General features: G+C 39.0%; 49 protein-coding genes and 1 rRNA gene (1 of these 50 running past the window's edge). 29 read left to right on the top strand and 21 right to left on the bottom strand.

Annotated elements, in window-relative coordinates; genetic code table 11:
* A 5S ribosomal RNA gene (gene rrf, locus IQ282_RS15115) occupies window positions 1-80 on the top strand; the annotation flags it as partial.
* Window positions 81-1,282: 1,202 nt separating this feature from the next.
* On the opposite strand, the gene IQ282_RS00765 is transcribed toward rrf, so the two are convergent.
* Window positions 1,283-2,293 carry an IS30 family transposase gene (locus tag IQ282_RS00765; RefSeq protein ID WP_194850041.1) on the bottom strand — a complete coding sequence of 337 codons (1,011 nt, stop codon included), beginning with the start codon at window positions 2,291-2,293 and terminating at the stop codon, window positions 1,283-1,285.
* A 699-nt stretch (window positions 2,294-2,992) separates the two neighbouring features.
* Between IQ282_RS00765 and IQ282_RS00770 the strand changes: the two genes are divergently transcribed.
* Entirely contained in the window at window positions 2,993-4,327 is a 1,335-nt protein-coding gene (locus tag IQ282_RS00770; protein WP_194850042.1) for a sugar MFS transporter, read from the top strand.
* 343 nt (window positions 4,328-4,670) lie between these two features.
* On the opposite strand, the gene glyA is transcribed toward IQ282_RS00770, so the two are convergent.
* Complete coding sequence (glyA, locus tag IQ282_RS00775; RefSeq protein WP_194850043.1) at window positions 4,671-5,945, bottom strand: serine hydroxymethyltransferase; 1,275 nt, start codon at window positions 5,943-5,945, stop codon at window positions 4,671-4,673.
* Window positions 5,946-6,044: 99 nt separating this feature from the next.
* Here glyA and fahA point away from each other — a divergent pair, with 99 nt between their 5' ends.
* The 10 genes from fahA to IQ282_RS00825 all read left to right on the top strand — a co-directional run bounded on the left by fahA (window position 6,045) and on the right by IQ282_RS00825 (window position 19,957).
* Entirely contained in the window at window positions 6,045-7,349 is a 1,305-nt protein-coding gene (fahA, locus tag IQ282_RS00780) for a fumarylacetoacetase (protein ID WP_194850044.1), read from the top strand.
* Between the two features lie 73 nt (window positions 7,350-7,422).
* Window positions 7,423-9,015, top strand: coding sequence for a bacillithiol biosynthesis cysteine-adding enzyme BshC (gene bshC / locus IQ282_RS00785; RefSeq protein ID WP_194850045.1), 1,593 nt, complete (start codon window positions 7,423-7,425; stop codon window positions 9,013-9,015).
* Window positions 9,016-9,090: 75 nt separating this feature from the next.
* Entirely contained in the window at window positions 9,091-10,620 is a 1,530-nt protein-coding gene (gene guaA / locus IQ282_RS00790) for a glutamine-hydrolyzing GMP synthase (RefSeq protein WP_194850046.1), read from the top strand.
* Entirely contained in the window at window positions 10,577-12,634 is a 2,058-nt protein-coding gene (locus IQ282_RS00795) for a LysM peptidoglycan-binding domain-containing protein (protein ID WP_194850047.1), read from the top strand. Before guaA ends, IQ282_RS00795 begins: the two co-directional genes overlap by 44 nt.
* A 4-nt stretch (window positions 12,635-12,638) precedes the next feature.
* Window positions 12,639-13,040 carry an OsmC family protein gene (locus IQ282_RS00800; RefSeq protein ID WP_194850048.1) on the top strand — a complete coding sequence of 134 codons (402 nt, stop codon included), beginning with the start codon at window positions 12,639-12,641 and terminating at the stop codon, window positions 13,038-13,040.
* A gap of 207 nt (window positions 13,041-13,247) precedes the next feature.
* Window positions 13,248-14,864, top strand: a complete 1,617-nt coding sequence (locus tag IQ282_RS00805; protein WP_194850049.1) for a CTP synthase — start codon at window positions 13,248-13,250, stop codon at window positions 14,862-14,864.
* A 97-nt stretch (window positions 14,865-14,961) separates the two neighbouring features.
* Entirely contained in the window at window positions 14,962-16,788 is a 1,827-nt protein-coding gene (gene yidC, locus IQ282_RS00810) for a membrane protein insertase YidC (RefSeq protein ID WP_194850050.1), read from the top strand.
* Window positions 16,789-16,860: 72 nt separating this feature from the next.
* Window positions 16,861-17,460, top strand: a complete 600-nt coding sequence (locus IQ282_RS00815; RefSeq protein WP_194850051.1) for a SprT-like domain-containing protein — start codon at window positions 16,861-16,863, stop codon at window positions 17,458-17,460.
* On the top strand, window positions 17,457-18,533 hold the full coding sequence (locus IQ282_RS00820) for a mannose-1-phosphate guanylyltransferase (RefSeq protein WP_194850052.1): 1,077 nt from the start codon (window positions 17,457-17,459) through the stop codon (window positions 18,531-18,533). The genes IQ282_RS00815 and IQ282_RS00820 overlap by 4 nt, the downstream gene beginning before the upstream one ends.
* Window positions 18,533-19,957 carry a TIGR00341 family protein gene (locus IQ282_RS00825; RefSeq protein WP_194850053.1) on the top strand — a complete coding sequence of 475 codons (1,425 nt, stop codon included), beginning with the start codon at window positions 18,533-18,535 and terminating at the stop codon, window positions 19,955-19,957. The genes IQ282_RS00820 and IQ282_RS00825 overlap by 1 nt, the downstream gene beginning before the upstream one ends.
* Window positions 19,958-19,959: 2 nt before the next feature.
* Here the strand turns inward: IQ282_RS00825 and IQ282_RS00830 are convergent, their stop codons facing one another.
* A complete protein-coding gene (locus IQ282_RS00830) occupies window positions 19,960-20,724 on the bottom strand; it encodes an ABC transporter ATP-binding protein (RefSeq protein ID WP_194850054.1) in 765 nt (254 codons plus the stop codon).
* On the bottom strand, window positions 20,724-21,458 hold the full coding sequence (locus IQ282_RS00835) for an MlaE family ABC transporter permease (RefSeq protein WP_194850055.1): 735 nt from the start codon (window positions 21,456-21,458) through the stop codon (window positions 20,724-20,726). Before IQ282_RS00835 ends, IQ282_RS00830 begins: the two co-directional genes overlap by 1 nt.
* Window positions 21,459-21,553: 95 nt before the next feature.
* Here IQ282_RS00835 and pafA point away from each other — a divergent pair, with 95 nt between their 5' ends.
* Window positions 21,554-23,245: an alkaline phosphatase PafA gene (pafA, locus tag IQ282_RS00840; RefSeq protein ID WP_194850056.1), complete on the top strand. Its 1,692-nt coding sequence runs from the start codon at window positions 21,554-21,556 to the stop codon at window positions 23,243-23,245.
* Between the two features lie 43 nt (window positions 23,246-23,288).
* Window positions 23,289-23,780 carry a DUF6646 family protein gene (locus IQ282_RS00845; RefSeq protein WP_194850057.1) on the top strand — a complete coding sequence of 164 codons (492 nt, stop codon included), beginning with the start codon at window positions 23,289-23,291 and terminating at the stop codon, window positions 23,778-23,780.
* Here the strand turns inward: IQ282_RS00845 and IQ282_RS00850 are convergent.
* From IQ282_RS00850 to hutH, 8 genes are all read right to left on the bottom strand, one after another.
* Window positions 23,777-24,628 (bottom strand): glycosyltransferase, encoded by an 852-nt coding sequence (locus IQ282_RS00850; RefSeq protein WP_194850058.1) that lies wholly within the window; start codon window positions 24,626-24,628, stop codon window positions 23,777-23,779. The genes IQ282_RS00845 and IQ282_RS00850 overlap by 4 nt on opposite strands.
* 3 nt (window positions 24,629-24,631) lie before the next feature.
* The gene (locus IQ282_RS00855) at window positions 24,632-25,159 is read right to left on the bottom strand and encodes a methyltransferase (protein WP_194850059.1); all 528 of its coding nucleotides are present in this window, start codon (window positions 25,157-25,159) and stop codon (window positions 24,632-24,634) included.
* Between the two features lie 10 nt (window positions 25,160-25,169).
* Window positions 25,170-25,766 (bottom strand): LURP-one-related/scramblase family protein, encoded by a 597-nt coding sequence (locus IQ282_RS00860; protein ID WP_194850060.1) that lies wholly within the window; start codon window positions 25,764-25,766, stop codon window positions 25,170-25,172.
* A 159-nt stretch (window positions 25,767-25,925) separates the two neighbouring features.
* Entirely contained in the window at window positions 25,926-28,250 is a 2,325-nt protein-coding gene (locus IQ282_RS00865) for an ATP-dependent helicase (RefSeq protein ID WP_194850061.1), read from the bottom strand.
* A gap of 236 nt (window positions 28,251-28,486) precedes the next feature.
* The gene (hutG, locus tag IQ282_RS00870) at window positions 28,487-29,458 is read right to left on the bottom strand and encodes a formimidoylglutamase (protein WP_194850062.1); all 972 of its coding nucleotides are present in this window, start codon (window positions 29,456-29,458) and stop codon (window positions 28,487-28,489) included.
* On the bottom strand, window positions 29,451-30,689 hold the full coding sequence (gene hutI / locus IQ282_RS00875; protein WP_194850063.1) for an imidazolonepropionase: 1,239 nt from the start codon (window positions 30,687-30,689) through the stop codon (window positions 29,451-29,453). The genes hutG and hutI overlap by 8 nt, the downstream gene beginning before the upstream one ends.
* Window positions 30,689-32,686, bottom strand: a complete 1,998-nt coding sequence (locus IQ282_RS00880) for a urocanate hydratase (RefSeq protein WP_194850064.1) — start codon at window positions 32,684-32,686, stop codon at window positions 30,689-30,691. The genes hutI and IQ282_RS00880 overlap by 1 nt, the downstream gene beginning before the upstream one ends.
* A 5-nt stretch (window positions 32,687-32,691) precedes the next feature.
* Complete coding sequence (gene hutH, locus IQ282_RS00885; protein ID WP_194850065.1) at window positions 32,692-34,182, bottom strand: histidine ammonia-lyase; 1,491 nt, start codon at window positions 34,180-34,182, stop codon at window positions 32,692-32,694.
* A gap of 74 nt (window positions 34,183-34,256) precedes the next feature.
* Between hutH and IQ282_RS00890 the strand changes: the two genes are divergently transcribed.
* The 5 genes from IQ282_RS00890 (at window position 34,257) to IQ282_RS00910 (ending at window position 37,092) form a co-directional block, all read left to right on the top strand.
* Entirely contained in the window at window positions 34,257-35,165 is a 909-nt protein-coding gene (locus IQ282_RS00890) for a LysR family transcriptional regulator (RefSeq protein WP_194850066.1), read from the top strand.
* Between the two features lie 169 nt (window positions 35,166-35,334).
* Window positions 35,335-35,964: a GNAT family N-acetyltransferase gene (locus IQ282_RS00895; protein ID WP_317174162.1), complete on the top strand. Its 630-nt coding sequence runs from the start codon at window positions 35,335-35,337 to the stop codon at window positions 35,962-35,964.
* A gap of 48 nt (window positions 35,965-36,012) precedes the next feature.
* Window positions 36,013-36,264 carry a type II toxin-antitoxin system ParD family antitoxin gene (locus IQ282_RS00900; RefSeq protein WP_194850067.1) on the top strand — a complete coding sequence of 84 codons (252 nt, stop codon included), beginning with the start codon at window positions 36,013-36,015 and terminating at the stop codon, window positions 36,262-36,264.
* Window positions 36,257-36,550 (top strand): type II toxin-antitoxin system RelE/ParE family toxin, encoded by a 294-nt coding sequence (locus IQ282_RS00905; RefSeq protein ID WP_194850068.1) that lies wholly within the window; start codon window positions 36,257-36,259, stop codon window positions 36,548-36,550. The genes IQ282_RS00900 and IQ282_RS00905 overlap by 8 nt, the downstream gene beginning before the upstream one ends.
* 23 nt (window positions 36,551-36,573) lie before the next feature.
* Window positions 36,574-37,092: a DUF7935 family protein gene (locus tag IQ282_RS00910; RefSeq protein WP_194850069.1), complete on the top strand. Its 519-nt coding sequence runs from the start codon at window positions 36,574-36,576 to the stop codon at window positions 37,090-37,092.
* A 294-nt stretch (window positions 37,093-37,386) separates the two neighbouring features.
* On the opposite strand, the gene IQ282_RS00915 is transcribed toward IQ282_RS00910, so the two are convergent.
* A complete protein-coding gene (locus IQ282_RS00915) occupies window positions 37,387-39,483 on the bottom strand; it encodes a M1 family metallopeptidase (protein WP_194850070.1) in 2,097 nt (698 codons plus the stop codon).
* A 113-nt stretch (window positions 39,484-39,596) separates the two neighbouring features.
* Between IQ282_RS00915 and recG the strand changes: the two genes are divergently transcribed.
* Window positions 39,597-41,702, top strand: a complete 2,106-nt coding sequence (gene recG / locus IQ282_RS00920) for an ATP-dependent DNA helicase RecG (RefSeq protein WP_194850071.1) — start codon at window positions 39,597-39,599, stop codon at window positions 41,700-41,702.
* Window positions 41,703-42,056: 354 nt separating this feature from the next.
* Here the strand turns inward: recG and IQ282_RS00925 are convergent, their stop codons facing one another.
* The gene (locus tag IQ282_RS00925) at window positions 42,057-42,395 is read right to left on the bottom strand and encodes a single-stranded DNA-binding protein (RefSeq protein ID WP_194850072.1); all 339 of its coding nucleotides are present in this window, start codon (window positions 42,393-42,395) and stop codon (window positions 42,057-42,059) included.
* 712 nt (window positions 42,396-43,107) lie between these two features.
* Here IQ282_RS00925 and IQ282_RS00930 point away from each other — a divergent pair.
* Window positions 43,108-44,031 (top strand): YitT family protein, encoded by a 924-nt coding sequence (locus IQ282_RS00930; protein ID WP_194850073.1) that lies wholly within the window; start codon window positions 43,108-43,110, stop codon window positions 44,029-44,031.
* An 85-nt stretch (window positions 44,032-44,116) separates the two neighbouring features.
* On the opposite strand, the gene IQ282_RS00935 is transcribed toward IQ282_RS00930, so the two are convergent.
* From IQ282_RS00935 to thrS, 5 genes are all read right to left on the bottom strand, one after another.
* On the bottom strand, window positions 44,117-45,043 hold the full coding sequence (locus IQ282_RS00935; RefSeq protein WP_194850074.1) for a 2-hydroxyacid dehydrogenase: 927 nt from the start codon (window positions 45,041-45,043) through the stop codon (window positions 44,117-44,119).
* A 180-nt stretch (window positions 45,044-45,223) separates the two neighbouring features.
* The gene (gene rplT / locus IQ282_RS00940; RefSeq protein WP_194850075.1) at window positions 45,224-45,568 is read right to left on the bottom strand and encodes a 50S ribosomal protein L20; all 345 of its coding nucleotides are present in this window, start codon (window positions 45,566-45,568) and stop codon (window positions 45,224-45,226) included.
* A gap of 101 nt (window positions 45,569-45,669) precedes the next feature.
* Window positions 45,670-45,867: a 50S ribosomal protein L35 gene (rpmI, locus tag IQ282_RS00945; RefSeq protein WP_194850076.1), complete on the bottom strand. Its 198-nt coding sequence runs from the start codon at window positions 45,865-45,867 to the stop codon at window positions 45,670-45,672.
* 350 nt (window positions 45,868-46,217) lie between these two features.
* Window positions 46,218-46,730: a translation initiation factor IF-3 gene (gene infC, locus IQ282_RS00950; RefSeq protein ID WP_317174163.1), complete on the bottom strand. Its 513-nt coding sequence runs from the start codon at window positions 46,728-46,730 to the stop codon at window positions 46,218-46,220.
* A gap of 58 nt (window positions 46,731-46,788) precedes the next feature.
* Window positions 46,789-48,735: a threonine--tRNA ligase gene (gene thrS, locus IQ282_RS00955; RefSeq protein WP_194850077.1), complete on the bottom strand. Its 1,947-nt coding sequence runs from the start codon at window positions 48,733-48,735 to the stop codon at window positions 46,789-46,791.
* A 122-nt stretch (window positions 48,736-48,857) separates the two neighbouring features.
* Between thrS and IQ282_RS00960 the strand changes: the two genes are divergently transcribed.
* Window positions 48,858-50,372, top strand: a complete 1,515-nt coding sequence (locus IQ282_RS00960; protein ID WP_194850078.1) for a hypothetical protein — start codon at window positions 48,858-48,860, stop codon at window positions 50,370-50,372.
* A gap of 68 nt (window positions 50,373-50,440) precedes the next feature.
* Here the strand turns inward: IQ282_RS00960 and IQ282_RS00965 are convergent, their stop codons facing one another.
* Together IQ282_RS00965 and IQ282_RS00970 are read right to left on the bottom strand one after the other, a co-directional pair.
* A complete protein-coding gene (locus IQ282_RS00965) occupies window positions 50,441-50,647 on the bottom strand; it encodes a helix-turn-helix transcriptional regulator (RefSeq protein WP_194850079.1) in 207 nt (68 codons plus the stop codon).
* A complete protein-coding gene (locus IQ282_RS00970; protein ID WP_194850080.1) occupies window positions 50,637-51,107 on the bottom strand; it encodes a hypothetical protein in 471 nt (156 codons plus the stop codon). The genes IQ282_RS00965 and IQ282_RS00970 overlap by 11 nt, the downstream gene beginning before the upstream one ends.
* Before the next feature lie 259 nt (window positions 51,108-51,366).
* Here IQ282_RS00970 and IQ282_RS00975 point away from each other — a divergent pair, with 259 nt between their 5' ends.
* The 7 genes from IQ282_RS00975 to IQ282_RS01005 all read left to right on the top strand — a co-directional run.
* On the top strand, window positions 51,367-51,726 hold the full coding sequence (locus tag IQ282_RS00975) for a BlaI/MecI/CopY family transcriptional regulator (RefSeq protein WP_194850081.1): 360 nt from the start codon (window positions 51,367-51,369) through the stop codon (window positions 51,724-51,726).
* Window positions 51,727-51,728: 2 nt separating this feature from the next.
* Complete coding sequence (locus tag IQ282_RS00980; RefSeq protein ID WP_194850082.1) at window positions 51,729-54,905, top strand: M56 family metallopeptidase; 3,177 nt, start codon at window positions 51,729-51,731, stop codon at window positions 54,903-54,905.
* Between the two features lie 553 nt (window positions 54,906-55,458).
* The gene (locus tag IQ282_RS00985) at window positions 55,459-55,614 is read left to right on the top strand and encodes an SsrA-binding protein (RefSeq protein ID WP_194850083.1); all 156 of its coding nucleotides are present in this window, start codon (window positions 55,459-55,461) and stop codon (window positions 55,612-55,614) included.
* Window positions 55,614-56,420, top strand: coding sequence for an ABC transporter substrate-binding protein (locus IQ282_RS00990; protein ID WP_194850084.1), 807 nt, complete (start codon window positions 55,614-55,616; stop codon window positions 56,418-56,420). Before IQ282_RS00985 ends, IQ282_RS00990 begins: the two co-directional genes overlap by 1 nt.
* Before the next feature lie 76 nt (window positions 56,421-56,496).
* A complete protein-coding gene (locus IQ282_RS00995; RefSeq protein ID WP_194850085.1) occupies window positions 56,497-57,123 on the top strand; it encodes a LemA family protein in 627 nt (208 codons plus the stop codon).
* A gap of 2 nt (window positions 57,124-57,125) precedes the next feature.
* On the top strand, window positions 57,126-57,566 hold the full coding sequence (locus tag IQ282_RS01000) for a TPM domain-containing protein (RefSeq protein WP_194850086.1): 441 nt from the start codon (window positions 57,126-57,128) through the stop codon (window positions 57,564-57,566).
* A protein-coding gene (locus IQ282_RS01005; protein WP_194850087.1) for a TPM domain-containing protein crosses the window boundary here: on the top strand, window positions 57,563-57,671 show its beginning. The gene runs 680 nt beyond the window's last position; only the first 109 of its 789 coding nucleotides appear in the window; its start codon is at window positions 57,563-57,565; the stop codon falls past the right edge of the window. Before IQ282_RS01000 ends, IQ282_RS01005 begins: the two co-directional genes overlap by 4 nt.

The following is a 57,671-nucleotide window of genomic DNA, read 5'->3' on the forward strand; positions in this document are numbered from 1 at the left end:
CTTACCTTTCCGAACAGAGAAGTTAAGCCCATTTGCGCAGATGGTACTGCTATTGGTGGGAGAGTATGTCGCCGCCTTCTTTAATGATCCCCCAACCTAACGGTTGGGGGATTTTTTTGTTAATGCCAGTTCCTAATCCATAAACCGGAACCGTTGGAACGATCATTAGCTTCTGAATCTAGCTCTTAAATCCGTGGTTACAGTGATCTTTTTGGATGGTAGTATCTTATCACATTCTTGATACAATAGGTCATTCCCTATTATCTAGCAATTTTTATTCGGATCAATTACAAAAATGATTAGGGTTTGTATTTAATGCAAACTAATAGTTAATCTCACTAATCGAAATATTGATTTGTTAGTTTACTAAATTCTCTACCTTCACATTGTACTGTTCGAATCACGTATTTGTACATTATAAGTTCAATATTTACATTGATCTTTCATAAAAAAAAACAACCGTACCAACCGTCAATGTATCTGATTTAAAGCCGGTTTAATATATTACTTAATTAGGTGTTGATTGTTGTAGACAAGAGTATCATTAGCCGGAAGCCATGACGCATCCTTCCATTAATAGAGTAGTTTGCCTGGTTCTACCTTGGCGAGCATGCCCCTGAAAAGACGGATTAATACTATTTGTTTAAACAAAAAATAATAAATCATACCGAAATGCTCGAGAGATCCGTCAAGAACTTATTGGAGTATGAGTATTGTAGTCCTGAATTTATGATAAAAGGCTTTTCGAGTTGAACTTATGTCGCGAGATAATCTATAAATAGATATGGATGGCGAAGAAGTGCAATCATCGAGACTATACACAATATAAGCAGCTCTATTGGCGATTTCATCATCAGGATAGAAGATAGGAGCGTGGTAATATGGAGTAAAGCTTTTACGGTACCAATAACAATCAAAGACCCAAAAGGGTTGAATACCGTTCAATAAGAGGAAATATTGAATTGAACCTGATGATGGTTGACAAGTTGATCCGATTGTCCATGATCCATAAGCTACCCGACAAGAATGCGGAAGAGGCACGTTATGGGATAAACGAGAGGTTGGGCAATTTCACCAGGGCCTGGATAATGAAGGCCATCTTTATTAATGGAAAGCAGTTTGCAAATCTTATCGGATATCACTTTAGCTGAATCAAAAGACTTAATTCACGATCGTACACGCTGATGGTAGGGAAACCATCGAAAATATAATTGTATAATTAGAAGGTTCTTTTAAAATAATCCATAAATAGGAAAAGTCTCAAGCTAGATGATAGCCATGTTCAAGTCATAAGTGCAACTGGCCAAGTTGATTTTAATTTTTCTATTGGACTAATGTATCCAAATTTCCTGACTCTTCTATTATTAATCATTCTTTCGATCTCTCTGATCCTTGCCTGACTGATTAGGTTCAGGTCAGTCCTTTTGGGCAGGAACCTTCTTATTAGTCCTATTCGGTTCTCGACGGTTCCCTTGTCCTGAGAGGTGTACGGCCTCGTAAAATAGGTCTTGACCCCATGTTTTTCAGCTATTCCCTCGTGTTTGGAGAACTCCTTTCCATTATCAAAGGTCATGGTTTTTATCCAGCTGCTTCCCATGCGCGTTATCCGATCGTTGATTATCTTTTCAACCACGGATGAGTCCTTGCAACTTAAAAAGTCAAGCGTCGTTATAAGTGTTGTCCTTTCTGTCATGACCAGAAGGGCTGACTTATGATCCTTTCCCATCATAAGGTCGACTTCCACATCTCCAAGTCTTTCACGTTTGTCGACAACCTTTGGACGGTCCTCTATCGATGTCCTGTTTTTTATCGTTCCCCTTGTGTTCCTGTAGTTCCCGCGTTTGAAGCGCCGCCTGCCATGCCTCAGGAAGGGGTACAGATCCCTGTAGGCTATGTCTTCTTTGCGGTGGCTTTTCTTGGAATCCCAGATCCATTGGTAGATGCACTCCAGCGAGACCCCCTCAACATCCATGAAACTCCATTCCACCGCGATGAGCTCTGGACTCAGCTGCTCCTTCCGCAGCCACGAGGCTGCTTGATCCTTTAGCTCTTTGGTCAGTTTGATCGCCTTTGCCTTTGAACCATGCCTGGTCTTAGTCTTTTCTACAGCTAGACGTGGTACATATATACCTGCGTGGAGGCCTCGACTACCAATGTTACGCTTGAGCTCACGACCGATTGTACTCTTGTGGACACCTATGATCCCAGCGATCTCTCTCCTGTTCTTTCCTGCCTCCAGCAACGCACCTATTTGGTATCTTTGCTCAAGGCCTAGTTGTCTATATTTTTTCACAAAACAAATTTAGCACTTGGCCAATCACTTGGAGGCTAGCCTCCAAGTGATTTTAATTTGAGTTGCACTTATGTGTTGAACTTAGAATAAACCAAATAGAAAGATTATTGAATTAATGACAGAAAAGAAAGTTAGCTACAAAAATCCCATTGAGAATCTATAAGATAGATGTGTTTCATAAATGGATTCAACACTGTAATTTATGAACGTTCAGTTGCACTCAGATATACTTGACAGTATAATCTTAGTGTGCTTTATAAGTACTCAAATTAGTTAGCTTTCGCGCAAGCGAAAAGACGTTATTCCTATGCCAATAATTTTAGTTGCTATAAACTCTTATTGGTTGACTTTTTAATAGTGAGTATCTTAAGTAAAGCTCGAGAATCGACTGGCTGTGTCGACAATCCAATTTGATTGCTTTTTTTGGACTAAACGCAGTAATTGATATTTTTTTACTAATGATAAATCGTAAATCTGCATCTATCTCATTAGGAGTTTCTGCAACTAAAATTAGTTCTATTCGTTAGCTATTTTCCTCCAATTATCAATAAACCTATTTTATTCAATTAATATTGCTTCAAAGAAGTCTAGAAGAAATTGAGAACGAGAAAAAAAATAGTTCAAATCTGCATAGAGTCTTTTGATTAAATTCAACGGGTAATCTTATTTTAGGAGCTTGTAACTAACTAACAGAAACTTATGAGCATGAATCTAAAACCTCAAAATAATCTAATCCCGGTATTGATTATTGCTGGACTATTTTTCATTTTCGGTTTTGTAACTTGGATCAATGGGGCTCTTATCCCGTTTATGAAAACGATCAATGAACTTACGGAGACACAATCATATCTAGTAGCATCTGCTTCCTATATTTCATTTGTAGTTATGGCGTTACCCGCTTCATATATTTTGAATAAAATAGGATATCGTAAGGGAATGTCTCTAGGGTTATTCGTCATGGCAGTGGGAGCTTTGATTTTTATTCCTGCTGCGGAAGCTAGAACATACTGGGTGTTTTTAGCTGGAATATTCATTCAAGGAATGGGGATGACTATTTTACAAACAGCCGCTAATCCATATATTACCATACTAGGGCCTATTGAAAGTGGTGCAAAACGTATTGCAATAATGGGAATTGCAAATAAAACAGCTGGGGCGTTGGGGTCTTTAGTTTTTGGTGCCATACTTCTTTCTGGTATTGATGCTGTTCAAGAACAGCTTACAACGGCCTCAGAATCGGAAAAAACGTTGCTGTTAGATACCATGGCAGATAGTGTTTTCATACCATATATAATTATGGCATTTGTTCTGGCAATATTAGGAATACTTATCAGGAAGGCTCCTCTTCCACATGTAGAGCCTATTGCATTAGAGGAAGTTAATAATGGAACCACGACTAAAAAGTCAATATTTCAATTCCCACATTTATGGTTGGGTGTTTTGGCTTTATTCGTTTACGTTGGTGCAGAAGTGATCGCTGGTGATACCATAATCTCCTACGGCATATCTTTAGGAATCCCGGCTACGGAAGCAAAGTTCTTCACCACGTACACCTTGATGGCAATGGTTGCTACTTATGCTGTAGGTGTATTTTTAATACCGAAATATGTGAAGCAAAAAACGGCATTAATTGCTAGTGCGCTTTTAGGGATTGTCTTCAGTATTTTGGTTCTTTCCACAACAGGGTTTACATCGGTATTATTTGTTGCTGCTTTGGGAATTGCAAATGCATTAGTCTGGCCAGCGATATGGCCATTGACCTTAGATGGTCTTGGTAGACATACTAAAACAGCGTCTGCGCTATTAATCATGGCTATTTCTGGAGGAGCGATAATACCGCCATTGTATGGTAGAATAGTGGATAGTAATAGGCTCGATTTAATAAATTCCGGCGTTAACGATGCAGCATCCGTCGGGAGTGCTTCCACAGATGGTTATTGGATTTTGATTCCATGTTATTTAATCATTCTGTTTTTTGCAGTATGGGGACACAAAATGAAAGGTACTCAAAGGAAATCTCAAGTTAATTATTAGAAGAGTTAACTGATAAAGAGAGTTCACGTCGTTTCGAATCCTAATGAAATTAATAGTTATCGAATGCAATTGGCCCAAACCTGGTTGGAGTAAAACTTAAAGACTCAGAAAATTTAACTTAGCTATTTTAAAATAACTCAACTTCCATACTTAACTAAAAAACTAAATAAAAAAAAGCTCAAGAATTCTCATTCTTGAGCTTTTTTAGATAGTTAACTAAACTAAATTAGTTGACGTGTTTTCTCAGTTTCATAAGTGAGCTAACGATTTAGACCGACGTTTAAATTACTGTTTTTTAAAATAATCTCAAGGTTAAATCGCAGCGTTCTCGTATTAATTGTCACTACGCAAATATGGGATATCCAGAAGTAAACGCTGAAACCTCTTCACCGATTTTCTCCAGCTTATCTGCATCATTTGAATTCATAATTACATCATCAATCCAGCCGGCTATTTTATCCATTTTATCTGCTTCCATACCGCGAGTGGTAATGGCAGCAGTTCCTATTCTTATACCGCTGGTGACAAACGGTGATTCCGTATCAAATGGGACCATGTTTTTATTTACCGTAATATGACTGTGACCTAAAGCAATTTCGGCATCTTTTCCAGTAATATTTTTGTTGCGCAAATCAATCAACATCATATGATTGTCTGTTCCATCAGATATGATATTGTAGCCTTTCGCCATGAGCGAGCTAGCTAGAGCCGCTGCATTTTTTTTAGTTTGAACAGTGTAATGTAAAAAATCATCTTGAAGCGCTTCTTCAAAGGCAACAGCTTTGGCAGCTATAATGTGCATTAATGGACCGCCTTGATTTCCAGGAAATACAGCACTATTTAACAAGCTGGACATCATTTTAAGATTCCCGTTTTTCAATTTTTGACCAAACGGATTCTCAAAATCGGTTCCCATTATAATCAAACCACCTCGTGGTCCTCGTAATGTCTTGTGGGTAGTTGTCGTACATATATGCGCATGTTCTACAGCATCCTGCAATAATCCTTTGGCGATGAGACCAGCTGGATGAGCAATATCTGCTAATAAAATAGCATCTACTGAGTCTGCGATATCGCGGAATCGTTTATAATCGATTTCTCTGCTGTATGCTGATGCACCAGCGATGAGGACTTTAGGTCGCTCTTTTTCCGCTATCTCTTGTATTTTATCATAATCCAATAAACCGGTTTCTTTTTCAACACCATAAAATGAAGTCTCGTAAAGTTTTCCAGAAAAATTCACAGGGGAGCCGTGGGTTAAATGTCCACCGTGGGAAAGATCAAAACCTAGAATTTTATCACCAGGATTTAAGCATGCATGAAAAACTGCCGTATTTGCTTGGCTTCCAGAATGTGGTTGAACATTTACATATTCTGCATTGAATAATAATTTAGCTCTTTCAATGGCAATATTCTCCACTTGATCCACGATCTCGCAGCCACCATAATATCTTTTTCCTGGGTATCCTTCTGCATATTTATTAGTTAGAATTGAACCAGCTGCCTTCATTACATTTTCACTTACGTAATTTTCGCTTGCTATTAGTTCCAGTCCAGAAACTTGGCGTTCCCCTTCTAGTTCGATTAGATCAAATATTTCGTTATCCATTGCTGCCATTTGTGATAAATTTAAATACAAAAATACATTACAAGACCTATGTTAGTATGAAGGAATGATATATTTGATCATTACTTTTTAACAACCTAAAAACGACTCATGCCTAAACTCACCAATCACCCAAATCGAACCTCATGGATAGGTTATAGCCAGGATTCTCATTTTCCTATTCAAAACATTCCATTTGGAGTTTTTTTAACTAGAGAAAATGTAATTACCATAGGAACACGCATAGGAGATCATGCTATCGATTTAGGTGCTTTACAAGAGTTGGGCTATTTTGACAATGTGCCGTTGACTGACGATATGTTCATGCAAGACACGCTCAATGATTTCATTTCTGATGGAAAGAAAACATGGAGGTTAGTGCGCAATAGAATTGGCGAGATTTTTAATAAGGAAAATGCAGAGCTGCGTGATCACAAAGAACATCGCAACCGTATTATATTTCATATTGATGATGTAGAAATGCAATTGCCAGTTCAAATAGGAGATTATACAGACTTCTATAGCAGTAAGGAACATGCTACAAATGTGGGAACCATGTTTCGTGATCCTGAGAATGCATTGTTGCCTAACTGGTTGCACATGCCAGTTGCATACCACGGCAGGTCCAGCTCGATAGTTCCATCAGGCATCCCTATTCACAGACCACAGGGACAGCAGCTTCCTAAGGATTCTGATACACCCGTTTTCGGCCCCTCAAACTCTCTTGATTTTGAGTTAGAAATGGCATTCATAACCACAGATGCTAATAATTTAGGTCAGCCTATTCCAGTTGAGAAGGCAGAGGACTTCATTTTTGGAATGGTGTTATTTAATGACTGGAGTGCGCGGGATATTCAAAAATGGGAGTATGCTCCTTTAGGTCCGTTTTTGGGAAAAAACTTTGCCAGTTCCATGAGTCCTTGGATCGTGACTATGGATGCTTTAGAGCCTTTCCGTTGTGCTGGTCCAGAACCAGAGCAACCGGTTATGGATTACCTCAAGCAAAACGGCAAGAAATCATTTGATATCCATCTAGAAGTAGATATAACACCGGAAAACGGAAAACCTACGACGGTCTCTAAATCAAATTTTAAACACTTATACTGGAGCATGTCCCAGCAACTTGCACACCACACAATCAATGGCTGCCGTGTGATTAGTGGTGATATGATGGGTAGTGGTACAATTTCTGGTCCTACTGCTGACAGCTATGGCTCCATGCTGGAATTGAGCTGGGGCGGCGAGAAACCTGTGAAATTGAATGATGGATCAGAACGTAAATTCATCAATGATCAAGATACGGTTACCATGAGAGGTTACTGTCACAACGGTCCTATCCGCATAGGGTTTGGTGAAGTTAAGAATAAGATTTTACCAGTTTATCAGTCTAAATCTAAGCCGAAAACTATTAAATAGCTTGTTGAACGTTTCGCTTTCGCGAAAGCGTAATATCCTCAAATAATTCTACACCATTCACTCCATTAAATTAATGAGTACCTCCAAAATTCCATACCAGCGTTTGAGATATTTTTCAAACCTAATTAAGGATTATCTGGATCAAAAAGATTCTGTTAGTAGCCTGTATCATCGTTTCCCTAATCTTGAAAATTTCAAGGATCAGATAAATGAGAAATCTAAACAGCATAATCTATCAACCCAACGACAGGTTTTAAAAAATGCTTTAGTAGATCAATATAAAACTATAAAAGATGCAGATGCAACTCTAGAAAACATCAGTCTATTAGAGGATGAGAAGACTTTTACAATTACTACAGGTCATCAATTAAATCTTTTTACTGGACCGCTTTACTTTTTATACAAGATAATTAGTACGATTAATTTATGTAAAACACTCTCTGAGGAATATCCAGAAAATAACTTTGTGCCAGTGTACTGGATGGCGACGGAAGATCATGATTTTGATGAAATTAAATATTTTAATTTTGGTGAGCGCAAATTGGTTTATGATCGCCAGAGTAGCGGTGCTGTGGGAAGACTAGAAACAAACGGCCTAGATCAAGTGCGAGAACAATTACAATTGTTACTAGGTTCTTCTAGACATGCAGCGGACTTAATCCAGCTCTTCACCGATTCTTATAAGGAGAATAATCTTGCAAATGCTACTAGATTCCTTGCACATGAATTATTCAAAAATGATGGACTGGTCATAATTGATGCTGATGATGTAAAACTCAAGCAGCTAGCCATTCCCTTCTTTAAAACCGAATTGCAACATCAAGAATCCTACAAACAGGTTTCTAAAACCCTGGAAAACTGGAATGCTAATTATAAAGTTCAAGTCAACCCGAGAGAGATCAACCTGTTTTATTTGACGGATAATGATCGTTACCGCATTATAAAAAAAGACGGTCAATTTTTTCTCGATGGTAATGATCAAGTTTTCTCACAAAAAGAGATTTTACAGGAGTTGAAAATGCATCCAGAGCGTTTTTCTCCTAATGTCATCATGCGTCCTTTATACCAGGAAATTATTTTACCCAACTTATGTTACATAGGCGGTGGCGGTGAGATTGCATATTGGCTGGAGTTAAAGGATTATTTTGAGTCTCAAGAAATTCCGTTTCCGGTATTGTTGCTGCGTAATTCAGCATTATTGATCGATAGCAAACAGCTGGGAAAACTGAAAAAATTAGACCTTATTCCAGAAGATCTATTTCAAAAAAGTTTTGAGTTAGAAGTACAGATTGTTAATAAGGTTTCAGAAATAGAAATAGACTTTGCATCTCAAAAAGAATTCCTCAAAAAACAGTTTGAAGAATTGTACACAGTAGCACAACAAACAGATCCCTCATTTAAAGGTGCCGTAGGAGCTCAAGAACGCAAACAAATTAAAGGATTAGAGCATCTAGAAAAGAGATTATTAAAAGCTCAGAAACATAAGTGGAGCGACCACACCAGCCGTGCACTTAAGATCCAGCACGAATTGTTTCCCTCTGATAGTCTTCAAGAACGACAAGCAAACTTCTCTTACTATTATAAAGATTATGGACCTGAGTTGCTTGATATTTTGAAAGATTCATTGAATCCGCTGGAGTTTGATTTTACGGTTATCGAGCTGTGAGAAGTTCATTTATGTTTTTTGATAACTGCCTGTTAAGGAAACGTCTCTTTTTTATTTATTAAAGTAAATTTGCGCATGCAAAACAGTGTCTTAATTCTAGATTTCGGATCCCAGTACACACAGCTTATCGCCAGACGTGTGAGAGAGCTCAACGTTTATTGCGAGATCCATCCATTCCATAAAGTTCCTGAAGATTTATCTCCGTTTAAAGCGGTAATCTTATCAGGAAGTCCATTTTCTGTTCGTGCAGACGATGCACCACACCCAGATTTGAGTAAAATTAAAGGAAAATTGCCCTTATTGGGAGTTTGTTATGGAGCACAATATTTAGCCCATTTTCATGGTGGTAAAGTTGCTCCATCGAGCACTAGAGAATACGGCCGTGCAAATCTTACCATTATTAAAGATGCCGAAGCACTTTTTGAAAATATTACCGAGAATTCTCAAGTCTGGATGTCGCACAGTGATACCATTAAAGACTTACCAGAAAATGCTGTAACTCTTGCGAGTACTCAAGAAGTGATCAACGCAGCATATAGAATCGATGGTGAAGAAACCTATGGAATTCAATTCCATCCAGAGGTTTATCACAGCACAGACGGGAAGCAATTACTACACAATTTCTTAATCGAGATTTCTGGTTTGAAGCCTGACTGGACTCCAGGTGCATTTGTAGATATGACCGTTTCAGAATTACAAGAGAAGATAGGTGATGATAAGGTCGTTCTAGGATTGAGTGGTGGCGTGGACTCTAGTGTTGCTGCTATTTTATTGCATAAGGCTATAGGCAAGAACTTGTATTGCATATTTGTAAACAATGGTTTGCTGCGCAAGAATGAATTTGACGAGGTCTTGCATCAGTATAAGGACATGGGATTGAACGTGAAAGGTGTTGACGCCACGGCACGATTTATGGATGCCCTAAAAGGATTAGAAGATCCAGAGTTAAAACGCAAGGCGATAGGTCGGGTTTTTATTGAAGTTTTCGATGATGAAGCCCATGCGATTGAGAATGTTACCTTTTTGGCGCAAGGAACGATTTACCCAGACGTCATAGAAAGCATATCTGTAAACGGCCCTAGTGCAACCATTAAATCGCATCATAATGTAGGTGGTTTGCCAGATTACATGAAATTGAAAATTGTTGAACCATTGCGCATGCTATTTAAAGATGAAGTGCGCCGCGTGGGAGCAGAAATGGATATGGCACCTAATCTCTTAGGCCGTCATCCCTTCCCAGGACCAGGACTTGCGATACGAATTTTAGGCGATGTAGATCAAGAGAAAGTACGCTTGCTTCAAGAGGCAGATGCGATTTTTATCGCAAACTTAAAGAAGTGGGAATTATATGATAAAGTGTGGCAAGCCGGTGCAATATTGCTTCCTGTGAATTCAGTAGGAGTGATGGGTGATGAGCGTACTTATGAAAAATGTATTGCGTTGAGAGCAGTGGAAAGTACAGATGGTATGACCGCAGATTGGGTGGATTTACCGCATAAATTTTTGCAGGATACCAGCAACGAGATAATAAATAAAGTGAAAGGCGTTAATAGAGTGGTGTATGACATCAGCTCTAAACCGCCAGCAACCATTGAATGGGAATAAAATGATACGATATATTGCAGTAATTCTGATAGTTTGTTTCGCTTTCGCGAAAGCGAACTCTTCCATCTTACAAAGCTATGAGCGACATAAGGTTGAACAAGGCGACACTATTTATAAGATCGTAAATAAATATAATATTACAGCAGAACAGTTGATGGAACTCAACCCAGATCTTAAAATGGGTTTAAAGTCAGGAGCTGTTTTATTGATTCCTAAGTCTAATAAAATCCTTACAACCAGAACTGTCGAACGGTACGAAGTTCACAAAGTAAATCGTAAGGAAACTCTCTACACTCTTGCTAAAGAGTACGGTGTGACGGTTATGGATATTAAGGAGGCCAATAAAAAGCTGTATTCAGAATCCTTGCAAAAAGGAGATAAAATTCAGATTCCAGTTTTTTCACCTTCATCTTATTCTAATGTTTCAGACATAGGTTCTTCTCCTAATCAAAAGGATTTGCCACCGGGAAAATACAGAGTTGAGAAATCTGAAGGCAGGTATAGGGTAGCAAAAAAGCACAACATTTCAATCGACATATTAAATGATCTCAATCGAGATGTGGACGAGTTGAAGGAGGGAATGGTATTAAATGTTCCTTATGAATTAGAGGAATCTATAAAACCGGTAATCATCGCACCAGTTAAAAAAGATAAGGAACCAGTTGTTAAATCTAAGGAAACGACTAAAGAAGATAAGAATACAAATCCCGATGGGAAGTACAGGGAATATGAGGTGCCAGCCAAAATGACCATGTACAGCCTGAAAAAAATGACAGGACTTTCTAAAGATGCATTAGAGGATTTGAATCCAGAACTTAAGGAAGGTGTGCGATCAGGAATGATTTTACGTTTACCTGTAAATGTTGTGAAGGAAAATGACAGGTATTTAGTATCGAACAAATCAGCAAAGTATGCACGACTGGTAGACAGTATACGCAACTACAAGAATCAGCGCATTGCCGTCATGTTGCCATTTTCTGCTAGGGGCGCTTCAAATGGGAATTATAGTGAATTGCTAAAAGGAAGCCGCACCGTAAGAATTGCTACTGACTTTTATAGTGGGATGATGATTGCTAGAGACTCTGCAAGAACATTGGGGATAACTGTAGATTATGACATATACGATACAGGTAATAATGAAAATACATCTGTAGGAATAATTAAGAACAATGACTTTAAGAAATACAACAGTGTTATAGGTCCATTAATGGCAAAAAATGTAACAGCAGTCGCTAGGGAGCTGAGGGATGATGATATTCCTGTAGTGTCCCCATTGACTAATGTATCTTTTGGCAATTCAGAAAACAGACTCTATAAGAATTTATTTCAAGCGCGTCCAGATGATAAATTTTTAATGGAGCGTCTTAAAAATTACTTGATAGGATTTGCTAAAGGAAAAAATGTAATTATAGTAACAGATAATACGGAGCCAGGATTGAAACAACAATTTGCGCCACTGTTCCCTAATGCTAAAATTCTTTATCCAGATAAAAAAAATTATATATCTAGTAGCAAATACACGGGAGCATTAAGTAAAGAACAAAAAAACGTCGTTATTCTTGCGGCAAATCACATTACCTTTTTAACTGGTGCCGTATCTAATTATGCTGCCAAAGCAAGGTCTTATGATATCACCATGGTGGGAATGAATGATTATGATAATGTGAGTATTAATAATATGAGCCTCGCTGCGGTAAATTACACGTTTCCTAAAATGAACCGCAATACAAGTAGTGAGAATGTTTTTGCGAGTCATTACTTTAAAAAACATGGAATCACACCTAGTGAGTTTGCTACAAGAGGGTTTGATGTTACTATGGATGTTATCTTACGCCAGGCAAGTGCAGACAATTTATATGAAAGCGCTATGCGCAATGGTAAAACGATAATGGTTGAAAACAGTTTTGAATATAACAAGAGATTCTTTGCTGGTTTTTATAACGAAGCCAGTTATATTTTAAGATTCAAGCCAGACTTGAGTATTGAAGAAGTTGAAGACTATCAAAAAAACTAATTCTATGACCTCACAAGTAACATATTTAGGTGATCTAAGGTGCGCTTCCAAACATGTAAAAAGCGGTGACGTTTTTCATACAGATGCACCCACAGATAACAACGGTAAAGGAGAGGCGTTCTCTCCCACTGACACCATAGCTACTGGTCTGGCAAGTTGCATGCTAACGGTTATGGGGATAAAAGCACAGGATTTAGAAATTGATATTTCTTCTAGTAGTGCAAACGTCATCAAAACTATGTCTGCAGATCCACGCCGCATATCTAAAATTGAAATAGCGTTTGATATGAAGGGAAATTGCGATAAGCGCACGCAACTTATTTTAGAACGGGTAGGTCAAACTTGTCCCGTTATGAATAGTCTACATCCAGATATTGAAAAAAAGATCTCATTCACCTGGAATTAATCTTCTAGCGGTTTGGTCGCCTATTTTTTGTAAGAATCCCCTAATTTAAAACCAGGTTAGGGGATTCTTATTTAAATAGCTCACAGATTGCGGCAAAATTAAAAATTAGCCACTGCAGAATTCTCGATTTTTAGCTCCTCATAGATTCTTAATTTACTGGTAAAATAAGTACTTTTGCAGCTGGTTTTTCAAAAGCGGAAGCGGTCTATGGCACATGCAAAGTATATTTTTGTTACAGGTGGAGTTACTTCCTCATTAGGAAAGGGGATTATCGCTGCATCGCTAGCAAAACTGCTGCAAGCGAGAGGTTTGCGAGTGACGATACAAAAGCTAGATCCATACATAAATGTTGATCCTGGTACCTTGAATCCCTACGAGCATGGAGAATGTTATGTAACTGAAGACGGTGCAGAAACAGATCTTGATTTAGGTCACTACGAGCGTTTTCTTAATGTTAATACTTCACAAGCTAACAATGTGACTACCGGTCGCATTTATCAGAGCGTGATTGAGAAGGAACGACGCGGTGAATTTCTAGGAAAAACTGTTCAGGTAATTCCTCATATTACGGATGAAATTAAACATCGCATTCAAAAGCTAGGGAAATCCGGTGATTATGATGTTGTGATTACAGAAATAGGGGGAACGGTAGGTGATATTGAATCACTTCCTTATATAGAAAGTGTACGCCAGTTGAAATGGGAATTAGGCGATCGCAATTCTTTAGTCATCCATCTTACGCTTGTTCCCTATCTAAAAGCTGCGGGAGAATTAAAGACAAAACCAACCCAGCACAGTATTAAAACACTTATGGAAAGCGGTGTTCAGGCAGATATTCTTGTATGCCGCACAGAACATGAGCTTTCTGAAGATATTAGAATGAAATTAGCCCGTTTTTGCAACGTAAAATTAGAGGCTGTTATACAATCGATAGATGTTGAAACCATCTATGATGTTCCTAATAAAATGCTGGAACAAGGTCTTGACACGGTTGTCATTAAAAAGATGTTGCTGCGCACTGGTGATACACCAGATCTAACTAACTGGAATAAATTTCTAAAACGCCATAAAAACCCTAAGTCTGAGATTACGATAGGCTTAATAGGCAAATACGTCGAGTTGCAGGATTCCTATAAATCAATTTTAGAGTCTTTCATTCATGCAGGAGCAGAAAATGAAGTGAGTGTTAAAATAGAATCAATTCATAGTGAGCATCTTGAGATAGATCAATTGAAGGAACATTTATCACATCTGGATGGAGTTCTTGTGGCGCCGGGATTCGGCGAGCGTGGGATAGCAGGGAAAATAGAAGCCGTGCGATATGCTCGTGAAAAAGGAATTCCGTTTTTCGGGATCTGTTTAGGTATGCAAATGGCTGTTATTGAATACAGTCGTAATGTTCTAGGTCTAGAAGATGCAAATAGCGTTGAGATGGATCCTAAGACGAGTAATCCTGTTATATCTTTAATGGAAGATCAAAAAGATATTCTTGATATGGGAGGCACGATGCGTTTAGGTGCATGGGATTGCGAACTTAAATCTGGAAAGATTAAAGAGATTTACAAGCAATCCATGATCTCAGAACGTCATAGGCACCGTTATGAATTTAACAATGAGTATCTGGAACGACTGGAAAATGCAGGATTAAAAAGCACCGGTATCAACCCTAAATCTGGACTTGTAGAAGTAATTGAGATTCCAGATCATCCCTGGTTTATAGGTGTACAATATCATCCAGAATATAAAAGTACCGTTGCAAAACCACATCCATTATTTGTATCATTTGTGGCTGCAGCGGCAAAGTTTAAAAAAGGAAGAAAGTAAGGAGTTCGCTTTCGCGAAAGCGAAATTTATAAGCACTCCGCTACATATTTTAAGTTAAGGCTCATTAGAGCATATTCACCCGAGAGTGGGTTTTATTATGGAAGAAAAAAAGACAGACTGGAAAACCATACTGGGCATGACGCTGATTTTTGCGATTTTGATGCTCACATTTGTTTACAATCAAGAGGAAGAGCCGCCGGTTGACCAGAAAGCAGAAACAGTTCAAATAGAAGATGATGTCGCTACAGTTCCTGCCGTAGAACAGCCTGTTGATACCGTTCAAGATTCTACCACAACATTTCAAAAACAGAGTTCTGTAGGAGAGGAAATAATGCTTTCCAATCAGTTATTAGACCTGAAATTCAATACGAAAGGTGGTTACATTACAGAGGCTCACCTTAAGAAGTTTCATACTTACGATTCCCTACCAGTTTATCTGGCAAAGAAAAACGACCATGTTTTTGACCTAATACTCACAGCAAAAGACGGTCGGAAAATTCATACAAAAGACCTAATTTTTACGCCCACGGAAACGACAAATGGGGCTAATAAAGTCTTAACGCTTAAAGCTCCAGTGGGATCTGGTTCTATCGAGTATAGATTTGAAATGGAGCCTGATGATTATATGCTTGATTTCAATATCAAGTCAGAAGGTATTGCAAACGCCATAAACACTTCTGACAATGCGGTGATCGACTGGCAAATGAAAGCTTACAGACGTTCTCAAAGTATGTCTAATGAGAACCGTTATACAGAGATCAAGTTTGAGTACGATGGTGGTAGTGATGACTACACAGGGCAAGGAGAAAATGCTGATGAAGAAGAGGAAAATGTAAGTTATGTTGCGTATAAGCAACACTTTTTCTCTTCAATTCTATTGACTGATACTCCATTTGTGAGTGGACTGATGAAATCAAAAAACATTGAAAGTATCAATGAAAATCAGGATACTTTTACTAAAGAGTTTGAGTCGCAGTTACAATTAGAATACACGGGTGGTGAACTGGCCTATAATATGGACTGGTATTTTGGCCCTACAGATTTTGCTATACTGGATGAATATGGTCGCAACCTAGATGAGGTTGTGGATTTAGGATGGGGTATTTTCGGTTGGATTAACGAGTTTGCGATCCGTCCGGCTTTTACATTTTTTACCGTTGATCTAGGTATTGCATACGGTCTTGCAATTATTCTTCTTACAATCTGTGTAAGATTAGTACTATCGCCTGTGTTATATAAGAGTTACCTGACTCAGGCTAAAATGAAGATCCTGCGCCCAGAGCTCAACCGCATTGCAGAAAAGTATAAGGATAATGCAATGAAAAAGCAGCAGGAAACTATGAAGGTTCAAAGTGAATCTGGTGCAAGCCCGTTGTCGGGATGTTTACCAGCCTTACTTCAAATGCCCGTTTTCTTTGCGCTATTTAAGTTTTTCCCTACTGCATTTGATTTACGTCAGAAGAGTTTCTTGTGGGCAAATGACTTGTCAAGTTATGATGCTATCTACACTTTTTCTGATGGTTTTAAAATTCCATTTTACGGTGACCACATCAGTTTATTCCCAATTTTAGCTTCTATTTCCATATTCTTTTATATGCAAATGACGACGGGACAGACGATGCAAACGCCGCAGCCTGGAATGCCTAACATGAAATTTATCATGTACCTATCGCCGTTGTTCATGCTTGTGTTCTTTAACAATTATGCTAGTGGACTTTCATTGTATTACTTCATTTCTAACCTAATTACCATAGGTATTATGCTGGTTATTAAGAATTTTATTATCGATAAGGATCGAGTGCTTGCAAAAATCGAAAAAGCGAAATCAAAACCTAAGAAAAAGAAAGGCCTCTTTGCAACAAAAATGGCATCCATAATGGAGCAGGCTCAAGCGCAGCAAGAAGCACAGAAAAAAGGGAAGTAGCTTTAATTTGGATTCAATACTCAAAGCAAATTAAAACCTAATAGGAAATAGTCCTTATAATGATCTTAACGAATGAGTGTACTTGATAAGTATCTTCCTACTATAGCGGTCAAACCACTGACTGCTTTATTAGAAAACCATCAAGTGCATTTAAAGATTGTCAATGAGCGGCAAACACGTCATGGAGATTATCGACCATTGCCAGATGGGTCTCATAAAATCACGATCAATTCAAACCTGAATTCATACCGGTTTCTGATTACCTTAGTGCATGAAATAGCACATTTAGTGGCTTTTAAAAAATATGGATATCGCATCAAACCACATGGAGTAGAGTGGAAGCGTACCTTTCAACAGTTGATGCTCCCCTTCTTGCGACCTGAGATTTTTCCCATGGATTTGTTACCTTTTCTAGCAAGACATTTTAGAAATCCTAAGGCTAGCAGCGATACTGATGCAGCCATGAGCGTTGCCTTAAAATCCTATGACCCGCCGACGAATAAAATCTATATATTTGAGTTAGAGCTAGGCGCCTACTTTCTGACTAAAGAAGGGCGCAGATTTCAGAGAGGAAAGAAGTTGCGCAAGCGCTACGAATGCATGGAAGTGGATACTGGTAAAATGTATGTTTTCCAACCTAATGTCCACGTTCAATTATGGAAAAATCTATGAATAATAAATTTGCAGTAATTATGGCTGGCGGTGTGGGATCCCGTTTCTGGCCTGTCAGCAAACAGTCCTTCCCAAAGCAATTCCACGACATGCTGGGTCTGGGAAGTTCTTTGTTACAGATTACTTTTGACCGCTTAAAGAAACAGGTTCCTGCAGATCAAATTTTAATTCTTACAAACACAGACTACATCCACCTGGTCAAAGAACAGTTGCCTGAGGTAATGATAGAAAATATAGTGGCAGAACCAGCGATGCGCAATACCGCTCCCTGCATTTTATTAGCTGCCTTAAAAATTCAAAAAAGAATTCCTAGTGCCATTATGATTGTTGCTCCTAGCGACACTTTTGTGGAAAATGATGATCAATTTCAGCAAGATCTCACAACGGCTTTTCAGTATTGTGAACAGCATCCAGAATCATTAATGACAATGGGTGTGGAGCCAGATTCTCCCAACACAGGTTTTGGATATATTGAATACATAGCTTCTGATAGTACGGTAAAAAAGGTAAATCAATTCCGTGAAAAGCCGGATTTTGAAACGGCAAAAAAATATGTCGATGCGGGAAATTTCTTGTGGAATTCTGGAACTTTTATCTGGTCAGTGGATGCTGTAGTTTCTGCTTTCGCGAAAGCGGAACCAGAGTTATATAAGCTGTTTATTAACGGAGTTAAATTTTACAATGAACCTGGAGAAAAAATATTCCTAGCGGAAAATTATCCAAAAGCTAAAAATATTTCTATTGATTATGCCATTATGGAACGCAGCACTCATGTGTATGTTTTGCCAGTAGATTTTGGGTGGAATGACGTAGGAACATGGGGTAGCCTTTATGAAAGACTCGACAAAGATCAACAAGAGAATGCGGTAGTTAATGCAGATCTAAGTTCAGAAACTTCCAGCGGGAATATGATACGTACAGCGAAGGGAAAAAAAGTAATCATCAAAGACTTAAACGATTATATCATCGTTGATGAAGATGATGTTTTGATGATTATACCTAAAACGGCAGATCAAGATATTAAGGATATAAGAAATGAGGCGATGAATAAATATGGTAATTTGATAGGCTAATGGATGAAAAGCCACACGACGATGCTCAACTAGAAGGGAATCAAAAATCCATTTTAGGTATTTGGGATAATACAAAAGAGTTTTTACATGGACTCTTAGATATACGGGAAGATTCTGATCGCAATGAAACGATAGAATCTGTTCGCAAGGATATTTCTTTTCAAGGTCACAATGCATGGATTCTAGTTTTTTCCATATTTGTGGCATCCATAGGGCTCAATGTAGGATCTACCGCGGTTGTGATAGGTGCGATGTTAATATCACCACTTATGGGACCGATAGTGGGAATGGGTCTAGGTGTTGCAATTAATGATGGACGTATGTTGCGCCGGTCATTAATTAACCTGGGCGTAATGGTGGTTTTATCACTTATCACTGCCACTTTATATTTTATGCTTACTCCTATATCAGAGCTTACACCAGAGCTGGAAGCTAGAACTTATCCAACCATCCTAGATGTTCTTGTTGCCATTTTTGGGGGACTCGCTCTTATAGTTGCAAAGGCAAAAAAAGGTACGATTTCAAATGCTATTGCTGGGGTTGCGATCGCTACAGCTTTGATGCCGCCACTTTGTACGGCCGGTTATGGTATTGCTGAGGGTAATTTAGAATACTTCAGTGGCGCTATGTATTTGTTCTCCATAAACACCGTCTTTATAGGGCTTTCTACTTTTGTGGTTTGTAAAATGCTGCGCTTCCCGATGGTTAAATATGCCAACCAAAAGCAACGAAGAAAGGTTTCAATTATAGCAACAATCGTGGGTGTTCTCGTTCTGACTCCATCTGTTTATTTATTCGTACAACTCTATCAGTTACAAGTGCAGAGTACTGCTGTAAATTCATTCATGAAAGATTATGTCCAGTATGATGGAATGAGGGCTACCAAAGAATTAGATCTTGATAAACGACAGGTAGATATAGTCCTCTTTGGAGCAGCTGTTCCCGATGATATTATAAAGCAATGGAAGGCTCATTTTGCGTCGGATGAGAAATTAGCTAATCTGACTCCGGTTTTTTATCAAGGTTCAGGACCAGCATTGGACGGGAGTTATGGCGATATAACAGCAATTCAGGAAGATAGAATCAACGACATAAAGTTATTGCAGGACCAAGGTCAAAAGATCTATAATTTAGAGAAGGAGTTGTTGAGTATTAAACAATCAAATAAAGAGTTCAAGAATATAAGTGAAGAGGCCCTGTTGCTGTATCCAGAGCTTAAAACTATTGCTTATGCTCCTAATATTACTAGAAAATATGACAGTGATAAAATGGACACTGTTGACGTTTTTACCGTCAATTATAAGGAAGATGCAGGAGGTGCTGTGGAAAGAACCTCGATCAACAAGCGATTGGGTAAATGGCTCAAGTATAGAATCCAGTCGGATAGTGTTAGGGTACAAACCGCTCAAGCAAGCAATCCTTAAATTTAAAGTCCCTTGTTCTGTGCAATACGCACCTTACGAAATAATTCAGAACTGTAGACAAAATCAGTCACCGCCTCATTCTCAGTTTTGAAAATTTCTTTATTAGTTCCTTCCCAGGCAATAATACCATCTTTTAAAAAGAGGATGGTTTCACCTATTTCTAGTACAGAATTCATGTCGTGAGAGATGATGACAGTAGTAATGTCAGCCTCGTGAGTCAACTCTTGAATTAAGTTATCAATTATCGTCGCTGTTTTAGGATCGAGACCAGAATTAGGTTCGTCACAAAAAAGAAACTTTGGTTTATTGACTACCGCTCTTGCAAGGGCAACTCTTTTTTGTTGTCCACCAGAAATTTCACTAGGCATTTTAGTATTTAAATTGACTAGGTTCACCCTTTCTAAAATGTCATTAGCACGTTCTTGTCTTTCTCTACGACGCATCTTTGTAAACATGCGCAGCGGGAACATAACATTTTCCTCTACAGTCATCGAGTCAAATAAGGCGCTATGTTGAAAAAGCATACCCATATTTTCCCTCAATTCTTTTTGACGGTCGCCATCCATCTCGCTCAACAGCTCGCCATCATAAATGATCTCGCCAGAGTCTGGTTTGAATAGGCCCAACATATTTTTAAGAAAAACGGATTTTCCGGAGCCACTCGATCCTATAATCATATTCGTTTTACCGCGTATGAATTTGGCATCTATGCCATCCAGGATAGTTTCATCACCAAAACTTTTATGTAGTCCTTTAACTTCTATCATTATAGCAGTATCGTTGTCAGAATATAGTTAGCGACAATTATGGTTACACAAGTCCATACAAACGATGTTGTAGAAGCTTGTCCTACCTCAAGAGCTCCACCTTTCATATAGTAGCCATGATAACTGGGAAGGGTAGCTAGAATCATACCAAATACCATTGTTTTAATGAACGCATATAGTACTTGATAAGGAACAAAATTATCTTGTATGCCTATGATAAAGTCTTGAGCACTTACCAGATTCCCATAAACGGCAGCAAGAAAACCGCCTAGAATTCCCACAAACATTATTATCGCGATTAGAAATGGGTAGAAAAGCATTGCAATCACCTTAGGAAAAACTAGATAATTCAAGGGATTTATCCCCATAACCTTAAGGGCATCAATTTGCTCTGTGACATTCATTGATCCTATACTGGAAGTAATATAAGAACCTACTTTACCGGCCATAATTATGGATATAATAGTAGGGGCAAATTCAAGTATAATGGATTGACGTACCGCAAAACCTATGAGTGATTTAGGTATTAATGGGTTGTCTAAATTTAGTGAGGTTTGAAGAGCAACTACCGCACCCATAAAAAGAGCTATAAATGCCGTAATACCTAACGAGCCTATGATCAAGTCATTGATCTCTTTCAAAATGAGTTCCTTAAGAACAATACCTTTTGTAGGTCTTTTAAAAACCTCAAACAGCATTATCATGTATTTACCTAAATGGCTCAAAATCTTCATTGGCGGTAAATATATAGATAAAAAAGAAGGCGGGATTTAATCCTTTCTTAAACTTCTCAGCAATTGCAATGCGTATTTTTGCACAAAACAATACAATGAAATCATATCCTTTTCTAATTTTCTTTTTTGCACTATTAATGGGGTGTAGTTCGCTTTCGCAAAAGCGGACTCAAAATGAGTCTATTGCGACTGGTAAACCAAATAAAGCATCGAATGAGACCTCTCTCAAAACACCTAAACTGGTAGTAGGAATCGTGGTTGATCAAATGAGATATGATTACCTAACTAGGTTTTATAACCGTTATGGAAATGATGGTTTTAAGAGATTGATGAATGAGGGTTTTAATGCTACAAACAATCATTATAATTATGTTCCCACTTACACCGCACCGGGCCATGCAAGTATTTATACTGGAGCAACACCCGCAGATCATGGAATAATCGGTAATAACTGGTATGATAAATTTATCGATAAATCTATTTATAATGCAGATGATGCATCTGCAGATCCAGTGGGTACTACCAGCGATGAAGGGAAAATGTCACCCATTAATCTATTGAGCTCAACCGTAACAGATGAGTTGGAATTGTTCACACAAGGTCGTGCTAAAGTGATAGGTGTTTCTGTAAAAGATCGTGGCGCTATTCTTCCTGCTGGGCATGCTGCAGATGCTGCTTACTGGTTTAGAGGCAGTGATGAAGGTGTTTTTATTTCCAGTACTTTCTATATGAAACAACTCCCACAATGGGTGGCCGACTTTAATAATTCAAAACCTGCTGAAAAGTATATTAAATTGTGGGAAACTCTTTATCCTTTATCTAGTTATACGTCAAGCGGTCCAGATTTGAATGAATATGAAAAAGGAATGCGTGGTAAAGAAACAGCTACCTTTCCTTACGACTTAAAGACGCTAGCTGATAAAAATGGTGGATACAGTTTAATAAAAGCAACACCTTATGGTAATTCCATTGTAGCAGACTTTGCCATTAAAGCGCTTCAAGAAGAAAATATGGGTGTCGATGATATTCCAGACTTCCTTGCTGTCAGTTTTTCCAGTACAGATTATGTAGGACATAATTATGGAGTTAATTCTGTAGAGGTGGAAGATACTTACCTCAGGTTAGATCAAGATATCGCGCGATTATTAAAAGCATTAGATGCCCAAGTAGGGGAAGGAAATTATACTGTTTTCTTGACAGCAGATCATGGGGCTGTTAATGTACCAGCCTATTTACAGGAAAAAAAATTTAATGCAGGATATTTTGATGAACGTAGCTTTATTAAAGATATGGATACCCTAATTACAACAAAATATGGTGTTTCAGGAATGATCAAAAATGTAAGTAATGACCAAGTATTTTTTGACCAGAAAGCATTGTCTAAAAACGAGATATCATTTAGCGAGATTCAAGAATTTGTTGCTAATGAAATGCGCAATTATCCTGGTGTGGCTAAAGTTTTCACCAGAGAAGCTATGGTTTCTGCCCAGTTCACCACAGGAATGGCGGCATTAGTACAAAACGGATTTCACCACAAACGCAGCGGTGATGTGATATGGGTGTTAGAGCCTGGAGTAATTGTTTATTCTAAAACCGGTTCTACACACGGTAGCGCGCAGAGTTATGATACTCACGTTCCCCTGTTGTTTTATGGTTTTGGTATCAACAATGGCCAGACAGCAGATCGCACTGAAATTACAGATATCGCTCCCACAATATCTTCCTTATTGAAAATCAGCTTTCCAAATGCTGCTAAAGGCAATCCTATTACCAAAGTTTTAAAATAATTAAATATTCATACCACTATATTTGCTCCTTAAATTAATTATTATGAAAATTTATCTATTAGCAGCAGCCTTGTTTGTAACCTCACTTTCCATGGGACAAGCTTTTACCGGGAAAGGTGATCAAAAATTTCAAGTGGGATTGAGCACACAAGAAAATGCAACTGGAATTAATGCTACCTATGATTATGGCGTAGGACAGAATATTTCCTTCGGTATTTCAACTATTTATGCTTTGGGTGTTGACGATGATTTAGATGCTGACTTTGGAGAACGCGCAGATGTGCGTTTGCGATTTAATGCAAACATTGGAAATGTGATGAATATTGACGATATGTTTGACTTGTATCCAGGTTTAAGTTTTGGAACAAAGAACTTTGGAGGTCACTTAGGTGCTCGCTACTTTTTCTCAGACGGCTTTGGTGTATATGCTGAAGCTCAGGTTCCCTTTGCCAAATATGACACTGCTAACTTAACTCCAGAAGAAGAGTTGAACAATCAGTTCAATTTTAATTTTGGAATGTCTTTTAACCTTTAGAAACCTAACTTAGATCGTATCCCTTTCCAGCGATATGATCTTAAAAAACGGCCTTGATCCTTATTTAATAATGGTTCAACGCCGTTTTTTTGTGCCTTAAAATAGCCACTCAAATAATCTTTTAATAGCTGCCATTCTTTCTTTTTTGCTGCCATCTTTAACGCAGTAATAGAGGTGAGTACAATACCATAGCGCATTTTGAAAAATGCCTCGCCCTGTAACTTCATGGAATTAGGCTTGTATGAAGCTCCAGTTGGTTTTAAATGTTTAACATGTAGATCAGGAATTGTCACCACTTTCCAACCATAATATCTTGCTAGCATTTCATCCATCGTATCCCAGCCTATACTCGATTTCAAGCCGCCTATTTCCCTAAAACAAGCGACTCGATATGCCTTTAAAGCACCACGTATGTGATCCGGATTGTTTTGATTTTCAAGTGTCCATTCACCATTTTTTTGAACGGTACAATGTCCAGCTACCATTCCTGTTTTTTCGCTTTCGCGAAAGCGAACTACTATTGCTTCCAGATAATCAACAGGAAAAACCAAATCTGAATCATATTTACAGATGATGTCAAAGTCATTTAGGTCTAGGGTTTCTAATCCTTTTTTAAAAGCATTGATGACTTTAGCTCCTGGAATATTTTCTGCACTAGAATCATTGTGAATTACAGAAATAGGAAGTCTATTGCTGAAGGATTGTGCCACTTGAAAAGTAGCGTCGGTGGAATTATCGTCCACAACAATAATTTGGGTGGGTTGATGCGATTGCGCACACAAGCTTTCCAGCGTCTGTGAGATTAGAGCCTCTTCATTGAATGCGGGAATAATAATAGCAATTTGCAAAGTCTAAATTTTAGATCGCTCGCAATATACAAGATAGTAACGGTCTGTAAAATGACGCAGGATAGGTCGTAACCCCAGCTTTTTTGTGGGATTGGTAAATTTGATGGAATCCTTTATTTCCCAACCGGCTTTGTTTAAAACATAATCTAGTTGCCAGTCTTCAAATTCATGATAATGCTGGTCCCTAATGTCAGTAGGATTACGGTAAGCACTTGAAAACCATAGTTTCAATGGTACGCTTACCAGTAGTTTGTCGCAGGGAATAGCTTTTAAAACTCCATAAGGGTTTACGAGATGCTCAAAGATTTCAAATGCAGTAACCACGGCACCATCAAATTGTTTGACAAGGCTTATGTCATCATCTAGATCCTCACCTTCAGTATTTTGAACTGCATAACCTTGAGCTACCAGTATCTCACTAAACGGGTTTGAAACACCTAGATCTAGAATGAGTTCTTCAGTATCTATATGCTTTTGCAGGAATTCAAATGTGCGTTGAAATCTTTTTGTGGGGAATGTGTTCTCGTACAAATCTTAATTTTTAACCTCGACGGCGTTCTAAAATAATCATCATCATCAATCCCAGCATCACTCTTTCTTTATCATCTTCCTCAATGTCAGACAATTTTTCAACTTCAAACTCCTTTCCAAAAAAAGACGGTTTTTTCTTAAGTTTTACAACTATATCGCCATTCACATCAGTGACATTATAAGTAGGATGGAACATATACCCTGTAAAAAACCCTAAGACAGGGATTTCTCCTACTAAAGAATCTGCCATACGGGTCCATACGCTTGCTTCTTGAACTCTGTATTGTAATTTCTCGTGTTGATCTATAATATTATATTCTGCTTTCCACATCGACCTCCATCCCTTTCTTGCGATTTTACCTATTTCATTGCCGTTAGCATCCAGCATGCTGTAAGCAGCACTCCAGTCCAGCCATTTGTTAGCCTTGATGGTAAAAAGAACTTGGTTTTTAGAGGTGTCACTGTAGACGGTAATTGCCTCTTTGAGTTTGAACATTTTCTGTCTCACGTATGCTATGGTACTTCCAGTTGCATCTGTAGCTGTGAAGTCATTGCTTAGGGTGGTTATCCTAAAAGAAAACTTAATCGGATATTGAATGTTCTTCATGTTCTTGAATTAATCAATCCTGTAAATGTATGGGATTATTTTAGGTTCTAAGATGTCAGCAACTTAGAATACCAATTGCTCATAGCATTTGTATAAAAGCACTTCTCAAAATTTATTAAAGTAAATCAACTATTTATAAGGAGAACGATAAACCAAAGCTTATTCTACGACATCTAGTTTTGCAAATCGCAATAACAGCTTTTTAAGACCGCCTACTTTAAAGTTGATTTCTGCTTTTTTCTCACCGCCTACACCTTCTAGATTTACCACTTCTCCACTGCCAAATCTTGCGTGTTCAACCATCATCCCAACTATAAGATCTCCTTCAAAACCAGATGGTTCTGCAGCTATCGCACTACTTGCCGGGCGCATTTTACGCAGTTTGCGTATTTGCTCTTCACTAGGTTTATTTACACTAGGCGGCGTTCCTGTTCTAGGTTTTGATTGTCTTAATTTAGATTTATCAGGTTCATCCCACAAATCTGCATCTAACAACGGCTTGTATTTGTAATCATCCATGGGAGTGGTGTACTCCACATATTGATCATCAATCTCGTTAATGAAACGACTAGGTTCTGCATCTACTAGTTTTCCCCAGCGGTAGCGGCTCAAGGTATAAGTCAGATACGCTTGATGTTCTGCTCTAGTTAACGCCACATAAAATAAGCGGCGTTCTTCTTCTAGATCTTCGCGTGTATTCATGCTCATGCCACTGGGAAAAAGATCTTCTTCCATTCCTACTATATATAGGTATGGAAACTCAAGTCCTTTGGAAAGATGAATAGTCATTAAGGAAACGCGATCTGAATCTCCTGTATCATTGTCCAGATCTGTGGCAAGGGCTACATCCTCTAAAAATTCTGCAAGGGAGCCACGTGTTTCTGCAACTTCTTTTTGACCTTCTACAAAGTCTCGCATGCCATTGAGTAGCTCCTCAATGTTTTCAATTCTTGAGATTCCTTCTTGTGACCCATCTTTTTTAAGCTCTGTAAGCAACGCACTTTTCTTCACTACGTATTCCGTTAGTTCAAAGACATTCATGGTTTCATCTAATGCCTGGAAACTTTTGATCATAGTGGCAAAGTTGCGCAGCTTTGTTTTGGTAGAACCATTTATATTAATGTCAACCCTATCAATATTTTCAAGAATCTCAAAAATACTTTTATCGTATTGTTTTGCACCTACGATTAGTTTATCCATTGTGGTCTGACCTATACCACGCGCAGGATAATTGATGACCCGTTTGATCGCTTCCTCATCTTTGGGATTGACAACCAGACGCAAATAGGAAAGTACATCCTTTACCTCTTTACGTTGGTAAAAACTTAGGCCTCCATAAATCCTATAAGGAATATCACGTTTGCGCAGCGCATCCTCCATCGCCCTTGATTGTGCATTAGTTCTATAAAGAATTGCAAACTGGTCATTCCCCAGCTGATTATTCATCTTATTTTCCCAAATACTGCTTGCCACAAAGCGACCCTCTTCTGCATCGCTCATCAATCGGTGAACAATGATTTTAGGCCCGTCGTTATTAGCTGTCCAGACTACTTTTTCAAGTTTTGTTTTGTTGTGTTCTATGATGGAGTTGGCAGCTTCCACGATGTTTTTTGTAGACCGATAATTCTGTTCAAGTCGGTACGCCTGCACATTATCATAATCCCGTTGGAAATTCAGGATATTATTAATATTTGCACCACGGAATGCATATATGGATTGCGCATCGTCTCCTACCACACAAATATTTTGAAACTTGTCGGATAGCGCTTTTACGATCAGGTATTGAGAATGGTTCGTATCCTGGTACTCGTCCACCAGAATGTACTGGAACCGGTTTTGATATTTTGCAAGAACTTCTGGGAACCGATTGAGTAATTCATTCGTTTTCAATAGTAAATCATCAAAATCCATCGCACCAGCCTTAAAGCAACGTTGCACATATTCAGCATAAATATCACCTAATCGAGGACGTCGCGCCATGGCATCTGCCTCTTGCAGGTCTGCATCAGCATTGTAGGCGCGCACGGTGATTAAATTATTTTTGAGCGATGAGATCCTAGAAAAAATCTGCTTGTATTTGTAAACATCTTTGTCGAGCCCCATTTCCTTGATGATCGCGCTGGTCAGTCTCTGGGAATCTTGTGAATCATAGATTGTAAAATTAGATGGATAACCCAGTTTATCAGCTTCCATACGCAGCAATCGTGCAAAAACCGAGTGGAATGTTCCCATCCACAGGTTCTTGGACTCGCTAGCACCCACGATATCTGCGATACGTTTTTTCATCTCGCGTGCGGCTTTATTGGTAAAGGTGAGCGAGAGAATATTAAACGGATCTACACCTTGTTGCATCAAATATGCAATACGCAGTGTCAGTACCCGGGTTTTCCCAGATCCAGCACCTGCGATGACGATCATCGGTCCATCTTTTTGTAGCACCGGAAGGCGCTGAGCTTCATTTAATTGCGATAAATAATCTTCCAAAGTCTACTTCATTTTCTAGTTTTTAAAGATACGGTTTGAGAAGAGTTCGCTTTCGCGAAAGCGGAATTATTCCCAATCATTTTTCAACATTGGAAAATAGAACTTGACAGAAAAATCCACCACATCTCAGACTGGAATTATGTGATAGCAATCCTACTACTCAACGGAAAAGTATTCTTTTAAAATTAGTATCCATGATTTTTCTGGAGACATAGCAACTTGGTATTAAGGATGTGCTATGCGTTCTCCACAACAAAATCAACGATCCTCGCGGCAAGGGTAGCCGTTTGATTATCCCTATCTAAGGACGGATTCAGCTCTGCAAGATCTACCGATTTCACCTTTGACGATGACAACAAATAGGATAGAATCTTGAAAAAGAATGCTGGGTCAAAACCTAAGGGCGACGGAGCGCTAACTCCCGGAGCGTAGGCAGATGAGAAACCATCTAAGTCTACGGTGATGTAGAGGTAATTGTTAGAATCTATAAAAGGCTGGAGTTTAGCTTTTAGGGCTTCAACAGCTTTTTCATCTGACTCACATTCATCGTGGAGCGCATAGGGAACGTAATGCTTTTGGGCAATATCGAACAACTCCTTCGTATTTGCTTGTTGTTGAATACCGACGGCAAAGTAGGATACGCCGTCAAACTCATTTAGGATTTGATTAAATGGAGTTCCGGAATTTGGTTTATCCTCAACAGGTCTTAAATCAAAATGCGCATCAAAATTTATAATGCCAATTTTCTTATCGGCGTTGCGATTAAGGGCATTGTAAATTCCTTTAAAATGTCCGTAGGCAATATCATGGCCCCCACCTATGGCGATTGGGAAAATAGAATTTGAAATTAAAGCTTCTATGGTTCTGGCTAATGCATCTTGGCAAGCCTCCATATCATTCTCTTTACAAATGAGATCCCCAAAATCTGCTACCTTTTTTTGCTTAAAATGAATCGGGATTTTTGATAAACGTTCGCGCAACACCGTAGGACCTTGTTGTGCACCAGGTCTTCCTAAATTTCTGCTCACACCTTCATCACAAGCATAACCGATCAAACCGAAATCTATTTTTTCTTGACCTATATCATCAAGATCAGATAATATGATCTCTTGATACCAATACTGATTGTCCAATTCAGGATTTGACACTCTGCCGGTCCAGTTGCTTTCTTGTGCCGGTTGGTAATTGATATGAAGTGTTTTATCCAATTTTTTCTCCTTTTACATATAAACTTTCAATATGATTTGTTCCAAAAGAATAAGGAATAAATCCGTAAGAATTGATGGGTTTTGTGAGGATGAGGTTTGCGAGTTTTCCCTTAGTTATCGATCCTACCTTTTTCTCCAGTCCCATCGCATATGCACCGTTAATGGTGGCTGCATTGAACGCTTCTTCTGGTGTCATTTTCATTTTGATGCAAGCCGTAGAAACTACAAAATTCATATTACCGGATGGTGTAGAACCTGGATTATAATCTGTTGCAAGAGCTAATGGCAATCCAGCATCTATCATTTTTCTAGCTGGTGTATAGGGAATGCCTAAGAAAAAGGAGCAGCTAGGAACCGCTACCGGCATGGTCTTCGTGTTCTTTAACACTTCAAAATCTTCCTCCCGCATTTCTTCCAAATGATCTACGGATAAGGCGTTGTATTTAACACCTGCTTGAATACCGCCTATAGAAGTAAACTGATTCACATGAATTTTTGCAACCAACCCATATTTTTGCCCTGCTGCTAATATTCGTTCTGTGTCGGCAACAGAAAAATATCCTGTTTCACAGAACACATCGATGTATTCTGCTAATTTTTGTTCTGCTACTTTGGGAAGAATTTCATTGATCAGTTCATCAACATAACCTTCTTTGTTGTCTTTATATTTTGTGGGAACAGCATGTGCTCCTAAAAATGTAGCCTTAATTTCTACAGGATAATTTTCTTTCAATCGCTTTATTACTCGAAGCATTTTCAACTCTGCTTCTAAGGTCAAACCATAACCCGATTTGATTTCAACCGCTCCAGTTCCCAACAACATCACTTCTTCCAGTCGTACTTTACTTTGATTGTACAAATCCTCTTCAGAAGCAGATTGCAACGTTTTAGCAGAATTTAAAATGCCGCCACCGTTATTTGCAATTTCTTCATAGGACATTCCGTTGATTCTGTCTACAAACTCACCTTCCCTGTTTCCAGCGTAAACGATATGCGTGTGCGAATCACACCAGGAAGGCAAGATCATCTTTCCTGTCGCATCAACGACTTCAGAAAAATCAGATGTTGGACAATCTTGCATTGCACCGAAATCAGATATCAATCCCTTTTCTACGACTAAAAAAGCATCTTTTATGGTAGGCAGAATTTTCATCTCTTTTCCAGAAAGGAATGAAACAGGTTCTGTCCTAACTTGGATTAATTCTTTAATGTTTTTAAATAAAGTCGCCATTAAAATAGATCTTTTAAAAGTTCGTCGTCAACAAGATTAGGAAGTGTTACTTTAAGATTGGGGGAACGTTCCATTTCTCTTTTGATTGCAACAATAGCCTCATCATTTCTGGCCCAACTTCTGCGGGCAATACCGTTATTGACATCGTAAAATAACATGCTTTTTAAGCGCTCTTCCGCTTCTTTGGAACCATCTAATAACATCCCGAAACCACCATTCATTACTTCGCCCCAGCCCACGCCGCCGCCATTATGAATACTCACCCATGTGGCACCCCTAAAACTATCACCTATAACATTATGAATGGCCATATCTGCCGTGAATTTGCTACCGTCATAGATATTAGAAGTTTCCCGATATGGAGAATCCGTACCGCTAACATCATGGTGATCTCTACCTAATATTATGGAACCAATTTCGCCTTGAGCTATAGCATTATTAAAAGCTTCTGCAATTTTAGTACGTCCTTCAGCATCTGCATATAAAATGCGAGCTTGCGAACCGACGACCATTTTATTCTTCTTTGCGTCTTTGATCCAAGTAATGTTGTCCTGCATCTGCAACTGAATCTCTTCTGGAGAATTTTCCATGATTTTTTGCAAAACGGTAGCTGCAATTTCATCCGTTTTATCAAGATCTTCTGGCTTCCCAGAAGCACAAACCCATCTAAAAGGTCCAAAACCGTAGTCAAAACACATGGGTCCCAAGATGTCCTGCACATAGGATGGATATTTGAAATCGATGCCGTTTTCTGCCATGACATCAGCGCCTGCTCTGGAAGATTCCAGTAAAAATGCATTTCCATAATCAAAGAAATATGTTCCTTTTGCCGCATGTTTATTTATAGCTGCGGCATGCCTTCTCAAAGTGGCCTGAACCTTTTCCTTAAATACATCTGGTTCTTCCCGAATCAATCGGTTGGATTCTTCATAGGAAACATCAATAGGGTAGTAGCCGCCAGTCCATGGAATATGTAAGGAAGTCTGGTCAGATCCCACGTGGATGAAAATATCTTCTGTATCAAAACGCTCCCAGATCTCAACAATATTTCCAATGTAGGCGATAGAAACCACTTCGTTATTTTGTTGCGCTTTTTTGACTCTTTCGATCAATTGATCCATGTCATCGATAAGCACATCTACCCAACCTTGTTCGTGTCTTTTAGTGGCAGCTTTCTGGTTAACTTCTGCAGCGATCGTTATGCAGCCAGCAATGTTACCGGCTTTAGGTTGCGCGCCACTCATACCACCTAAACCGGCGGTTAAAAATATCTTACCGGCTGGGGATTCCCCTTTCGGCAAAATCTTCCGAAACGCATTCATAACCGTGATGGTAGTTCCATGAACAATCCCCTGTGGGCCGATGTACATAAAAGAACCCGCTGTCATTTGCCCGTACTGGGTAACTCCTAAAGCATTGTATTTCTCCCAATCGTCTGGTGCCGAATAATTAGGAACCATCATTCCGTTTGTGACAATGACCCTAGGAGCATTCTTTGAAGATGGAAACAATCCCATGGGATGACCGGAATATAAATGCAAGGTTTGCTCATCTGACATAGTCGCGAGATATTGCATTACCAGGGTATATTGCGCCCAGTTTTGAAAAACCGCTCCGTTGCCACCGTAGGTTATTAATTCTTCTGGATGTTGCGCCACCGCAGGATCTAAATTGTTCTGAATCATCAGCATAATCGCTGCCGCTTGTGAAGAAATAGCTGGATATTCTGAAATGGATCTTGAATAAATTTTATAATCTGGCTTGAATCGGTACATATAGATTCTACCGTATTCCTGTAATTCTGCGGCAAATTCTGAAGCCAATTCTTTATGCCATTCCACTGGAAAATAACGCAATGCATTTCTAATGGCGAGCTGTTTTTCCTCTTTTGAGAGAATGTCCTTTCGTTTTGGAGCTCTGTTGGCATCCGCTGGATAGGCTTTCTTTGCTGGTAACTCTGTAGGTATTCCTTGAAGTATTTGTTCTTTAAAGTTCATATTTTTTATTTGACTATTAAAGATTTATTTTTTACTAATTCGATCATGGCATATATGTCGTCTTTTAAGATGCGATCATCTTCTAATTTTGCCACTTTACTTCTAATGATTTTAAAGTTTTCTTCAATAATTTTTGAAAACGTGTTGGGTCTTCTAAACTCCATGGCTTGTGCGGCGTACATTAACTCGATCGCAAGTATTTTCTCAATATTCCCCAATATCTGATTGAATTGGCGTCCAGAAATACTTCCCATGGAAACATGGTCTTCCTGTCCTAAAGAAGTCGGGATGCTGTCTGCAGATGGAGGAAAACATAAGGATTTATTTTCAGTAACTAGGGCTGCAGTGGTGTATTGGGGGATCATAAAGCCAGAGTTCAAGCCGCCGGCGTTTGTTAGTAAACGTGGCAATCCATATTTCCCTTCTAACAATAAGTAACATCGTCGGTCTGATATGTTTCCTAGTTCAGAGGCGGCAATGGATGCGTAATCTAAAGCCATGGCAAGCGGTTGACCATGGAAATTTCCTCCAGAAATGGCTTCTGTGTCACTCAGGATAATAGGATTATCGGTGACAGAATTCATTTCTATTTCCGCCAGTTCCTTCAAGTGATAATAGGTGTTTCTGGAGGCTCCATGTACTTGTGGAATACAACGCATGGAATAAGGATCTTGAACTCTAGGGCATTCAAAATGATTTTTCAAATTTTGGGAATCTTTGAGCAGCATACGCATGCGCTTAGCTACTTTTAAGTTGCCTTTAAATGGGCGGATTTTATGCAGCTCTTTTTTGAATGGTGAAGCACCTCCCTGAAACCCTTCTAGACTCATCGCTCCAGAAACGTCTGCGAGATCTAACAGGTACTTCATTTTGTGCAGCCCGGTAATAGCATGAGCTAGAATAAACTGGGTACCATTGATGAGTCCTAAGCCTTCCTTTGCTTGAAGTACTAATAGCTCTAGGTTATGGTTTGCTAATCCAATTTTTGCCGGTTCTATTATACCGCCATTCCAAAATTCTCCTTCACCAAATAATGGCAAGAATAAATGCGATAATGGAGCAAGATCTCCCGACGCTCCTACAGATCCTTGTTCAGGAACTACCGGTAGTAGATCGTTTTCGATAAAATAAATGATACGTTCTATCAATTCTAGCCGGACACCAGAAAAACCCTGACACAATGCATGAACCTTACAAATCATCATTAATTTAGATAGTTCGCGATCAATGGGATTACCAACGCCTACGGCATGTGTAATCAATAGGTTTTCTTGTAATTTATTGGTCTGCTCTGGAGTTATCTGAACATCACATAAAGGTCCAAAACCAGTATTGATTCCATAAACAGCAGTGGCACCGCTGGCCATAGTTTCAACCTTATGCCTACAAACATTGACCTTTTTCACAGTTTCCTCACAAACGATTGCTTTTAATTTGCCGTTTGCGATGGCCATCACTTTATCAACCGTTAATTGGTCAATCCCATATTTAAACATAGTTGCCGTTTTTTTATAAATTTAAAGATACTTTTGATACTTATCAAGATCAATTTAGGCGACAATCAATAACTATGAGTAATCAATTAGAGTTCCGGCATTTCAAATATTTCCTGGCAGTCGCAAATGAATTGCATTTCAGAAAGGCGGCAGATCAATTATATATTTCGCAACCGGGTTTGAGCAGGCAAATCAAACAGATGGAAAAGGATTTAGATATAAAATTATTCGAAAGAAACAGCCGAAATGTAACCTTAACTGTAGCTGGTGAGTATCTTAAAAAAGAACTGGAAACCAACTTCAAAAAACTAAATGATATTTTGGCTCAAGCCAAATTAGTGAATGACGGTATTGATGGAAATCTCAAAATGGGGTACATAGGATCTGCCATGCACCAATTGATTCCGGATTTTTTGTTGAAATTCCGTGATACGAACCCGAATACGTTGATCAATTTAACGGAGATGGATAATAACCGACAAATACAGGCCTTGTTGAATCAGGAAATTGAAATAGGTTTTGTGCGGTTAGAACGCGTTCCTGAAGAGCTGGAATTGCATTCCGTTTTGGAAGAAACCTTTTCGTTGGTATTGCCTAAAAATCATGTCATCAGCGCGGCTAATTTTGATGATTTATCTCAGTTTAAGGACGAGCATTTTATCCTATTTGATTCTTCCTACAGTACGTCGTATTATGAAAAAGTCATGCAGATTTTTGACGACAGCGGTTTCTATCCCGCGATTTTACATTCTACGGTAAATGCGAGTTCGATTTATAGATTGGTCGAAAATAATTTCGGTATTTCCATTGTGCCTACATCCCTACAAAACGGATATGACCTCGATATTAAATTCATAGAATTGACAGAAATTAAGCAACGCACCACACTTAAAATTGTGTGGAACAGCACCAATACGAATCCCATACTAGAAAGTTTTTTGAAAGTGGTCCGTCAATTGGTAAAGTTAGATCAGGAGCGTTGATCCACGGCTTTGATCGATCATTTCCAAAGGGCAGAATTAATTCTGCCCTTTGGAAATGAAAAACTCTGTTTCAGAAACATTCTAAGAACTTTACAATTTAAACCAAGCTGCTTTCGCGAAAGCGACATAACAGGCAGATTTTCAACAAAAGAACCCTAAAAATTGAACTGTGTTGCGCTTTAAACTGCGAGAACAAATTGTGTTTTTAGGTATAAAATGCAGAAAACCTGAAATTACTACAACCGTGCAGAACACATCTTTTCCATATTTTGAAACAGAACGATTAATCCTTAACGAATTATCTACCGAAGACATTCCGTTGATTGTAAAAAATGCGGTAAACCCCAATATTTCCCAATTCACTCAAAATATACCGCATCCTTATGAGGAAAGCGATGCGATCTACTGGATAAACAGAGCACATCAGGGATTCAAAAACGGAACCAATCACGTCTTTGCCATACGATGGAAAGAGTCGGGAGAATTCATGGGCGGTATAGGATTGACCTTAGAAAAACGATTCAATAGGGCAGAGGTGGGCTACTGGATCGCAGAGCCATTCTGGAACAAAGGAATTATGACGGAGGCAACCAAAAGAATTATCCAGTACGGCTTTGCCGATTTGAAACTCAACAAAATAACATCATCCCATCTCGTTGAAAATCCAGCGTCGGGAAAAGTTATGCGGAAAGGCGGTATGCAAAAAGAGGGAATTCTCAGACAACAGGTTTCAAAAACGGATCGATATTATGATCTTGTGGTGTATGGGATTTTGAGTAAGGAATTTAAAATGGACTAAAATGCCTAATTGTACCAAAAATGGGTATATTTATTAAAATTTATGATTATGAGTCACAACACATCAATTTCATTAGGTGATTATTTCAATGAGTTTGTACAGTCCAAAATTAGGGATGGACGATATAAAAATAAAAGTGAGGTAGTTAGGGCAGGTTTGCGACTTTTAGAAGAGGAGGAAGCGAAAATCGCAGCCTTAAAAGCTGCAATTCAAAAAGGTATGGATAGTCCTTTAGTTAAAGACTTTGATTTTAAAGAAAATCTAAAAAGACTAAAAGCCAAACACTCCGTTGATGTATAGTCTGTATTTCAGGCAAGACGCTATTGACGATCTGAATAATATTTGGGCGTATACCTTTGCAGAATGGTCAGAGAGTCAAGCGGATCAATATTATGACCTATTAGAAAGAGAATGCCATCTCTTATCTTTGAATGAATCTACGGGCCGTGTTTATAAAGAAATAGCTTTCGATATTCATGGGGTGTCAATTGGTCGACATATTATTTTTTATAAAATCATCAATTCTACCGTAGAAATATTGAGAGTACTTCATCAACAAATGGACATCAAGAAGCATTTTAAATAGAGATTACTTTTACATTTTTTTACATGAACCCAACAACCACTCAACTTTTAATCGCCTTCATTCCCGCACTCATAGTGGGCATTACAGCATATCTTTTAATCAAAACATTCCTAGACAATGAAGAGAAACGGCGTATGTTTTTAGCTGGAAAATCGCTCAAACCCAAAACACTTCCCATGCGCATGGCGGCATACGAGCGTCTTGCCTTATTTCTAGAGCGCATGAAACCCAACAGTTTACTAGTCAGAACAAAAACGGGAGATCTTACAAAATCAGAATACGAAATCATGCTGGTCGCTACCATAGAACAGGAATTTGAACACAATGTGGCGCAGCAAATCTACTTTTCAGAAGAATGCTGGAATGTTATCAGAGCCGCAAAAAACACTACAATCCAGAAAATACGCCAAGTGGGAATGAGCAACAAATCACATACTGCAGACGAATTGCGATCCCAAATCATCAATGAATTCATGGACGGTTCAGCGCCCAGTGAGACCGCGCTTAGTTATGTGCGAAAGGAAGTCCGAGAGTTGTTTTAAACTGTAGGATTAGGTCTTAGGCATTAGGGATGAGATCAGTGGATGGTATTGTGCACAAAAGCGAATCGAATTGCCTTTAAAAACTCAAAACATTAAAAGCTCCCTCTCCGCTGGAGAGGGTTGGGGTGAGGTAAAAGCCTTAAAAAGTCTCGTTATACTTTAAATTATGAACCCATCCCAGCCTTCCCAAAGGGAAGGAGTTTAAAGCTATTTCGGTTAGAAAAAACTTGACCTAGTTTGATAATACTGATTTCAAACTCAAACTCAAACTCAAATTCGAGTTCAATTTCAAGATTACAAATCCGTGACCAGTCTCAGTTTCTCTTGTTCTGCAGGAGTTAGTAAGTCGACCACTTTATTCATCAATTCCTTTTTGCTTTCTGCCGCAAATTGGTCATTTATGATTTTGCGTGCATAGCCGTAAAAGCTATAATTGTGATGAAGGGCAGCGTGATAGAGGTCCAGTAAATTTTCATCATCCAGATAATCCAGCGCCACTAAATAGTCAAAAGCAATCTGTCTGGTCTCCGTTGAATAGACAGGCTTTGTATATTCTTGAAGTTGGCCTAAAAAACCAGTGCGTTGTTTTGCGGTATAGCCATCAGTATTTATGGCAAGCGTCAACCAGGCAAGATCTAGCGATTCGTTAGTTTCATTCCAGGCCTTTCTGGCAGTTTCCAGCAGTCGCTTTTTATCGCCGGCCGCATTCCATAACAGGACTAGAGCTTGTTCTCTGGTCACATAAGAATCATCCGTTAACAAGCTGCTAATCAGCTCTTTGTTGTTTTCTGTCACTTCTCTTGTGGTTAGGGCAATCAACTGGCGTATTTCGATGTTGTTAGTGGCGGCAGCTTGCTCTAATAATTTATATTTCCTAGAGTCGGTATGCAGGCTTAATTGCCCCACCATTTCTAGCACCGCTTCTTTCTGTATGGGGACGCGTAAGGTTTCTCTGTAACTAGCATATGCCTCGTCAAAGGACGAAATTCGCCTCGCCAGCAATTGCAAATAGGCTTCCATGAACAGATCTTTACGCAACAATCTTAGCGCTTCTTCGCTCGGGAATTGGTTGCTTGTCAACCACATCGATTTATAAGAAGTTAAGTCCTTTCCAGATTGTTCTGCAACGATGTTTAATAGGTCATCGGTAGTCGCGTTTTTGAAAGCATACTTTTTTAAATACAATTTGATGCTGTTTCTAAAAGCAGCATCACCGACGAGATCCCGCAATGCATGAATCGCCCAGGCACCGTGCTGGTAAAAAGTCAGCGAACTAGCACTAGGATCCATCAGGGCTGTGGATTTCCCAGACTGATTTTGATCATTTAATAATTCTGCTTGTTCGTATAAGTTGACGTAGTAATGGACATCGCCGTACAATTCGCGTTCGGCAAGCATGGCATAATAGGTGGCAAAGCCTTCCTGCAACCAGTGATGGGTTCCAGATTCCTCAGTCACCAGATCGCCAAACCATTGATGCGCCAGTTCATGCGCATTCACATTTACGTAACTGCGATCGATCGCTCCTATGTCATCCTGTACAAATTGATCGCTAAAAATAGTTGCACTCGTATTTTCCATGCCCGCATATAAAAAATCCTTTACGGGAATCTGCTTATAATTTTGCCATGGATAGGCAATGCCTATTTCCTGCTCCATAAAATCAAAAATCTGCGTTGCATGTTGATACGTACTTTCCACTTTCAAACTGTCCTGCGGGTAATAGTAAAAATCCAGTGGGATTCCAGAGGCAGACTCCGTGCTGGAAATTTCGTAGTTTCCTACGACAAGAGCCACTAAATAACTGGACATAGGCGCCGTCATGTCATAATTCCAGAACATGAGATCGTCATTTGGCACTTTCAATTTCAGCGCTCCATTTGCCGCAACTCTCAAATTGCCTGGCACCGCCACCTGTAAATCCCATTCCATTTTCTCATTCATATCGTCAATACTGGGCAACCAGTTGCTCGTATATTTTCCCTGACCCTGCGTCCACGCTTGATCCCAGCGATGATCTGCATCTGCATCAATGAAATAAAGTGCCTTGTTGGGTTGAGTTTTAAATGTTAGTTTGACGGTGGCTTTTTCGCTTTCGCGAAAGCGGGCTCGCAACAACAATCCTGCATCATCCCTAGTTGCAGCGATATCAGTGTGCGTGGTGGAACTCACAGCATATTCTAGCAGATTTTTTGCATCAATATGAATGACATCGGTAGCTTTTAAAACGTCAATTTCAAAAGTTACGTGGCCATCCACAACCGTATTTGCTGGATCTAAAGTGACTGAAACCGTCGCTCTAGTGAAATCTACCGCAGGCTGATCGATGTCTTGAGCGCTGGAAATCAAGGTGATAAAAAAGAATGTAAGAAATAAAGTAATCTGTTTCATAAGTAGGCAAAATACAAAAAGTCGTGCGCAACCTGTGACTGAAATTGGCGCTTAAAGTTTAGTGCTTGACTATTGAGCGCGGCAATGCTACCTTTGGGAAATAATTCACGCGCGTGCCTGTAAATTTTTTAACCACTCCTATTGATTACCTGTCTGGCGTTGGGCCTTCCCGTGCCGATTTGTTGCGCAAGGAATTAGGCATTCAGACCTACGGTGATCTGGCAAATTTTTTCCCGAATCGCTACGTGGATCGCACACAATTTCACAAAATAAATCAACTGGTTCCAGAAACTGCCCAGGTTCAGATCGTTGGGAAATTATTATCAATAGGCACGGCTGGAGCAGGAAAAGCATCCCGATTAGTCGCCACACTGGCAGACGATACCGGTAGAATGGAACTGGTCTGGTTCAAGGGTCAGAAATACTTCAGGGAAAACTTGAAGGTGAATGAGGTTTACGTTGTTTATGGTAAGGTTTCTAAGTATGGCGCCATGTATAGCATTGCACATCCAGATGTGGAGCTGCTCAAAGATTTTCGCGGTCGTCCCTCAAACGCGATGACGCCTATTTATCCGTCCACGGAAACGTTGACAAAACGCCAACTCACCAACAAATACTTTGTGCGTTTGATGCGCCAACTATTCTCTGAGATCAAGAGCGCTTTTGTAGAAACGCTTCCTGAGGATTTAATGCGAGACCAGCAGTTGATCACAAAAAATGTGGCAATGCAGGAAATTCATTTCCCAACCAGCAGCACGGCATTGCAGGCGGCCTTGAAACGATTAAAATTTGAAGAACTATTTTTTATTCAGATGGAACTCCTCCTGCAAAACCGAATCCGCAAGACCCAGATTAAGGGATATGTTTTGGAAACTGTTGGAGACCATTTTAATAATTTCTACAATTTTAACCTGCCGTTTGAATTAACCGGAGCACAAAAACGAGTGGTTAAGGAAATACGCGCAGATATGGTGACCGGCGCACACATGAACCGATTGCTACAAGGCGATGTGGGTTCTGGGAAAACGATTGTGGCGGTTTTGACGTGTTTGCTTGCCATTGATAACGGTTTTCAAGCCTGTATTATGGCGCCTACAGAAATCCTTGCTCAGCAACATATGGCAGGTGTTTCAGAATTGCTCGCGCCCACGGGATTGAAAGTGGCGTTGCTTACAGGATCTGTTAAAACAAAAGCACGCCGAGTCATTCATGAATCACTAGAAGACGGAAGTCTGGATATTTTAATAGGAACCCACGCGCTTATTGAGGATAAGGTAAAGTTCCTGAATTTAGGCGTTGCGATAGTGGATGAGCAACACCGTTTTGGCGTGGCGCAGCGCGCCAAATTGTGGAAGAAAAACAAACTACCACCGCACGTTCTTGTGATGACGGCAACGCCTATTCCACGAACGCTGGCCATGAGTTTGTACGGCGATCTGGATATATCTGTTATTGATGAATTGCCGCCGGGAAGAAAGGAAATAAAAACCGTACATAGATATGACAAGAACAGGCTGGGCGTTTTCTCGTTTATTAAAGATGAAATCAAAAAAGGCCGGCAGGTTTATATCGTGTATCCGCTGATACAGGAATCAGAGACGCTGGATTATAAAGACCTGATGGACGGCTATGAAAGTATTGTACGCGAGTTCCCGATGCCAGAATACCAAGTGAGCATCGTCCACGGACAAATGAAGCCCGCCGACAAGGATTATGAGATGCAACGATTTGTGGAGCATAAAACGCAAATCATGGTAGCGACTACCGTAATAGAAGTAGGCGTAAATGTTCCCAATGCCAGCGTGATGATTATTGAAAGTGCAGAGCGTTTTGGGTTATCACAATTACACCAGTTGCGCGGTAGGGTAGGACGTGGTGCAGACCAGAGTTTCTGCATATTGATGACCAGTCACAAATTAAGCGCTGAAGCAAAAACCAGATTAGAAACCATGGTAGAAACCACCGACGGATTCAAGATTGCTGAGGTTGATCTTAAATTACGCGGTCCAGGAGATATCATGGGAACCCGACAAAGCGGCGTCATGGAACTGCGCATTGCAGATATCGTCAGGGATAATGAATTGCTAGCGGTTGCAAGAAATGCAGCCATCAACTTTCTACAGGAAGATCCGTCCATAGGATTAGAGAAGAACGCCACGGTTCGCAGGGTTATGTCACATTTACAGGCTAAAAAAGGGCTGTGGAAATACATCAGCTAAAGCCAGCGTAGCTGCCAAATCACAATCTCGCTTTGCTCGATAAATCCCAAATTTCAAAATTTCAAAATTGCCAATTGCCAATTGCCTATTTTCTTTTTGCTTTCGCAAAAATGTATTGCCGATTTTAAAATCAAAAATCAAAAATCACGAATCTGAATCTCAGTTCGAGCGCAGCGCAGCGCTGAGCATATCGAATTGTCGAGAACAGTTATCTAGTTCTAATTTAAGATCAGCGATCTGGGGTAAAAGAAATCGGACTAGAGCGTTACTCCATAACGTCCAACAATTGATTCCAATAAAAAGAGCTCCATGCAATAGCAAAAGGAGCTCTTTAGTATTATTCAAATATAAGAATTAAGCTTTACTGCCTAACAATAGTAACTCGTTACAGACGACTTCTGTAATATACTTTTTGTTTCCTTCCTTGTCCTCATAAGACCGCGAGGTTAGTTTTCCGTCAACGCCCACTTGCTTTCCTTTGGTGACATATTTTTCAATAATTTCTGCGGTTTTGTTCCAGGCAACGACGTTGTGCCATTGCGTGTCAGATACTAGTTCACCCTGTTTGTTTTTATAGCGATCTGTGGTGGCTATGGAAAACTTGGCGATCTTCTTTCCGTCGGTGAGATTAACGATTTCTGGGTCTGCTCCTAGGTGACCGATCAGTTGTACTTTGTTGCTTAAGTTGCTCATAATAAATTAGTTTGTATGGATTAAAAAAGTGTGTTGTCATCGTTTGTTTGTTGATGACATTGCAAATATGCGATCACTTCCATGGCCATAAACATTATTAAACAATTGCTTACGTTTATTGTCGTTTGTAAACGTTTGTTTTTATGAAATTCCCACTCTTGTTGTCTTTTTGGGTCAATGTTTTTTAAATTTTAAAAATGGATTCTTTCCAAGATCTTATATAAAATGCTTTGAATCTTTATTAGAGGTTCAGTATGAATAATTTTAAAAGAAAACTGCTGAGTCAAAATGGTTTTAATTTCAGCTCTAGTTATCACGTTGTAACCCAAAATAGATACTTCAGTAACGAAGTATATCATATCCCAATAGAGGCAATGGAATAAGAAGCTCTTTTTTTATTTTGAAAGAATCATCTGAAAACTTAGTAGGTCAATCAAGTCTGTTCCAGCTTTAACTCATGATGTTCTGATCTATACTATGTATTCATAAATAAGGACCTGTAGAACTTGAATATATACAACGCATACTTTTTGAAATTAAATAGGAATAGTTAGGTTATCAAACACTGAGGTTTGATCAAATCAACGTAACATGTTATAATTCCTAATTATATGAAGTTTGCCTCAGTAAAAAATTATAATTCTTTTGAAAACAACACCCACTCAAATATAATATGCCTTATTTTTCGGTGATTCGTTAAAAAGAGATTCTAATGCCAAAAAACCGTTACGCTTACTATAAACAAATTGCATCTGAGATGTTCTACATATCCGTTGGGATTATACTATCAAGTCTCGGGCTCAAAATGTTTCTTTTACCTAATGGATTTCTAGATGGTGGTGTAACTGGGATTGCTATATTATTGAGTACCATCTTTGATATAAATATGTCCATAATTCTGCTGGTCGTTAGTATTCCATTTTTGATTCTTGCGTGGTTCAACCTTTCAAAACGTATAGTTATCAAGTCCACACTATCCATTTTGGCTCTAGCAATTGTTATTCACTTTGAGAGTTTTGTTGCGGTAACTGATGATAAGTTACTCATCGCTATATTTGGCGGTTTATTTTTGGGTGCTGGTATAGGTCTAGCCATTAGGAATGGAGCTGTTCTTGATGGGTCTGAAATTTTGGGCGTTTTTATACATGATAGGCTAGGAATTAGCATTGGAAAAGTGGTGCTTTGTTTCAATGCAATTTTGTTTAGCACAACTGCCTTACTATTGTCTCTCGAGGTTGCTATGTATTCCATTCTGACATTTATCGTCACGGCCAAAGTGATCGATTTGATGATTGAAGGTTTTGAAGATTATGTAGGTCTAATGATTGTTTCTGAAAAACACATAGAGGTTAATGCAGAACTGCTAAAGTGGGTAGGAACAGGAACTACTTTGTATAAAGGATCTGGAGGTTTCGGTAAAAGAGGTGCTCAGACAGAAAAAGAAATTATTCATACCGTAATCAATCGGATTGATATTAAACGTACCTACCATATTATAGACGATGTCGATGAGAATGCATTTATAATAGAGTTTGATGTGAATAATATTCAAGGAGGGATTTACAACCAGTACGTTGCTAAGGATTTTCTGAAAAAGCTGACCAATAAGAGGGCAAAGAATAAGGTAAAACAATAATTCTTGTTTTTAAAACGCATTAAACTGAGCTGGTACTTTTAAACTCTGCATAACGTCGGTCAACTATACTAGATAAACTCCATCCCTAATACTTCTTCTCTCGGGAAACTACATTCATTAACTCACTTCCGTATTCCATGCGATGATAATTCTCTACAACTTGTGGTGCTACAGATCCAGCGCTGCTCATACTTGCCACGTGCGGTGTAATAGAAATATCATTGCGCTTCCAGAACTTGTGATCTTTTGGTAACGGTTCTCTATTAAAAACATCCAGCGCAGCCCCAGATAACAGCCCTTCTTCTAAAGCCGCAATTAAGTCGGCTTCATTGAGATGTCCGCCACGGGCGACATTGATGAGATAAGCTTTTTCAGGTAATTTTCTGAAAAGCTCTAGATTTAAAATATTCCTGGTCTGATCCGTTAGAGGTAATAGGCAAATTAAGATTTCAGATGTAGCTAGAAAGGAATCTAACTCGGCTGTGGTATAGCTTTTAATTCCTGAAACCTCTTTTCTTGTGTGAGACCATCCTGAAACCTTGAATCCAACATTTGCTAATTTCTTTCCCACGGCCTGACCTAAAGTGCCAAATCCTAAAATCCCTACAGAAACGTCTGCAACGCGCCGGTATTGTTTAGGGCTCCAGTCTACCTGTTGTTGCAAATGGGAGTAGTATTCCAGATCCTTGATATGATTTAAACATCGGGCTAGTACAAATTCTTGCATGTCAGAGGATAATTTTTCATCCACAACACGAGTCAAGGTTACATTTTGCGGCAGCGATGGATCGTCAAATAAATGATCCACACCCGCACCCATAGAGCCTATCACTTTTAGGTTTGGATAATTACTAAAGCTCCCTTTTGGTGCTTTCCAGGTGAGTGCCATCGTGATTTCAACAGGATTCTCTACCGTTTCTGGTGTGTACACTTGTACTCCAGAATTCTGATCTGTTAAAGCCTTAAGCCAAGAATCATAATTCTTATCACTCCTTATTAGTAGTAACGCCATTTCTAAATATTTTAAAGATTAAAATAGCCAAGTTCCATCAAGATCCCCCACCTTTTAATAGCTATTTAAGCTTTTAAGAGTCCGCTTTCGCGAAAGCGAACTCATCTAAAACCACACCACAAAAAAATCCCAACCATTGCTGGTCGGGATTTTCTATAAATGCGAGAGGTTGTTACACCTTTATTTTACTTGATTAACTACAGCTGTAAAAGCTTCTGGGTGATTCATTGCTAAGTCTGCAAGAACTTTACGATTTAACTCGATGTTGTTCTTTTTGACAGCTCCCATAAACGTTGAGTAGCTCATTCCATGTATTCTTGCACCAGCGTTGATACGTGTGATCCACAATGCACGGAAGGTTCTTTTTTTGTTTCTTCTATCGCGGTAGGAGTAAACCATTGCTTTCTCTACTGCATTTTTAGCAACTGTCCATACGTTCTTACGTCGTCCGTAATAACCTTTGGCCAGTTTCATTATCTTTTTTCTGCGGGCTCTGGAAGCCACTCTATTTTTTGCTCTTGGCATAATTTAATTTTTTAGTATTAGGCGACCTATTTAGATTCTTATAATGCCTAACTACTGGGTTTGTAAATAATTAATAAACCATCAAGGTTTACAAAAATGTCTTATTTAAGACGTAATTGCAATTTGATATTGTTTTCGTCTGCTTTGTGTACGAGGGTATCGTGCGTCAATGCTAGTTTACGTTTTTTACTTTTCTTAGTCAGGATGTGACTTTTAAAAGCGTGCTTTCTTTTAATCTTTCCTGTACCAGTAAGCTTGAAACGCTTTTTGGCACTGGATTTTGTTTTCATTTTAGGCATAAGTTCCTTGTTTTTAGTTCTCGCATCCTTAAATTATAGTTGATTGAAATCGCCATCCTTGACTTTCCCTCGAACCGGCTTTCCATACGAAAAGCTCTGTTCACAACATCAAATTTAAGGACTGCAAAAATAGGTTATTATTCGGTATTGCAATAGGATAAACGTTCAAATAATTTAGACTTCGGTTCAAATTGGCTAGCTACTCAAAACAGAAGAATTTAGATGAAATAAAAAAGACTATTTCCATTAAAGAAATAGTCTTTAGTTTTTTTGTTTCACTGACCTGCAAACAATGAAGTTGAATTATGAAATCCTCTTTACGATCCAGCGAGCGGTCACTAAATGTAGTATTATTTCTTTCTAGGAGCAAGAAACATATTCATACGTTTCCCTTCCATTTTTGGCATTTGCTCCACCTTTCCTAATTCTTCAAGATCTTGAGCAAGTCTTAATAAAAGAATTTCTCCTTGATCTTTATAAATGATAGAACGTCCTTTAAAGAATACATAAGCCTTTAATTTAGCTCCTTCTTTCAAGAACTTCTCGGCATGATTCTTTTTGAATTCGTAATCATGATCATCCGTGTTGGGTCCGAAACGTATTTCTTTGATCACCACTTTAGAGGCATTTGCCTTCATGACTTTCTCACGTTTCTTTTGCTCATACACAAACTTTTTGTAGTCCATGATTTTAGCTACCGGTGGATCAGCATTAGGAGAAATCTCTACGAGATCAAGTTCCTGCTCCTGCGCTTTGGCAAGTGCATCTCTAGTGTCGATAATTTGTGGTTCGACACCATCACCTACTAAACGTAATTTGCGAGCACGTATTTTTTCATTGATTGCGTGCTTGTCTTCTTTGATAATCCGAGCCGGTCCGCGGCTTCTGCGTCTTCTTATTGCTATGGCTATATAATTTTAATTAAACTTCAAATGTTTTAATGGAGTTTGCGACTTCTTTGTTCACCATTTCTGCAAATTGCTCTGCAGTCATTGTGCCTAAATCATCTCCACCATGTTTACGTACAGAAATAGTGCCATCCTTTTCTTCTTGTTCCCCAACAATTAACATGTAGGGTAACTTGGCCATTTCTGCTTCGCGAATTTTCTTACCCATTGTTTCGGCTCGATTGTCCACTGTTGTGCGAATTTCGTTATTTTCAAGAATATTCGCGATCTTTTTAGCATAATTTTCATATTTCTCGCTCAAAGACAGAACAGTACACTGTTCTGGCATCAACCATAATGGGAAATTCCCACCAGTATGCTCGAGTAATATAGCGATAAATCGCTCCATACTACCAAAAGGTGCTCTGTGAATCATCACCGGACGGTGTGACTCATTGTCAGCTCCTTTATAAGTCAGGTCAAATCGTTCTGGCAAATTGTAATCAACTTGAATGGTACCCAGCTGCCAGCTTCTGCCTAAGGCATCTTTCACCATGAAATCCAGCTTAGGGCCGTAGAACGCTGCCTCGCCTTCTTCCACTACAAAATCTAATCCCTTAGCTTGTGCAGCTCTCAAAATAGCATTTTCAGCTTTATCCCAGTTCTCTAAGTCGCCTATGTATTTTTCAGGTGTTTTAGGATCCCTAATACTTACCTGAGCGGTAAAGTTCTCAAACCCTAAACTTCCAAAAACATATAAAACAAGATCAATAACATCCATAAACTCCTTATCCAGCTGGTCTGGAGTACAGAAAATATGCGCATCGTCTTGAGTGAATCCTCGCACACGAGTCAATCCATGCAATTCACCACTTTGTTCGTAGCGGTACACCGTACCAAATTCCGCAAAACGTTTAGGTAAATCACGGTAGGACCACTGTATGCTTTTATAAATCTCACAATGGTGAGGACAATTCATCGGTTTCAATAAGAACTCCTCGTCTTCTGAGGGCGTTTTGATGGACTGGAAAGAATCGGCTCCATATTTTTCGTAATGGCCGCTCGTTACATAAAGTTCCTTAGAACCTATATGCGGTGTAATCACCATTTCATAACCAGCTTTTTTCTGAGCAGCCTTCAAGAAATTTTCTAAGCGCTCTCTAAGTGCCGCACCTTTAGGCAACCATAATGGCAATCCTTGACCCACACGTTGTGAAAAAGTAAATAACTGTAATTCCTTCCCTAATTTACGGTGGTCTCTTTTCTTTGCCTCTTCCAGCAACTCTAGATATTCCGTTAAGTCTTTCTGTTTAGGGAATGAGATACCGTATAAACGGGTTAGCTGTGGATTTTTTTCATTACCGCGCCAGTAAGCGCCAGCAATACTCATTATTTTTACCGCTTTGACGATTCCAGTGTTAGGAATATGTCCACCGCGGCATAAGTCTGTAAATGTATCGTGGTCGCAAAAGGTAATCTCGCCATCGGTTAGATTTTCAATGAGCTCGACTTTGAACTCATTGCCCTCTTCCTTATATTTCTGTAAAGCGTCTGCTTTTGAAACAGAACGCATATCAAACTCATGTTTTCCACGAGCTATTTCTATCATTTTTTTCTCAATTGCCGGTATATCAGCTTCCGTTATGGAACGTCCGGCAAAATCGATATCGTAATAAAAACCATTGTCGATGGCTGGACCTATGGTCAGCTTAGCATCAGGGAATAAATCTTCTATAGCTTGCGCCATGATGTGTGAAGAAGAGTGCCAGAATGCCTCTTTTCCTTCCTTATCGTTGAACGTAAAAAGTGTTAAACTTCCGTCCTCGTTTAGAGGTGTTTTCGTCTCGACTTTGATACCGTTGAACTTGGCACTAATGACGTTGCGAGCAAATCCTTCTGAGATGCTAATGGCAACCTCCATGGGAGTTGCGCCTTTATCAAATTCTTTAATCGTGCCGTCTGGCAGGGTGATTTTAATCATAACTACAAAATATGAGCCTGCAAAGTTAAACGCTTTAATGGGATAGCCAACTCATTTTTCGGTCTTTACAAACGTTGTTTTGCAAGTTTAATTTGTAATATTATATACTTAAACTACTTAAAATGAATGCGTTTTTAGGGAATCGCAATTCTGTCATGTTATTTATAGCTGTGATTTTGTTCGCTTTCGCGAAAGCGAACTCTCAACAAGCTCCAGCAATACAGACAGATTCCACCTTTACAATTGATAAGCTGACAACCAGGGCTGATTTAATGAACTTGCTCAAAACTTTGAGGGAGGAATATCAACTTGAGGTAAAATTGACCGATTTCCAAAGCAGTGCAAGCCAGATCAATAGTCTAGGACTGGAACTGAAAGGAAGTGACAATAGAACGATTGATTATCAAACGGCATCACTTAATGGGATTGATGGTATATGCATAGATCTTCTAGAACCAGGAACGGTGTCGTTTTTGGGATTATGCAGTACATCAAAAACGACAAAAAATGAATCCCAAACAGCTATAAATAAAGAAGTGAATTTTGAAGAAAAAGAAAGCCAGCAACTGGTAAGTACTGATGATGCTGCATCAAAAAAAGATTTGGCCAGACAAGAAAGGTTATTAGAAATTACCGAATTACGTGAACAAGCTGATCAAAAAAATACAAAACGACTGGAAGAAATAGAAAATCAAAAAGCAGAAAAAACAACAGGTCAAATTCAAGTATTAGAGGTTCAAAAAGACCGTGTCATCAGCGATACTCAAACAATGAAAGCGCAACAAATCGCGATACGAGCAGAGTTGAAGCAACTTGAAAATGAGTCGAATCGCATCAAAAGAGAACGAAAAACACTGGATTACAATAATTTGCGAGCCCTTGCCAAAAGAGATTCCCTAGAGCAACATCAAATAAGGCTTATAGAGATTATTGAAGAGGAAAATGCCCGTTTATTAGAAACAATCGCAGCTCAGGAAAAAGGACGGTCAGTCATAGAACGACAAAATAAAGTTATTGAAGAACAAGGTTTACGGGCAGAGACTGCCGAAGGAATTAAAGCCTATCGCACCGCAATAATGGGAGGTTCTAAAGATGAGGTGCTTAAAAAACAGGGATATCTATTTTTTGCGGCAGATCAATGTTCTTATAAGGTTTATGAGGGTTATACCATCGTGTATAGCTTGCTGGGTAAAATGTTATTTACCATCAATAAGGAGTTGCTGGCCCCCACAGTAAATGGCACTTTAAATATCAAAGGCAAACCCTATGACTACCTATTTGCATCTAATTATTTAATCATCAAAAATGAGAAAGGTCAGATGGTGAATGAATATGGAGATTTACTCGATCGCTCATTTGAAACTACCGCAGTCATACCGTTTGAAAAATCCCATGACTTTACCATTAAAAGTAAAACGAGCCCTAGGCAATTACTAGCGATTAAGACTGACATGAAAACCTTGGGAATTGAAATGGAAGTTTTTGAGCAATACCGCAATGAGAATGATATCATAATAGATTTAAGTTTTACTTTACAAGGAAAGGAGTACATCTTTCAGGATATCAACGGGATTTCAGATATCATTCTAGAAATTGACCAGCCCAATGATCAACTTAGGGTTTTAAGTAAAAGATAGCTGGGCTGTTATAACTGCCTAAAAGATTTAAAGTCATTAAATACTGTAATTAAATCAATCTGTTACATCTAGTTCCAGTCAGAATCCTCCAAGTTAAAAATCTCCATTACTTCCACTTCAAAAACGCTAGCCAGCTTTAACGCAAGAACCGTTGATGGGACATACTTTCCCTTTTCCATCGCGTTGATGGTTTGCCGGCTCACCTGGATTTTATCGGCGAGATCTTGTTGGGTATACGAAAACTTAGCGCGCCATACTTTTAGGTTATTCGTCATCCATGGAAGATTTAAGTTTGTTTTTATACCATTCAAAACGTACTATGAATACGATTAACAAGGTAAATACATTCAACAACAATACATTTAGAAAGTCAAACCCGTAAACTAGTATCGTCATCAATATGTAGAATCCATAATTGACATATACTGCCCAGATTAAGGATGATTTTCTAACCTCGTTGATGAGCTCATCTTCCTGTTTTTCTTTGGAAAAAGCGATAAAAAGACCACCTATAATGGCGGTAATGCTCAAGATTTCGTCGGTCAAATTATTTTTGATCCAATGCGTGGGATTCGTTTTTGTTAGAAAATCGTCGGTAATTGGAGTCCAAATAGTGAACTCCATAAAGCTGGGGCTGTCGTAAAACTGGAATAAAATGAGCAACATGAAACAGGGAAGAAAAAGAAACAAGCCGATTTTTTTAAACGTATGAGGAAATAAATAAATTGATTTCATGAGAAAAATATTAAAATGAGAGACTAAAAGTAAAACAAACTTTACAAATAGTATTGTTTATTTTACTTAAAATTTTGAAAACGACTCTTTTAGTTAAATAACTAAAAAAATAGTTTGATAACTATATTAATAGTTATATGTTTGAAATGCGTTGAGTATCTGCCAGTTATTTTTCTGGCAGGCAGTTGGAACAGCTACCTTTTAGCGGTGAAAATCCGAACGCGGTTATCAACTGCGGGAACGCCCAAAAGAACAAAACATGGAAAAACTAACCCAAAAAGAAGAAGAAGTCATGCAGGTGCTATGGCATCTGGAAAAGGCTTTCGTTAAGGAAATCGTGCCACAATTGGACGGTTCAAATCATTACAATACCATATCAACCGTAGTGCGCAAGCTGGAGGAAAAGGGTTTTGTGGGGTATGATGCTTTTGGAAAAACGCATCAATATTTCCCGATGGTAGAGAAGGAAAGCTACCGCAACAAATTTGTAAACAACGCGATGACGAGTTACTTCAACGATTCTTATAAAAATATGGTCTCGTTTTTTGCTCGGGAGGAAAAAATCAGCGCGACAGAATTGCGCGAAATACTTGAAATGATTGAATCTAAAGAAGACTAGCCATGGAAGAAATCCTCTCGTACCTATTGAAAAGCGCCGGCGTCCTTAGCATCTTCGCCCTTATTTATCATTTCCTACTGCGCCGTTTGACCTTTTTCAAGGCAAACCGTTGGTTTTTACTATTTGGCATGCTGGCAAGTATCGCATTTCCTTTGATTGAAATCACGCAAACCGTCTATATAGAGCGTCCAGAAACGGTCGTGTCACCACAGCAAATCCTATCGCCCATGGCTTATGTATTGCAGGAATCCATTGCAGAGCCGCTCATCAATTTTAGCCAAGTGTTGCTGTTACTTTACGTATCGATCAGCCTATTTTTTCTGGGTAAAATGGTGGTGGAATTGCTGTCTTTGCGCCGTTTGATCAACTCTGGAAAAAGAAGGAGGGAAGATGGGTTTGTGAGAATATCGCTTTCGCGAAAGGTAACTCCATTCAGTTTCTTTAATTATATCTGTTTTTATGAAAAAGAAGAGAACACCGCTGCTACACAATTGATCTTCAAACACGAGCAAGTTCATGCTCGCGAGTGGCACAGCGTTGACTTATTACTTACTCATATTTATTGTGCGGTATTCTGGATGAATCCGATGGCGTGGTTGCTCAAACGACAGATAGGTGAGAACCTAGAATTTATAGCAGATGCGACTGCCAAAGTTGAAAACACCAGCGGCATAAGCTACGAACGTACCCTACTATCCAGCGCCGCCAGCCACATGCAACCAGCACTGGCCAATAATTTTTTCACCCCATTCATTAAAAAAAGAATCCAAATGCTTCAAAAAGAAACCTCAAAAAAGTGGAACGCCTACAAATATGCGCTCATACTACCGGTCATTGTTTTGTTCCTGTATAGTTTTAATACGGTGACTAAGACGGAATATGTTAAGAGTAAAATAGAGCCAGAAATGTTTGTTGACTCGATGACTCTAGAAAATGCCGACTCTAGCGAGCGTTTAGAGTTTGATATAACGTCAGAAACATCAAAAGCAGAATTAGCTTCCTATACTAAACTTATTAATCGCTTTGCTAGCTATAATATAATCATCAACCGAATTGTGATAGATGGAAAACCCATGACATCGATTAGCGTGGATTTTAAAAATGCAGATGATGACGGCTCTCAAAGCAATTACCCGCAAGAAATGGATATCAAACTGTCCGTCTCTAAGGACGAACTTTCTATAATTGATGAAAAGAGTGGTTCCATCCAAAGTATAACTAAAGCTGGTTTATCATTAAAAGAGGTAACTAAAGAGTTTGATATTTCATCAACCACATCAAATACAGATCTTGAAGCCTACGTCAAGCAAATCAATGATTTTGCAAATTATGAAATCAAACTTGAAAAAGTCAAGGATGAAAAAGGAGCCATAAGCCTATCTGTATCTGCAGCTTTTGACATTAATGGTTTTAATAGAACAATTAAACTGCCTATTTCAAACACAAAAAGCGCATTGATTTTATTAAAGGTTTCTAAGGATACATTAAGAATTAATGATGATACTTCTCACGATACATATCAGATGGATAAAACTTCTGGTGTGAAAATGACTAGTGAGGACTGGACTTACAATTCTGTAAAAAAAGCAAGCACAACTGTTGACCAGGTTCGCTTTACGATCTCGCCTACAACCACACAAGAAAGCTTTGACCGTATGACAAAACAGCTAAAAGAAGACCACAATGTGGATCTAAAAATCAGCAACCTACAATACAACGACGGGAAAATTGTTAGAATTAAGATCGAATTAGACGACAATCGCGGATTTAAAACCTCCCAAAATTTAAAAAGTAGCGAACCAATAGATCCTATTTGTATTAAAGGAATTATCGAGGAGAATAAAAAAAGTTGGAGTATGGGGAATTGTGATGATATACGCGTTTCTCTGAATAGTTCTGACGAGAAAATGAACGCCATTTTTGGAAGTATCCAAGATCTCGATTTGACAAAAATGAAGTTGACGATTAGCGAAAAAGAAATGAGTTCTTTGAAAAAAACGCTCCGTGATTTGCAATCCGACCTCTCAAAATTTAATAGTGATGAGATAAGTGAGGATTTAAAAGTAAGATTAGCAGAAGCCGAAAAAAAATTGAGTTCCCTAAACATGGATTCATTGCAACGTGTTTTAGGTAAGGCGACAACGAACCTACAGCTCAGTCTAAATAAGATGCAGCGGGATTCCATGATGTTCGGTAATTCTAGCGTGACTTATTCATCGGGCAATGCAACATTCACTTCAATTGATTCCATTAAATACGATTTAAATAATCTAGATGCTTCTGAGCCTCAAGTTTTTGGTAATCGATTCTCTGATAGAACTCAACCACTCTTTATTTTAAACGGAGTAGAAACAAAACAAGGAATTGTTGAGAAATTAAATCCAACCCATATCGAATCAGTTAGTGTCTTGAAGGATGAGTCGGCTACTTCATTATATGGTGGTAAAGGAAAAAATGGAGTGGTAATTTTAACTACTAAAGTTAACCTTGAAACCTATCCAGATGCATTGTATGTTATTAATGGTAAGTCGGTAAACAAGGGTGTTTTTTCAAAAATGAAACCAGAAACATTGGAGTCGGTACGGATATTAAAAGGTGAAAAGGCCACCTCGCTCTGGGGGGAAAAGGGCAAAAATGGTGTTATTGTAGTGACGACTAAAGCGGATAAGTATATTTCCAACAAGAATAAGAAGAGGGTGGAGAGTATTTATTCTCGCAGGAATAAAACGAAGGATTCTTTAATAGGAACTATAAAACAAAATGGGGATAGTCTCAAGAAGAATTATGAAGAAAGAAGAGAACAGCTTAAATCCCAAAGAGAAGAAATAAAAAATGAGAGGATGAGTGCTTATGAAGAAAGAAAGCAGGAATCAGAGTCTCAAACCTATTCTAAATCAGCTTCATCATCATTTATTTCTACAACAGTTGGTCCTTTTGCAGTTACATTGAAAGATTTTAATGAGGAGGATCTATTAGAACTCAAGTCAGTTCTTAAAGAAATGATGGGAGTGGATATGGACCTTAGAACCTTTCGTAAAAGCGGGAACAACATCTCAAAATTGAAATTTGATCTTGATGGCACCACCTACACATTCCAAACCAATAAAGGTATTAAATCCCTGACCATTAAAATTGAAGGTAAAGGAAGTAAACCTAAGGTTTCTACTGTAAATTACTAGGACGACAGATTCTTAGATGATTGACAACAGACAAAAGACAACTCGTGTTTCCTTCGGAAACCCTCGTGACAGATGTACGACTAATCTCGTGGCGACCGACTGGTCGACGGTTGACGATAGACTTTTTCTGAGGGAGAATCACAGTCGCAACATAAAACAAGATTTTTTTCTAAAGGGCAGACTTCAGTCTGCCCTTTAAGGCCAAAGTGTTTTAGTCTTACGTCTTACGTCAGCAAGGTTGGAGCGCAGCGACAACCACGCCAGTCGTATGTCAATTTTCTGCCTGTTAGCTAAGATGAAACGCAGCGACATCAACGCCACTTCTCCGTTATCTTTTTGTCTTACGTCTTACGTCAGCAAGGTTGGGGCACAGCGACAACCACGCCCGTCTTTTGTCAATTCTTTCAGAAGTTCTAAGCCGGATGATTATCTTAAATCTGTCTGTCGTCAATCGTCAGCAAGGTTGAAGCGCAGCGACAATAGCGCTAGTCGGTCGTCAACTTTTCATTTTTCTTAGCAAATGCCTACCGCTAAATCCCTTAGATTTAGCACTATGAAACAATTTATTTTCAAAGCCCTTTCAAAACTAAATAAGACAATTCTTCCTAGTTACAGTAAGGACGAAGACTTTGATCTCGCCAAAGCCTCAAAGTTCCAGATGGCACTCATAGGTTACAAAACATGGGTGACTAAAAATGCACTGGATTAATGGCGGTTGAAATCACAGATCAATGCGGTAGAATCGTTCGTTTATCATCAAGTCCCCAACGTATTATCACGCTGGTTCCCTCGCAAACCGAGCTGCTGTACGATCTAGGATTGGAAGATAAGATTGTGGGCGTTACCAGGTTTTGCGTTCATCCAGAACGGGCGGTAAAAGAAAAAAGGGTCGTGGGAGGAACAAAGAAGATTGTTGAAAAACGAATCAAAGAGCTTCAGCCTGACCTTATCATTTGCAATAAAGAGGAAAACACAAAGCAGATCGTGGATTTCTGTGAATCTATTGCGTCTACCTATGTTTCTGATATTTCAACATTAGAAGATTCACTAGAAATGATTGAGCAGGTGGGAACACTAACGCAAACCAGAAAGCAGGCGGACGAAATTACGGCGAAAATCAAATTGGCTTTTCAAGATCTTCCAAACCCAAAACTTAAAAATCGAGCATTATACCTAATCTGGAAAGATCCTTATATGAGTGTTGGAAACGATACGTTTATTCATAATATGCTGGAAAAGGCAGGGTTTGATAACGTTTTGAAAAATCAAACTCGCTACCCTCAGCTCAATATTCAAGAGGTTCTCAATCTGGCGCCAGATGTAATATTACTATCGTCAGAGCCTTATAATTTTAAAGTTGAAGATGGGATGGAGCTCTGTTCCGCTTTCGCGAAAGCGAACAAAAAACAGCCTGTATGTACAATAGTTGATGGCGAGATTTTTTCATGGTACGGCAGCAGGTTGCTAAAAACACCAGATTATCTCATCGAGTTGAATAAGAGAACAGGGACCTGAAATCTTACATAATTTGAGTGATAAATCGTAGCTTTGAGCCTTCAAAACAAATCAACTAATTAATAAAATATAAATAATGAACAACGGTAAAATTGCAGGTTTAGGTATCGGTGCTTTGGTGGGAATCGGTATTGTGGTGTTGATCATCATAGGTGTGATCTATGGGATTTCATGGAATAACAGCACGGTAACAGAGCGTGAAACGGTTACAAAACAATGGGCAAACGTGGAGAGTAGCTATCAACGACGCTCTGACTTGATTCCCAACATTGTTTCCACTGCAAAACAGTATGCAGAGTTTGAACAGGAAACGTTAACACAAGTTATTGAAGCACGTGCAAAAGCAACAAGCATTCAAGTTGATGCCTCTAACTTAACGGCAGACCAGATACAGCAATTCAGCCAGGCGCAAGGTGCAGTTTCCAGCGGTTTAGGACGTTTGTTAGCGACTTATGAGAACTATCCAGATTTAAAGGCAAACGAAAACTTTAAAGAATTGATTAACGAACTGGAACGTACTGAAAATCGTATTAACGTAGAACGCAACCGCTACAATGAAGATGTTCGTGTTTACAATACCCGCATCAAAAAATTCCCAGGATCTGTATTTGCCTCCATGTTAGGATTTGATGAGTCTCCTTACTTCCAGGCAGATGAAGGTGCACAGAATGCGCCTAAAGTGGGTGACTTATTTGATAATTAAATATGGAAAGTAAGGTAGAACAATTTCTTACGGCTGCAGAAGAGCAGCAAGTTGTAGATAGCATTCGTGCTTCAGAAAAGCTTACCAGTGGCGAGATACGCGTTCACCTGGAGAGTGATTGTGAGGGCGATGTCTATGATCGTGCGCAAGAAATCTTTCACCTGCTTAAAATGGATAATACAAAACAGGCTAACGGCGTTCTTTTCTATCTAGCGATCGATGCACGCAAATTTGCCGTGTTGGGCGATACGGGAATTCACGCTCACGTGGGCGATGGATTCTGGAACAGCATTAAAGATGTTATGGAAGTCCGCTTTCGCGAAAGCGAGTTTAAAAGTGGTCTAGTTGCAGGAATACAAATGGCGGGAGAAAAACTTGCGGTACATTTTCCATGGGATAATGACGATGTAAACGAATTACCAGACCAGATAACGACCAGTTGAAGCAAATTCAAAAATACATATTACTAGTAGTTGTGCTTATATCAAGTGCAGTAAGTGCGCAATTTGAAATTCCCAAAAAACCATCGAGTCTTAGTTCGCAAACCT

Source organism: Nonlabens antarcticus (assembly GCF_015356755.1).
Lineage (GTDB): Bacteria > Bacteroidota > Bacteroidia > Flavobacteriales > Flavobacteriaceae > Nonlabens > Nonlabens antarcticus.

What these genes read in the sequence shown, in the direction of transcription:
- IQ282_RS00830 (WP_194850054.1), bottom strand. Translation starts at nt 20,724, where the DNA reads ATGATAGAAGTTAAAGGACTACATAAAAGTTTTGGTGATGAAACTATC.
- pafA (WP_194850056.1), top strand. Translation starts at nt 21,554, where the DNA reads ATGAAATCATATCCTTTTCTAATTTTCTTTTTTGCACTATTAATGGGG.
- IQ282_RS00910 (WP_194850069.1), top strand. Translation starts at nt 36,574, where the DNA reads ATGAACCCAACAACCACTCAACTTTTAATCGCCTTCATTCCCGCACTC.
- IQ282_RS00970 (WP_194850080.1), bottom strand. Translation starts at nt 51,107, where the DNA reads ATGAAATCAATTTATTTATTTCCTCATACGTTTAAAAAAATCGGCTTG.
- IQ282_RS00860 (WP_194850060.1), bottom strand. Translation starts at nt 25,766, where the DNA reads ATGAAGAACATTCAATATCCGATTAAGTTTTCTTTTAGGATAACCACC.
- IQ282_RS00960 (WP_194850078.1), top strand. Translation starts at nt 48,858, where the DNA reads ATGAATGCGTTTTTAGGGAATCGCAATTCTGTCATGTTATTTATAGCT.
- IQ282_RS00935 (WP_194850074.1), bottom strand. Translation starts at nt 45,043, where the DNA reads ATGGCGTTACTACTAATAAGGAGTGATAAGAATTATGATTCTTGGCTT.
- IQ282_RS00890 (WP_194850066.1), top strand. Translation starts at nt 34,257, where the DNA reads ATGAGTAATCAATTAGAGTTCCGGCATTTCAAATATTTCCTGGCAGTC.
- IQ282_RS00975 (WP_194850081.1), top strand. Translation starts at nt 51,367, where the DNA reads ATGGAAAAACTAACCCAAAAAGAAGAAGAAGTCATGCAGGTGCTATGG.
- IQ282_RS00980 (WP_194850082.1), top strand. Translation starts at nt 51,729, where the DNA reads ATGGAAGAAATCCTCTCGTACCTATTGAAAAGCGCCGGCGTCCTTAGC.
- IQ282_RS00845 (WP_194850057.1), top strand. Translation starts at nt 23,289, where the DNA reads ATGAAAATTTATCTATTAGCAGCAGCCTTGTTTGTAACCTCACTTTCC.
- IQ282_RS00815 (WP_194850051.1), top strand. Translation starts at nt 16,861, where the DNA reads ATGAGTGTACTTGATAAGTATCTTCCTACTATAGCGGTCAAACCACTG.
- IQ282_RS00825 (WP_194850053.1), top strand. Translation starts at nt 18,533, where the DNA reads ATGGATGAAAAGCCACACGACGATGCTCAACTAGAAGGGAATCAAAAA.
- IQ282_RS00835 (WP_194850055.1), bottom strand. Translation starts at nt 21,458, where the DNA reads ATGAAGATTTTGAGCCATTTAGGTAAATACATGATAATGCTGTTTGAG.
- IQ282_RS00880 (WP_194850064.1), bottom strand. Translation starts at nt 32,686, where the DNA reads ATGAACTTTAAAGAACAAATACTTCAAGGAATACCTACAGAGTTACCA.
- IQ282_RS00965 (WP_194850079.1), bottom strand. Translation starts at nt 50,647, where the DNA reads ATGACGAATAACCTAAAAGTATGGCGCGCTAAGTTTTCGTATACCCAA.
- glyA (WP_194850043.1), bottom strand. Translation starts at nt 5,945, where the DNA reads ATGGCAGCAATGGATAACGAAATATTTGATCTAATCGAACTAGAAGGG.
- IQ282_RS01000 (WP_194850086.1), top strand. Translation starts at nt 57,126, where the DNA reads ATGGAAAGTAAGGTAGAACAATTTCTTACGGCTGCAGAAGAGCAGCAA.
- rplT (WP_194850075.1), bottom strand. Translation starts at nt 45,568, where the DNA reads ATGCCAAGAGCAAAAAATAGAGTGGCTTCCAGAGCCCGCAGAAAAAAG.
- guaA (WP_194850046.1), top strand. Translation starts at nt 9,091, where the DNA reads ATGCAAAACAGTGTCTTAATTCTAGATTTCGGATCCCAGTACACACAG.
- IQ282_RS00770 (WP_194850042.1), top strand. Translation starts at nt 2,993, where the DNA reads ATGAGCATGAATCTAAAACCTCAAAATAATCTAATCCCGGTATTGATT.
- IQ282_RS00800 (WP_194850048.1), top strand. Translation starts at nt 12,639, where the DNA reads ATGACCTCACAAGTAACATATTTAGGTGATCTAAGGTGCGCTTCCAAA.
- IQ282_RS00925 (WP_194850072.1), bottom strand. Translation starts at nt 42,395, where the DNA reads ATGAGCAACTTAAGCAACAAAGTACAACTGATCGGTCACCTAGGAGCA.
- bshC (WP_194850045.1), top strand. Translation starts at nt 7,423, where the DNA reads ATGAGTACCTCCAAAATTCCATACCAGCGTTTGAGATATTTTTCAAAC.
- IQ282_RS00905 (WP_194850068.1), top strand. Translation starts at nt 36,257, where the DNA reads ATGTATAGTCTGTATTTCAGGCAAGACGCTATTGACGATCTGAATAAT.
- IQ282_RS00900 (WP_194850067.1), top strand. Translation starts at nt 36,013, where the DNA reads ATGAGTCACAACACATCAATTTCATTAGGTGATTATTTCAATGAGTTT.
- hutI (WP_194850063.1), bottom strand. Translation starts at nt 30,689, where the DNA reads ATGGCGACTTTATTTAAAAACATTAAAGAATTAATCCAAGTTAGGACA.
- fahA (WP_194850044.1), top strand. Translation starts at nt 6,045, where the DNA reads ATGCCTAAACTCACCAATCACCCAAATCGAACCTCATGGATAGGTTAT.
- thrS (WP_194850077.1), bottom strand. Translation starts at nt 48,735, where the DNA reads ATGATTAAAATCACCCTGCCAGACGGCACGATTAAAGAATTTGATAAA.
- IQ282_RS00995 (WP_194850085.1), top strand. Translation starts at nt 56,497, where the DNA reads ATGAACAACGGTAAAATTGCAGGTTTAGGTATCGGTGCTTTGGTGGGA.
- IQ282_RS00990 (WP_194850084.1), top strand. Translation starts at nt 55,614, where the DNA reads ATGGCGGTTGAAATCACAGATCAATGCGGTAGAATCGTTCGTTTATCA.
- IQ282_RS00915 (WP_194850070.1), bottom strand. Translation starts at nt 39,483, where the DNA reads ATGAAACAGATTACTTTATTTCTTACATTCTTTTTTATCACCTTGATT.
- IQ282_RS00805 (WP_194850049.1), top strand. Translation starts at nt 13,248, where the DNA reads ATGGCACATGCAAAGTATATTTTTGTTACAGGTGGAGTTACTTCCTCA.
- yidC (WP_194850050.1), top strand. Translation starts at nt 14,962, where the DNA reads ATGGAAGAAAAAAAGACAGACTGGAAAACCATACTGGGCATGACGCTG.
- IQ282_RS00795 (WP_194850047.1), top strand. Translation starts at nt 10,577, where the DNA reads ATGACATCAGCTCTAAACCGCCAGCAACCATTGAATGGGAATAAAATG.
- rpmI (WP_194850076.1), bottom strand. Translation starts at nt 45,867, where the DNA reads ATGCCTAAAATGAAAACAAAATCCAGTGCCAAAAAGCGTTTCAAGCTT.
- IQ282_RS00985 (WP_194850083.1), top strand. Translation starts at nt 55,459, where the DNA reads ATGAAACAATTTATTTTCAAAGCCCTTTCAAAACTAAATAAGACAATT.
- IQ282_RS00820 (WP_194850052.1), top strand. Translation starts at nt 17,457, where the DNA reads ATGAATAATAAATTTGCAGTAATTATGGCTGGCGGTGTGGGATCCCGT.
- hutH (WP_194850065.1), bottom strand. Translation starts at nt 34,182, where the DNA reads ATGTTTAAATATGGGATTGACCAATTAACGGTTGATAAAGTGATGGCC.
- IQ282_RS00930 (WP_194850073.1), top strand. Translation starts at nt 43,108, where the DNA reads ATGCCAAAAAACCGTTACGCTTACTATAAACAAATTGCATCTGAGATG.